Raw genomic sequence first — 57,671 nt, 5'->3', positions numbered from 1 at the left:
CAGAGGGGGGTAACCCCACGGCAAAAGAGGCCGACCAATGAACAGACCCTTCACGCTTCACCAGGGCGCCTCGCCCATCATTCTCGGCCTGCCCCACACCGGCACGGATGTGCCGGCGGATATCTGGCAACGCCTGAACGATAACGGCAAGATTCTCGCCGATACGGACTGGCATATCCATGAGCTCTATGCCGGCCTTCTCGAGAATGCGACAACCGTAAGGGCGACCTTCCACCGTTATGTGATCGATGCCAACCGCGACCCGGCCGGGGTCAGCCTTTATCCGGGCCAGAACACAACCGGGCTTGTTCCGGAGACCGATTTCGACGGTGAGCCGATCTGGAATGAAGGACAGGAACCCGCGGCGGACGATATCGCCTATCGTCTGGAAAACTTCCACGCGCCCTATCACGCGGCTCTTGCGGCGGAAATCGAGCGGGTCAAATCCATCCACGGCATCGCCATTCTCTATGATTGCCATTCGATCCGTTCGCATATTCCCTTCCTGTTCGAAGGCAAGCTGCCGGATTTCAACATCGGCACGGATATGGGCAAGACCTGCGATCCGGCCATCGAAAAAATCGCCGTCGAGGTGACCGCCGCAGCGGAGGGGTACGACAGCATCCTGAACGGTCGTTTCAAGGGCGGCTGGACGACGCGCCATTACGGAAAACCGCAGAGCAGCGTGCACGCCATTCAGATGGAGCTGGCGCAGTCCACCCATCTTCAAAGCGAGACGCCGCCTTTTGCCTATGACACGGGCAAGGCCGAACGGCTTCGCTCCCATCTCAAAACCATTCTCACGCGCATGGAAAAATTTGCGCTCGGCACGAAACGATAAGGGGAAAACACATGAACAATCCACGCCACAATATTCGCGATGTCCGCTCGCCGCAGGGCACTGACCTCAATGCCAAAAGCTGGATGACGGAAGCGCCGCTGCGCATGCTGATGAACAATCTCGACCCTGATGTGGCCGAGCGCCCGCATGAGCTGGTGGTCTATGGCGGTATCGGCCGCGCCGCCCGCACGTGGGACGATTTCGACCGTATCGTCGCGACGCTGAAGGATCTGAACGAGGATGAAACCCTCGTCGTGCAGTCCGGCAAGCCGGTCGGCGTGTTCCGCACCCATAAGGACGCGCCGCGCGTGTTGATCGCCAATTCCAACCTCGTGCCGCACTGGGCGAACTGGGATCATTTCAACGAGCTGGATAAGAAGGGCCTTGCCATGTACGGCCAGATGACGGCCGGTTCGTGGATCTACATCGGCACGCAGGGCATCGTACAGGGCACCTATGAAACCTTTGTCGAGGCCGGCCGCCAGCATTATGACGGCAACCTGAAGGGCAAGTGGATTCTCACCGGCGGTCTCGGCGGCATGGGCGGCGCACAGCCGCTGGCCGCCGTCATGGCCGGCGCCTGCTGCCTTGCCGTCGAATGCGATGAAACCCGCGTCGATTTCCGTCTGCGCACCCGTTATGTCGATGCGAAGGCGCATACGCTCGATGAGGCGCTGGCCCTGATCGACCAATGGACCAAGGCGGGCGAGGCGAAATCCGTCGGCCTGATCGGCAATGCGGCGGAAATCTTCCCGGAACTCGTCCGTCGCGGCGTTCGTCCCGATATCGTTACCGACCAGACCTCGGCGCACGATCCCGTCCATGGTTACCTTCCGGCCGGATGGACCGTTGCCGAATGGCGCGCCAAGCAGGAAAGCGACCCGAAGGCCGTTGCGGCTGCCGCTCGCGCCTCGATGAAGGTGCATGTGCAGGCCATGGTCGATTTCTGGAACGCCGGCGTTCCGACGCTCGATTACGGCAACAATATCCGCCAGGTCGCCAAGGATGAGGGCCTGGAAAACGCCTTCGCCTTTCCGGGCTTCGTGCCGGCCTATATCCGCCCGCTGTTTTGCCGCGGCATCGGCCCGTTCCGCTGGGCGGCCCTTTCCGGCGATCCGGAAGACATCTACAAGACCGACGCCAAGGTGAAGGAACTGCTGCCAGACAACAAGCACCTGCACAACTGGCTGGACATGGCGCGCGAGCGCATCGCGTTCCAGGGCCTGCCCGCGCGCATTTGCTGGGTCGGCCTTGGCGACCGTCACCGTCTCGGCCTTGCCTTCAACGAAATGGTCAGGAACGGTGAGCTGAAGGCGCCGATCGTCATTGGTCGCGACCATCTGGATTCCGGCTCCGTCGCCTCGCCCAACCGCGAGACCGAGGCCATGAAGGATGGCTCGGACGCCGTTTCCGACTGGCCGCTTCTCAATGCGCTGCTCAACACCGCATCTGGCGCGACCTGGGTGTCGTTGCACCACGGCGGCGGCGTCGGCATGGGCTTCTCGCAGCATTCCGGCATGGTCATCTGCGCCGATGGCACCGACGATGCCGCTCGCCGGCTGGAGCGCGTGCTGTGGAATGACCCGGCAACCGGCGTCATGCGCCATGCCGATGCCGGTTACGACATCGCCGTGGAATGCGCCAAGGAACAGGGCCTGCGCCTGCCCGGCATTCTCGGCAATTGATCCTCTTTCGGCCGGAAAGAGAAACACCTTTTTCCGGCCGATCCCTCTCAAAAGTGGAAAACCATGACCCTGCTGCGCGCAAGCGACTACAAGCGAATGCCCTGGAAAAACGGCGGCGGCGAAACGGTGGAAATCGCCATCTTTCCACCCGCGTCTTCCGTCGAGAATTTCGACTGGCGCATCAGCATGGCGACGGTGGCGAGCGACGGGCCGTTTTCGATCTTCCCCGGCATAGACCGCACCCTCTCCATTCTTGAGGGAAACGGCATGGCGCTGGCAATTGCGGCCGGCGATCCGCTGTTGCTGACAATGGAAAGCCCACCCCTGTCCTTTCCGGCCGATGTTCCCGTGAATGCGACCCTACCCGATGGCGCGATCACCGATCTGAACGTCATGACTCGCCGTTCGCGCTTTCGTCATGTCGTTAAAAGGCATTCAGGCCCATTTTCGGGAAAAGCCGCCGGAAACACGACGCTTGTTCTGGCGCTCGACCCGCTGACGATTTTAAACGGTGAAGGCAAGGACCGATTGGGGAAGCTGGATGGTCTGCTGATCGAAGGCGGTTTACCGTTCACCGTCGAAGGGGATCGAAGCGAAAGCGCCTTTTTCCTGATCACGCTCGAGCGTCTCTGAAGCCTTCCGGAAAAGGCTTCACAAATTCCGTCCAGATAACGCTCAAACCGCTGCCGCCTCAGTCCAGCCCCAGCGGATCGGCCACCCGTGGCCAAAGCTCAAGGCTCGCCTTGCGATAGGGCGTTTTTGCCGGATCGGTCGGATAAGATGTCGGGGCCGCGATATAAACGATCTCGGAGGCGACCGGCGCAAACCCCGCATGAAAATGGTTGGTGGACTTGACCAGCAGCACGTCTTTTTTCGCGAAATCCACGCCGAGATTGGAAAAGATATCCGGCTCATAAGTTTGCGTGCGGCTGGTGATGAGGATGATATCGATCTGCGTACCGAGCGGCCGAACGACGGCGGTACGACCGAGCGTGACGCGGCTGTTGCGGAAACTCTGCCAACCGGCCTCGGCCGCGCGCATCACCTTTATGCGGAAATCGAGCGGCTCGCCGCCTTCCGGGCTGGATTTGCCGCCGATGCGCAGATCGATCTCGGCGCCCTCGCCCGCCGCGTGACAGAAAGACACCGCAATCGGGTCCCAGATCGTCGCGACGGCGATATTGTCCATGCCGCGCTCTACCATGCGCCGCAGAATATGGGTGGCGTCACCGGCGACACCGCCGCCCGGATTGTCCCAGATATCGGAGACGACGACCGGCCTATCCGGATTGTTGCGGCGAATGGCAAGAACCTGATCGAGACCGGATTCCGTATCGAGCATCGGCATGGCGGTCAGTTTGCGCATGGCATAAAGCTCATGGCCGAGCTTTTCAGCCAGCGCATCGCCCTTTGCCCTGTCATTATCGGTCACGACAACAATGCGCGTTCCCATATCCGGCACATCGCCCGCCATGAAACCGTGAATGACGGAAATCGACAGGACGCCATCCTGGCCTTCCATGGCCTTCAGCCGGTCGACGTAAGAGCGCATCGGCTCGCGGCTGGTGGGATAAATGGTGATCATGCGGCAATCGAAAGTGGAGATGACCGGCTTGATCTCCCCCCGAAGCGTGCGCAGCGCCATTTCCACCACATGCTCTCCGCGCTCTTCGAAATCCGTATGCGGAAATTCCAGAAACGTCGCCATGATATCGAGATTTTTGACCCGAAGCGGCGTCAGATGGCTGTGCGGATCGAATTCCGCCGCAACCAGCACATCCGGTCCGACCAATGCGCGGATGCGTGACAGGAAATCCCCTTCCGGATCGTCATAACCCTGCGCCACCATGGCGCCGTGCAGACCGAGCACCACGGCATCGACCGGCAGGGCCGCACCGAGTTCGGCGAGTATCGTATCCCGCAGCGTTTCATAGGTCTGGCGCTGGATAAGGCCCGCCGGTTCCGCCCAGCAGGAAGTTCCCTCTATTACCGTGAACCCTTCCGCCTTACCACGACGGCGCAAGATCGGCACTGGCGACGAGCAGAGCGTCGGCGTTTCGGGATGCTCCCCCGGCCCGGCATAAAAAGCCGCGCGAAAGGCGTCCATATCCGTCGGGACTGGTGAAAACGTGTTGGTTTCGGTGGCGAGTGACGCCGTGAAGATGCGCATGTCTCTAGATTCTCGTTACCGCAATCTGCCCTTCGGCAGCTTTATTTCAGAATTTAATTAGCCGGGTAATTTTACCAGACCGTGCCGCGTGCCGCGACCTGCTCAACCCGCGTTACAACGCCGTTTCGATGAAAAACCATCCTGTCGAAAAGATTGCTGACGACGCAGGTGTGGTTCGGAACGATCTTGACCACGTCGCCGATTTCAGGCCGGCCCGAGGCACAGCCCGATAGATCGACAACCGCATGTTCTTCCGAAAGCGAGATGATTTTCGCATCTTCATAGCTCTCGAGCAGCCCGTAATCGCTGAAACCCAAGAGATCCGAGGTCAAGGCCTTGGAGCCGCAATCCAGCACGGCCCGATCGGTTGTCGGTCGCGATACGACGGTGGCAAGAACATGCATGGCGAGATCGCCCGCCGTGCAATGTCCGGCGCGCAGCATGGCGCGATCATTATAGACATAGGTGCCGGCCCGATGTTCGGTGGCGGAAGGAACGAGATGGGCGGCATAAAAATCCGGAGAACCGCCGCTGGACCGCACCGGGCAATCCATGCCCTTTGCCGCCAGCAATGCCATGGTCTCGCGAAGGAAGTTCTCCACCGTCGCGGCTCCGCCCGGTGCCGGATAAGTCAAAATACCCTTGAATGTGAGGCCCGGTGCCGCAGCGATCTTTTCCGCAAGCGCCAGTGCCGCTTCCGGCGTCTGCACACCGCAGCGCTTGCCGCCCGTGTCGCATTCGACCAGTACGGCAAGCGGCCTTGCCGCGTCGAATGTATCGGCAAGGCCTGCAATCGTGACCGCACTATCGGCAACCACGCTCAGCCGGCCGATGCGCGCATTCAACGCCTTCAGCCGCGACAGCTTTGCTGCACCGAGAATATTGTAGGTGATCAGAATGTCGTCGAAACCGGCGTCCGCAAAAACCTCCGCCTCACTGACTTTCTGGCAATTAATGCCGATGGCGCCGGCCTGAATCTGCTGTTTGGCGACGGCGGGTATCTTGTGCGTCTTGATATGCGGCCGAAAGGCCTTGCCGTGGTCATTTAGATAGGATTGCGCCCTGAGGATATTGGCAGCCAGCCTGTCCTCGTCGATGACAGGCATCGGCGTCGAAATCGCATTGAGGGGTGTGCCCGCATCAGGCCAGGGATAGGTCATCATCTACTCTCAAACATCGAAAACTTGGGCCTCAGGCCAGCGGCTTATAGGCGATAACGTCCATTTCCACCTTGGCATCAACCATCAGCGGCGATTGCACGGTGGAGCGTGCTGGCGGATGATCGATGAAATATTTCTGGAAGACGGCGTTGAAGCTCGAAAAATCCCGGGCATCGTCCAGCCAGACATTGACCTTGACCACATCCGCAAGCGTACAATCGGCAAGCGCCAGAACATCCTTGATATTCGCAACCACCTGCTCGGTCTGCGCCACGATCCCGCCGGTCACCACCTCACCATCGACGGTCGGCACCTGCCCGGAAACATACACGAAATCGCCGGCCCGGACGGCCTTGGCAAATGGCCGCCGCTGTCCGCCAGCCTGATTGTCCGCCGCCTCATATCGTATCAGTTTCGGCTTTTGCATAAATCCTCGCAAATTATTTTCATAATTTCAGAAATTTTCGCGATTTGTAGCCGATTTTATGACGCATATCCATAAGCAATGTAAATTATTTAGCAATCGCGCACATTACGCGCGAAATCGGCTGCCGTGCTTGCCGCCCATGATTATTGCGAAATATATGGCTCAGGGTCGATATATGGTGTGATTCATGGGGAACTGCATGCCTATAATGCGGCCCCTGTGGGCATTCGCGCTGCGTTACACCCGCCAAATTCGGCATCCGTGGAGTTTCCAGCACATTATTCAGAGAACAAGTTTGCCGCGGCTAACCTCGGAGAAGAGGTACTAAAAACGATGGAAACAAAGATGTGTCTCGCATCCGCCGGTCCTTCAACCAGCTCACCCCCGTGCGGAAAGCCGATCGTTCGCCATAACTCTATCCGTGATCTCCTGCGCAATCTTCTGCGCCTGCACGCGAATATCCGGAACGGCGGTAATTTCCCAGAAGCGACCCGCCGTCAGCGCACCGGCGGCGAAAAGACCGGGCCAGCTTCGTCCGTCCGTCCGCAATAAACGGGACTGACCATCGACTTCCACCCCGAGCCCGAAAGGATCGAGCAAAATAACGCCATCGCCGCGCATCGTTTCAAGAAGCCGCGAATGGCCGATGCCGGCCCGCTCCATTCCCGTGCAATTGATGACCCAATCGACCTGGAGCTCCTTCAATATCTGCGTATGCCTGCGTCGGTAACGCACGGCGATCCCCTCCTCTCCTTCTTCTATGGAGCGAAGGTAACCCGCATGAATTTCAAGAACACCATCTGAAAGCAACGTCCCGAAAGCGCCAGACACTTCGGGTGCGATACGGTGCCGGTGGATGTTCCACCAGGGCAAGGCATGCCGAAGGAACCGGCTCCGCTGGGGAGGTGTGAGACGTTGCCAAAGCGATTGAGTTTGCGGCCGCAAGCCATCCATGACGGCGCGCCACGGCGCGCCATTGCGCACCTGCTTGCGCAGAGAGTGCAGCAACCAGCTGATCTCCGTCGAGCCTTCAGGTAGATTCGGCCCCACGGGCGGTGACGGCGGGCTGACATGCGGATGCGGCACCAGGCCACGACGGGAGAGAACATGGATCGGCCCCAGATGTCCTTTTCCCCTCAGAGTCAAAACCTGATCGATCATCGTCAGGCCCGAACCCAGAATACAGATGCGATCCCCGGCTTTGATTTTGGACAACCATCCCGGCTGCCAGCAGTGGCCGATGATACGTTGCGGGCCCTCTTCTTCCTTTGCGAGAGTTTGCACCGGCAAACTCGCAGCGCCGACGCCCAGACACAGAACGACATTCTGCGCGCGCAGCGGCTCACCATTTTCCAGCGTAAAAGAAAATCCGCCTGTGGCATCCGGTCGACAGGCCGAAGCCTTGGCCCGAACGAAGTCCACCCGGGCTCGTTGCTCCCTGCTTCTAAGCAGGCCAGCCAGTCTGTCGCGAAGATAAAGACCATAGTCACCGCGCGAGGCGAACAGCAGGGGATTGTCCGCGATCCCGTTTTCCGCCAACCAGTCGACAAAGTCATCCGGCTTGTCAGGGAAGACACTCATTCGCCCGGCCGGCACATTCAGACGATGATAGGGGAGTTCCGTGCGATAAGCGGTGCCGCGCCCGAGATCCGACTCATCGCCGACGATAGCGATAGAGGCTTCCGCCGGCAGGGACGACAGAAGATGGGCGGAGGTACAGATGGCCGAAAAACCCGACCCGACGAGAGCGACATCATAGGACATTCATTCCTCCAACCTGCGACAGCTTGAACAGCCAGACGACGGGTGTCGAACCCAACGATACTCTAGTCAACGAGTAGAGATTAAACAGATGCGAATGTCTACCCTTCACTTTCTGGCGCCGGGATTATCGGAGCCATAGAAGGTCAAACCCAAAGTTAGCCGCGGCTAACCCCGCACAGCGCGGATATTCGGCGCACCAAAAGACGCGACAACGCCCTTCATTATGATCGACAACGAGAAGTTAGCCGCGGCTAACCGTCAAACCGTCACAAAAAGCAAATGTGATTCTTCCACAATGCTTTAGCGGCACTTTCCAACCTGAGAAAAAAGCCTATTGCGCCAAAAAGAGAATCGGCGCTTATATCTCAGTTGCGGAAAAAACCGCCTTTTTCGAAAAAAACCGCTACTGCAATTTCGAGCGAAAGAAGACCGATGACACAGAGTGCCGATTTAAGACGTGCCGCAGGAGCACCCGACCTGACGAGTCTTATACAACAGCATTCGGCTGCGTTGTCAGCCCAATTGCAGGCTCATAATGCAAATACATTTTCACCGCACACCGAAAAGAGCATGCGCCATTTTTCACCGGCGGAAACCGCACGGTTGATCGGCATCGGCGAAGCCTATCTTCGCCAGATCGCCGCCGAGCGTCCGGAGCTCGACGCGGCGCAGGCTTCCGGTCGTCGTTCCTATTCCGTGGAGGATATGGACGAGATCAGAAAATTCCTCGATCAGGGCGCGCGTGGCACACGCCGTTATCTGCCGCATCGCCGTGACGGCGAAGAGTTGCAGGTCATCGCGGTCATGAACTTCAAGGGCGGTTCTGGAAAAACCACGACATCGGCGCATCTGGCACAATATCTCGCGCTGCGCGGTTACCGGGTGCTTGCCATCGATCTCGATCCGCAGGCCAGTCTGTCCGCTCTCTTCGGTCATCAGCCGGAGATCGATGTCGGTCCGAATGAAACGCTTTATGGCGCGATCCGTTACGACGACGAACGCCGGCCGATCGCCGAGATCGTTCGTGGCACCTATATTCCCAATCTCCATATCGTCCCGGGCAATCTGGAGCTTATGGAATTCGAACACGACACGCCCCGCGCGCTGATGCGTCGCGCGCCAGGCGATACGTTGTTTTTTGCCCGCATCGGCCAGGCGATAGCCCAGGCGCAGAACTTCTATGACGTCGTGGTCATCGATTGCCCGCCGCAGCTTGGTTACCTGACGCTTTCGGCGCTGACGGCCGCCACATCGGTTCTCGTCACCGTTCATCCGCAAATGCTTGATGTGATGTCGATGAACCAGTTCCTTGCCATGACCGGCGATCTTCTCGCCGAAATCGGCAGGGCGGGAGCGCGGTCCGACTATAACTGGATGCGTTACCTGATCACCCGCTTTGAACCGAGCGATGGGCCGCAGAACCAGATGGTCGCCTTCCTGCGCTCGATTTTCGGTGAAAACGTCCTCATCCACCCGATGCTGAAGAGCACGGCCGTATCGGATGCCGGACTGACCAACCAGACACTTTTCGAAGTGGAAAGAACCCAGTTCACCCGGTCCACCTATGACCGTGCGCTGGAAGCCATGAACAACGTAAACGCTGAAATCGAAGGACTGATTAAAAAAGCGTGGGGTAGGGCAGCATGAGCAGAAAACAGATCTTCGCCAATCTCGGCACGCCGGGCGCCGACAGCAACGAGACTGCCACCGAGCGGTCGCGTCCGCGTATCCGGCCCATCCTCGGTTCTCCGGAACTCGTGACGGATGTTCTGAATTCCCCGGTTGGCATGATCGGCCAGTCGCTCAATGAAGTATCGGAACGCGCCAAGCGGGCAGAAGAGATCGAAAGGCAGCTCGCGGAGGGTCTTACGATCGTTTCGCTCAGCCCTGCCGATATCGACCCCTCTTTCATACCGGATCGCATGCCAGCCTCTGAAGAGGCGGATGCAGGTCTGGTAGAGGCCATTCGTGAACAGGGCCAGCAGGTTCCCATTCTTGTGCGCCCGCACCCCGAATTCCCTGGTCGTTATCAGGTCGCCTTCGGCCATCGTCGCCTGCGCGCCGTTTCCAGCCTCGGTATTCCGGTCAAGGCGGTCGTTCGTGATCTCAGCGACGAGCAGCTGGTGGTCGCCCAGGGACAGGAAAACAACGAACGTCGCGACCTCACCTATATCGAAAAGGCACGTTTTGCCCAGAAACTGCAGATGCGGTTTCCTCGGGATACGATCATGGCCGCCATGTCGCTGCACAAGGGCGATCTTTCCAACATGCTTTCGGTTGTCGGCCGCATTCCCGAGGATCTGGTCGATCTGATTGGCCCGGCCCCGACTGTCGGCCGTCGTAACTGGATGGATCTTGCCGATCAGCTTTCCTCCTCGCAGGTCAAGGAAGCAGCCCGCGCCTATGTCAAGGATGCATCGGTTGCCGCCCTGCCATCGGAAGAACGTTTCAAGTCGCTCCTGGATTTCCTGAAGCCCAAGGCGCAGGCGAAAAAAACCGGCGTCTGGTCATCGCAAACCGGCGGCCGGCTGGCGAAAGTGGTCGAGAGCGACCGCAAGCTGGATATCTCCATCGACAAGAACGAAGCCCCGGAATTTGCCGAGTTCGTTCTCGAACATCTTCAGACGCTGTTTGCCGAATACCGGTCCAAGCAGTGATTTTTAACTCGAACGACTAACAGGAGACGCATCACAAAAGAAAAAAGCCCCCGAACGTTGCCGCGCGGAAGCCTTTCTTTGATTTAAGCACCCGAAGAATCTCATTTCCGCGAATCATAGTCAAGAGTCTTGGCATCGAATTTTTCGGTGAGCGATTTTCTTTTGCCTTGTGAAAGGTGAAAGACATGGACAGCACATGTGTAACGACGCCCTTTGGGCGGCGAGCGATGTCGTTTGGCGTCCTCGCGACCCAGTTTGCCGCACAGAAAAACAAGAAAATCGAAGCGGTCGATAAATGGAAACTCTATCGTTCGGTCTGCGAAGCCAGGCCCCTGCTCGGCGTGACTGATCGTTCACTTGCGGTCCTGAACGCGCTTTTGAGTTTTTATCCGAAAAACGAGCTTTCCAGCGAAGCCGGATTGGTCGTCTTCCCGTCGAACACGCAATTGTCGCTCAGGGCCCATGGCATGGCCGAGCAGACATTGCGCCGGCACCTTTCGGCTCTTGTCGAGGCCGGTCTCATCATTCGCAAAGACAGCCCGAACGGAAAACGATACGCCCGCAAGCACAGGGGAGGGGAAATCAGCGAGGCTTATGGTTTTTCGCTGGCGCCGCTTCTTGCCCGCAAAGCGGAAATCGAGGAACTGGCCGAACGCATTGTCAGCGAGCGGCTCGATCTTCAGCGGCTTCGTGAAAACATCAGCCTTTGCCGCCGCGATATTCAGAAACTCTGCGAGATGATTGCCGCGAGCGGTGAAGTCGAGACCTTCGAAGGGTTTCAGACCCGCTACAACGCCATTGCCGGCTCTCTCGGCCGCAATTCCAAGCCTGCGGAACTTCGGGAAATCGCCGGATTTTTGGCCTCTTTGCGCGCGGAAGTTACCAACTATCTGGAAAATATTGAAAAATCGGAAAAAACGGGCGGCAATGACTGCCAAAATGAGCGCCTCATAAAGAATTCAGAATCCGAATCCATATCTGAACGGCAAGATTTGCGCGAACCGGCAACTGTTGCACCTGCCAGCACGGCATGCACCCAGCGGGCATATGTGGCACCCGTCAGTGCAAAAGCTTCGCCGCAATCAGCAAAGCCTGTTCCTCATAAGCAATTTTTTGTTCCTGATATTGTTTTGGTTTTGAAGGCTTGCCCGGATATCTCGCTCTATGCCCCAAGCGGAGCGGTTACCGGATGGCGCGATCTCGAAGTGGCAACATCCGTCATCAAAACCATGTTCAACATCAGCCAGTCGGCGTATCAGGATGCGCTTGTCACATTCGGCCGGCAGGGAACGGCAGCCATTCTCGCATGCCTTTTGCAGAAAGCAGACCAGATAAGCTCGCTCGGCGGATATCTGCGTAATCTGACTCGTAAGGCGCAGGAAGGCGGCTTTGATGTGCAGACAATGCTTCTGGCGCAATTGCGAGGGCGTAAGGACGCCATGGAGGCGAGCATGCTTTCGTGAGTTCACACGGCCGTGGAAATGGTCATCGCTTGCGGAAAAAGCAGACGGAAGTTACATTAACGCCGTTTCCGCAAGTAGAAAGAGATTCGCATGAGGCTGCTGCAGCAACAGTGCAGCCGGTGGATTTCTATGGTTAATGCAAGGTAATGAAAACTAAGTTCGGTTTAGCTTTCGTTTGCGTTTTTCCATGATTGGTTTCAATCGCTTGAGTCGAGGGTATTTTTCGTCGAAATTGCGACGAGAAGAGCGGAAATGCGTAATCTGTACGCGCGGAGCACCTGGCAAAACAGGCGTGCGATACTGAATAGAAGCGCATGCCCGGGTGCCGCAAAACCGGAATATGGCCCATCGGAAGTAAATGCACGGTCGACAGACAAAGCCTCGCGCCAAAACAGCGAGGTTGAACTTTCTGCAAGGTCCTGCGTTTGCGCTTGATTGCTTGAACGGATGGCTGAGCTGATGAATTTTCCGGATGACATGGAACTGGCCGTCGCCCTCTACATGGCGGACAACGCTTTGCCCCGGGAAAGGGCGATCGAAAAGCTCCTGAGAGCGGAGCTCGAAAATACTGGCCATCTGCCCGGTGGCGAAGGTCGGCCGCCGGAGATCGTCGATGGGCAACCGAGCGCGGACTATGTTCAATATAGCTCCTACCTTGATGCGGATAGCTGACGAGCAGCGGAACCAAAGCGGGCGAGGGCTGTTTATGGCGCAGATAATTGTGCCAGGATATGCGTCCCATGTTTCCCAGATCATTTTTTATCTCAGCCGCACTCGCCGCGATGACGAGCCTGCCGGCAATTGCCCAGCCTCTTGAGGTCAGCACGCTTGCGGTTTCCAGCGCCGACAGCATTCCACTTTTGCCAAAGGCTGCGACCCCGAACTACATTACCGACGTGTCCGGGAAGAAAGTCCGTCTGGTTGGGCCGCGCTTTTATCCCGACAGTGCGCGGGCGCTGGAGTTTCCCGGCCGAAGCTCGAACCCGGTTGCATCGGGGAGCGAAGAGGCTTTGTCGCAACGGTGAGGGGGCGTGGTGAGAAGACCGGTCGAAATCTTGCGGCGGAGGTGGAATGAGAACCGGGGGTGAGCTTCAAGGACGCAAAGCGGATGCGGAAAGCTGGATAAGGCAGGAGGGCCAGGACGCCGGCAAGGCCAGCTTCCCCGAACTGTTCTTCGATCTGGTCTTTGTTTTCGCGCTGATCCAGCTCTCCCACGCTCTGGCCAAGGATTTTGGGCCGACGGCCGCGCTTGAGGCTGGCATCCTGATATTGTCGCTCTGGTGGCTATGGATACACACCACCTGGATCACAAACCTGCTGAACACGGAAAGGGAGCCAGTCAGGATCCTGCTGTTCGTGCTGATGTTCGGCGGCGTTCTGCTGGCCATCGCGCTGCCGGAGGCTTTTGCGGAACAGGGCCTTGTCTTCGCCCTGATCTACAGCGTGATGCAGGTCGGTCGAAGCCTGTTCGCCCTCTATGCGTTCAGGGGTGAAGACCGGCAGTCTTTTCTGGTCTTCGTGCGCGTGACGATCTGGCTCGTGGTATCGAGCCTGTTCTGGCTGGCCGGTGGGCTCGTCGATCTGGCGGATCGCATTCTCCTGTGGGGCATCGCACTTGCAATTGAATATGCCGGCCCCGCCTGCCGTTATGTCGTGCCGGGTGTGGCCTCGAGCGACGAGGACAGGCTGCATCTTTCCGGCGAGCATCTGGCGGAGCGATGCGCGCTTTTCGTCATCATCTGCCTTGGCGAAACGATCCTGACCACGGGACGCACGGCCACCGAATATATGAATTCGGGCCTGACATTCATCGTCTTCTGCTCCGCTTTCGTCAGTACCGTGGCGATGTGGTGGATTTATTTCCATCACGGGCAGGAGGAGGCTTCGAGAAAAGCCGAGAATGCCGAAGAAAAGGCGAAGATCGCCCATAATCTTTTTAACTACGGGCATTTGCCCATCGTAGCCGGCATCATCCTGACGGCGGTGGGTGAGGATTTCAGCCTCTCCCATGCGCGGGATGGCGCAACGATGCGGGAGGCGCTCGCCATTCTCGGCGGTCCGGTCCTGTTTCTGGCGGGCAATATCGGCGTCAAGATCGCCGTCGCCTATCAGCGACCGGTGTCGCATTTTGCCGGTGTGGCGGCGCTCTGCCTGCTTTTGCCGGTGCCGGGTATTCCGCTTTTCGTGCTGCAACTGGCTAGCACGGGAATTCTTCTGCTTGTCGCCCTTTGGGAATATCTGGCACTGAAAAGGGCGGTCGCCAATGCCTGACCCTGATCAGGCGTTGACGAGATTGCGCGCCCTGTCGTTCCAGAGCCGAAGGCTGCGGGCATAGGCTTCCTCGAAGGGCAGAGCCATATCGTTGACCAGCATCAGCGCGATGGCTGCCGTCGAGATGATAATGGTTTCTGCCCTTTCGTCCCTTGCGGCACCCGTCCAGACCGCCCGCCAATATTCGAAGGTTGTGAACATGGTAGGCATTTCGGCGGGCGGCGTTTCGCGTGCGGGAACGATGAATTCCACATCCTTTCCCTTCGAAAGACCGAAAATCCGGGTGCTGCGAAACGGCGTGAATTGCGCGAAATCCCGCGTATTGCCGAGAATGGCGAGGTTTTCCACCGAAAGCAGTCGCGCCGTGTCCCGATGAAGTTCCTGATAGGACGGGCGGGCGACGCCGATGATCGTGCTTCTGGCGCGAAGCGGATTGAGAAGATGCACGACCGTATTGAGCGGCAGGCGCATCTCCAGAATGCCGTACAGGCCGAGCAGGCTTTGAAACTGCAGGGACAGACCGCCGATCGGCAGGTAAGCGATGCGTTCCGAGGCCGTGGCTTTCGCCGCCTGCGAAAGCGAGTGGCAAAGGGGGATGCCGCAGGCCTGTGCTGCAAGTTCAAGCTTGCCGCCGTTTTCTCCCTGTCCCACATGCCCGTGCAGCAGGACGCTGTATCCCGCCATGGCGACAAGACGCGCGGAATGAAGGAACCACGGCGCATCGCGATGTTTCGGCGACATATAAGCGGGCCAGTCGAGATCCGCCGATGCTGGAGCTTGCTGGCCCCTCTCTATATGTCGCCACATGGCTTCGATGAAACCGGCAAGCTCCGCCGCGGTCACGCCGCGATAATTCATGGTGGCAAGCAGCGCGCCTATCTGTATCGGGTCGGCATCTCCGTCGAGAATGATCGAGAGCGCATCCATCGCTTCCACCTGGCTGAGCGGGCGGCTGTTGCCGATGCCCATCGCCGAGGTTGCGATATATTTGGCAAGCCTCTGCTGCGGATCAGCATTGTGGCCGATGCGCGCGAGACGGTCGGCGATGTTTTCCGGTGTCGGCTGACCTTCCAGAAGAACGCTGGGGCGAAGCGAAAGCGGCGGCGCCTTCATCAGCACGGGCCGCTCCCAGCCGCTTGCACTGGCGTTGGCCGGGGCGGCGGGTTTTTCCTGCGAATAGTCGATAAGGTTCTCGGCCTCCGCCGCCAGCGAACGAATGCGCAGCCGCATGTTTTCGGCAAAGGGGGTGGGACGCAGGCCCTGACCGGTGCGCAGAAAAAGCTGGTCGCCGTATCTTTCGCGCAGCTGCTGCAATATCCGGCTCATCGAAGATGTCGGCAGTCCCATGCCCGCCGCAGCGCGGCTGACGCTGCCTTCCCGCAACAACGCATCGAAAGCGACAAGTAGTTTCAGCTGCCCAAGCCTGTCGGGCCTTGTCGTGGAGGCTGGTTCATCTTTTCTCTTGCCGGTTGTCATCTTGCGATTTTTTTACTCCACCGCTTGTCCGGGGAGCCCTTTTTGCAATTTCTGGAATTTAGAACTGTTCGAAAACAAACGCGTTGCGCCCGCACTCCCTCCTAAATAAGTGGGGTTAAATTCTCAAGTTAAATGCGGGGGCGTAACATGGAATTGAAGTACCGCGGTCGAGATATGGCGGCGACGATAATAAAGGCCGGTCTTTCGGCAGCAATGGCGGGAACGGCGCTTGGCATTGCTCTGCCCGTTTTTGCGCAGCAGGCGTCTGAGGGGAACACGGTTCTTCAGCAGATCGTCGTCACCGCATCCGGTTTCGAGCAGAATGTGAAGGACGCTCCGGCCAGCATTACGGTTGTGACGCGGGAAGATCTGGAAAAGGGATCCTATCGCGATCTGACCGATGCCCTGCGGGAAGTTCAGGGCGTATCCGTCACCGGCATTGCCAATGAAAAGGATATTTTCATTCGCGGTCTGCCCGGCGCTTACACGCTGGTTCTGGTTGACGGCAAGCGGCAGAGCACGCGTGATGCCCGCACCAATGGCAATTCCGGTTTCGAACAGAGTTTCGTGCCGCCGGTTTCGGCGATCGAGCGTATCGAAGTGGTGCGGGGGCCGATGTCCTCGCTTTATGGTTCGGATGCCATGGGCGGTGTCATCAACATCATCACCCGCAAGGTCGGCGATGTCTGGTCAGGTTCCGTCACCACCGAAGGCACGGTTCAGCAGCATTCCAAATTCGGCAATAGCGGCCAGATCTCCTGGTACGCCAACGGACCGATCCTGAAGGACCAGCTGGGTCTGCAGCTCTGGGGCAGGGGTTTCACACGCGGCGAAGACCGTATTCTTAGCGGCACCACGGGCGCCAAGGAATATGATTTCAACGGTCGTCTGACGTTTACACCCAACGAAGATCACGACATCTATCTCGAAGGCGGCAAGACGCGGCTGCGCCGCAGCGCCGAGCCCGGCGACACGCTGGCGGCGACCGACGCCAACGGCACCTACAATACCAATACGCGTGACCATTGGTCATTGTCGCATACCGGACGCTGGGGGCCGACCACGTCCGAATTCTCGTTCCAGCAGGAATGGGCGGAGCGTACCAACTTCACCAGAAATATCCGCACCGGCCGCGTGACAGAAAACCCGCGCTCGCCGGAAGTGCGCAACACCGTTCTCGATGGCAAGTTCACCACGCCGTTCGAATTGTTCGGCAACCACACGCTGGTCACGGGCGGACAATATTTCGAAGCGCGGCTGACGGACCAGAACCCGGGACGCCGTACTGGCCGCGACGAGACATTCTCGGCGACGCAATGGGCGCTCTTCCTTGAGGACGAATGGCGCATTGTCGATAATTTCGCGCTGACGGGCGGTCTTCGTCTCGATAATCACGAGAAGTACGGCGATCATTTCAGCCCGCGTCTTTACGGCGTCTGGAGCGCGACCGAGGAACTGACGATCAAGGGCGGCATCTCTACAGGTTTCCGCGCCCCGGAAATCCGCCAGATCGCACCGGGTTATGCCTATACGACGGGTGGTGGCGGTTGCACCTATGGCCCGAGCGGCACCTGCGGCGTGATTATCGGCGATCCCAACCTCGAAGCGGAAAAGAGCACGAGCTATGAAGTGGCCGCGCTTTGGGACAATGGCGACGTCGCTCTCGGCGCCACCTATTTCTACACCGATTTCAAGGACAAGATTTCCAACGCGCTGGTGCTCAATCCGGATGGAACGCCGGCCCGCTGGAGCGAAGACCGCAACTATCGTCTCTGGTACAATTACAACATCGACGATGCGGTCATTCAGGGTGTGGAACTGACGGCGACATGGTATGCGACGTCGGACCTGACGCTGCGCGGCAACTATACCTATACGCATTCCGAACAGAAAACCGGCGACTATGAAGGCTTCCCGCTGGCGCGCACGCCGGAACATATGGCCAATCTGCGCGGCGACTGGGTAACCCCAATCGACGGTCTGGAAGCCTGGGCCTCGCTGAATTACCACGGATCGGAAATCAATGCCGGCCCGCGCATCGGCACCAACGGCACGCCGGTAACGATCAACGGCAAGGCGGGGCGTAAATATGACGCCTACACGACCCTCGATATCGGCGCGAAATATGCGGTCGCCGAAAATGTCGATCTGAATGCCGCCATCTACAATGTCTTCGACAAGGATGTCGGCACCGACGATTTCAACACCGTCATGGAAGGCCGCCGTTTCTGGATCAGCATGACAGCGAAATTCTGATCCGCGGTCAACATTCACGAAATTTGGAGGCGCCTTTGGGCGCCTCTTTTTTTGGGCCATCGCCTATTGACCTCAACTATGGTTGAGGAATTATACCGGCTGCTCTTCACTATGTTTCCGCGTTTTCCGAGCGGAAATCGTTACGGAAGCAGGAGCCAGAATGGAAAATACCGTATTCAAGCACAGCCTGACGGTTGGGGAGGTTGCCCGCCGCAGCGGCATCGCCGTGTCCACCATCCATTTTTACGAGGCGAAGGGGTTGATTGAAGGTTGGCGAACCGCCGGTAACCAGCGTCGTTATCATCGCGCCGTTCTGCGGCGTATCGCCATCATCCGCATTGCGCAGCGGGCGGGTATACAGCTCAGCATCATCAGGGATGCGATGGCCGATCTGCCGCAGGATCGGGTGGCGACGACGGCCGATTGGCGCAGGTTTTCCCAATCCTGGCGGGAAATGCTGCAGCTTCGCATCAATAGCCTCATTATGCTGCGCGATCAGCTTACCGGCTGTATCGGTTGCGGGTGTCTTTCGCTGGATGATTGTCCGTTGCGCAATCCGAACGATGTTCTGGCCGATGACGGCGCAGGTCCGCGCCGCCTCGTTTCTGCGGAATGAACAGGATTTCCGAACCGGAACGCTTGTTTCTCACTCGGAATCGGCGGCAACCCAGACGCTGACGCTGCCGCCATTGGTGGGAAAGACGCCCTTGCCGCTCTCATCGAGGGTAATCCGTTCTTCACGGTGCCCGAGAAAGTCGCGCCAGACCGCCCCGGCGTGATCTGGACCGAGATCAATCTGCTTTTCCGCCGGCTCGCCATTCGACATCACCACCACGCAGCCCGGCGCATCGGCGGTGCCGTGGCGAATAAAGGCGATGCAGCTTGCATCGTCGAGAATATCCGTCTGGGCTCCGTTGGCGAAACGGCTGCGGGCCTCGATGAGTTTCGGCAGGCATTCAAGGGCGGGCATATCGATTTTATATTCGTTGCCGTCATTGCCGGTGTCGGTATAGCTCGTGCCGAACAGATCGGCATAAAAGACGCAGGGCACACCCTCTTCGCGCAGCAGGATGATCGCATAGGCAAGAGGTTTGAACCATAGTTCCACCGGCGCTTCCAGCGATTGCAGCGGCTGCGTGTCGTGATTGTCGACCAGCGTGACGGCATGGTCGGGAACGGCGGAGACAAGCGAACCATCGAAGATGCTGCGCATATCGAAATCGCCGCCCTGTTTCGAGGCGTCATGGAAGCTGTGGTGAAGGGCGACATCGAAAAGCATCAGCTGCTTGTCGACGAGTTCGAGATAGCTTTTCAGCGCCTCGAGATCGGGGTGCCAATATTCCGCCACGACGAAAAGATCGGGATCGACCGTTTCGCGCATATGGCCGACCCAGTCGCGGAAGAACCAGGCCGGAATATGTTTGGCAGCATCCAGGCGGAAGCCATCCACCTGCACCTGCTCGGAGAGCCAGCGGCCCCAATATTTGAGCTCTTCGTAGACCGCCCGGTTCCTGAATTCGACATCGGCACCCATCAGGTAGTCGAAATTGCCGTTTTCCTGATCGACTTCCTCATTCCATTCCCCATCGCCATACTCATTGACGAGGCGGAAAATGCCGTCTTCGGTCGGCTCCTCGATGTGGTCGACGCCGCTGAAGCACTTCAAATCCCAGATGAATTTGGAGTGTTTGCCGTTGCGGCCGGGAAAGGTGAAGCGGGTAAAGGCCAGCGCCTGAAAGTCTTCATCGTCGATCTCGGTACGGTCTTCGGGATTGACACGGCGAACCCGCACCTTCTCCTTTTCATCCGCACCCATCTTGTGGTTGAGAACCACGTCATGAATGACGCGGATGCCATTTTCCTTCAGCGTACGGCCCGCATGTTCGAGGGCGCCGCGATCGCCATATTTGGTGGCGACGGTGCCCTTCTGGTCGAATTCACCAAGGTCGAAGAGATCGTAGGTGTCGTAACCGACCGAATAACCGCCGGCAGCACCCTTATAGGCCGGTGGCAGCCAGACGTCGGTGATGCCCATTTTGGCAAGGCTTGTCGCCTTTTCGGCCACCTCGCTCCACAATTTCCCTCCGTCCGGATAATACCAATGGAAGAATTGAAGCAAGGTGCGTCCGGCCATATTTCCCTCACAGTCGTTAACAGGTCGCGCCATAAACGGCCCGGCGGCGAAAGGGTTCCGCCGCCGGCCATACGCGATCTGCGATTGTGAGGCCGGCTGGCCGTTCGTATATTAGCCGGCTATGTCGAGGAGGGCAGCGCCCGCCTGCAGATAGTCGCCTTCCTTGACGATCAGGCGAACTTTGCCGGCCTTGGTGGCGACAATTTGCGTCTCCATCTTCATGGCCTCCATAACGGCCAGAAGATCGCCTTGCGAAACCGTGTCCCCGTCTTTCACCTTGAAGGATTGAAGCGTGCCGGAGACCGGGGCGGTGATTTCGCCTTCCTTTTCCTTGGGCGTGGCGGTGCCGGGAACAGCCGTGCTGCCGCCGCTAACCGCACCGAGGCTGAAGAGCAGCAGGCTGGGCAGACCGACCGATACACGCTTGCCGTCGATTTCCAGGAAAGTACGGGTGACGGAAGGGTCTTCGGCCGGTGCCGGGCGTTCCATGGCATCCGGCATGGCGGCGAAATCGGTCTCGATCCAGCGGGTGTGAACCTTGAAACCGTCCGTACCGATGAAATCTTCGGTTTCGATTGCCGCCCGATGGAAAGGCAGCACCGTGGCGATGCCTTCGATGCGGAACTCCTTCAGCGCGCGGCGGGCGCGGCGCAGGACCTGATCGCGGTCGGCACCCGTGACGATCAGCTTCGCCATCAGCGAGTCGAATACGCCCGGCACGCTGGAGCCGCTGACGACGCCGCTGTCCACGCGAATGCCGGGACCGGAGGGTGCGTCGAAAAGCGAGATCGAGCCGGGGGTCGGCAGGAAGCCTCGGCCGGGATCTTCGGCATTGATGCGGAATTCCATCGAATGGCCACGCGGTTCCGGCGTTTCGAGAGCCCGCAGCTTATGGCCTTCGGCAATACGGAACTGCTCGATAACGAGATCGATACCGGTGGTTTCTTCGGTAACGGGATGTTCCACCTGCAGGCGCGTATTGACCTCGAGGAAAGAAATCGTGCCATCGACGCCGAGCAGGAATTCGACGGTGCCGGCGCCGGAATAACCGGCAGCGGCGCAGATAGCCTTGGCGGCCGCATGGATTTTCTGTCGCTGTTCGTCGGAGAGGAACGGGGCGGGAGCCTCCTCGATCAGCTTCTGGTTCCGGCGCTGCAGCGAGCAGTCGCGGGTGCCGAGGACGAGCACATTGCCATGCTTGTCGGCCAGAACCTGCGCTTCGATATGGCGCGGCCGGTCAAGGAAACGCTCAAGGAAACATTCGCCGCGGCCGAAGGCGGCCGTTGCCTCGCGCACGGCGGATTCGTAGAGATCGGCGATCTCTTCCATCTTCCACGCCACCTTCAGGCCACGTCCGCCACCGCCATGGGCCGCCTTGATGGCGACGGGCAGGCCGTGTTGTTCCGCAAAGGCGGTGACTTCGGCGGCGGAAGCGACGGGGCCGTCACTGCCGGCGACCAGCGGTGCGCCGACGCCGGTGGCAATGCGCCGCGCCTCTACCTTGTCGCCCAAGGCTTCGATGACCTGCGGATCGGGGCCGATCCAGATGAGGCCGGCATCGAGAACGGCACGCGCAAATTCGGCGCGCTCGGACAGGAAACCGTACCCGGGATGCACGGCATCCGCACCAGCGCGTTTGGCAATCGCGATCAGCTTGGCGATGTCGAGATAGGTCTCGGCCGGACGCACGCCCTCCAGCGCATAGGCTTCATCCGCAAGCCGGACGAACAGCGCATCCTGATCGGGATCGGCATAAACGGCGACCGATTGCAGGCCGTAATCGCGACATGCGCGGATGATGCGGACCGCGATCTCGCCGCGATTGGCAATCAGCACTTTTTTCATCGCTCTTCTCCTCCGAATTCTGTGTTCTTGGCCGCGATTTCGGCGAAGGGGCCGATCGGGCGGAATTTGATTTTGGCGTTGACGGGGATTTGTCCCGCAAGATCGAGATGATATTCGGCGACAGCACCGATGACCGGATAACCGCCGGTCAGCGGATGGTCGGCAAGGAAGAGAACCGGCTGGCCGCTATGGGGAATCTGGATCGCCCCTGTCGCGGTGCCTTCGCTCGGCAATTCGGCGCTGTCCTTGCGCTCCACCGGCACGTCGCCGGCAAGGCGGATGCCGACGCGGTTCGATTGCGGGGTGACTTGCCAGAGCTGGCCGGTCAGCGTCTCGATGCCCTTTTGCGTGAACCAGTCGGTGCGGGGGCCGAGAACGACGTCCAGCGTGACAACTTCGCCGGTTGCCGGCGCTTCGAAGGCCTGAACCTCGTCGATCGATACGCTGGAAAGGCCGGTCTTTTCGCCCTTGAGGGAAAGGATGGCGCCTGCACCCACCGGCTCTGGGCCGACGACAGCCAGTGTATCCGTTGCGAAACTGCCGAGCACCGGCTCGACGTTGAAGCCGCCGCGCACCGCAAGATAACAGCGCATGCCCTTTGGCGGCTGGCCGAAAGTGACCACATCACCGGGTTCGAGCGACACCGGCCCATGGGTCTTTGCTGCGAAGCTGCGATCTGCCGTGGTGATGGTGACGGGGCAGGGGGCGCCTGCAATGCCGATGACGGCGCGGCTTGTACTTTTAAAGGAAAATCCGCCGAGCGTCAGTTCGAGACAGGGCGTGTTGACGGTGTTACCAACGATGCGGTTTGCGGCATTGAACGCGCCGCGATCCAGTGCGCCGGAGGCCGAAACGCCCTGTCCGGTCTGGCCGAAGCGGCCGAGATCCTGAAAGATGGCGGGCATGGGTGCTGCGAGCACCTCGAAATGCGGGCCCGCTTTTGCCCGGTCTTTCCCGGCGCTGCGCGGTGCCGAGACGGGGATGTCAACTGTTTTGCCGGCCTTGTCCATGTCGAAGAAACGCACGCGGTAACCCGGCTGGAAAAGCGCGCCGGGATCGCGGTCTATATCCCACATCTTCACCGGCGTGGTGCCGATGATCTGCCAGCCGCCGGGGCTGTTTTGCGGGTAGACGCCGCTGAAGGCGCCGGCCAGCGCCACCGAACCTGCCGGAATGCGGGTGCGCGGGCTTTGTCGACGCGGTACATGCAGCGCCGGATCGCCGCCGACCAGATAACCGAAGCCGGGGGCGAAACCGCAAAAGGCCACGGTGAATTCGCTTTCGGTGTGGCGGCGGATGACCTCTTCGATGCTCATGCCGGTCAGTTCGGCAACATCGGCAAGGTCCTCACCATTATAGTGGACGGGGATTTCCACGAGATTGTCCGAAGGCGCGATTTTTGCCGAGAGATCGCGGCTTGCCAGTCGCGCGGCCAGCGCTTCGGCACCGATCTTCTCAGGGCGAAAGCGGATCATCAGGGTGCGGGCAGCCGGCACCGTCTCTTCGATACCTTCGACCGGATCGTTCTGAAGTGAGGCGAAAAGCGCCAGCGTTTCATCGAGATCGGCGAGTTCGACAAGAATGGTGGTGAGGCTGACGGGGAGAAAACGCATCATGTCCTCACGCGTGATAGGCTGAATCGGGAATGTCGGTGATGAACATGTGCCCCGGCGCATGGGTGATCGCAAAGGGTACGCCCGACGCCATCACGGCGGCCTGGGGTGTGACGCCGCAGGCCCAGAACACCGGAACTTCACCCGGCTCGATCCGCACCGCATCGCCGAAATCTGGTTTCGAAAGATCGGTAATGCCGATCTCTTCCGGTGCGCCGACATGCACGGGTGACCCGTGTACGGCCGGAAAACGTCCCGAAATGGTCGCAGCATCGGCCACGCGTGAGGCCGGGATTGGCCGCATGGAAACGACCATATTGCCCTTCAGCCGACCAGCCGGGCGGCAGGGTCGGTTGGTGAGATACATCGGCACATTGCTCTTGTCGGTCATATGGCGGATTTCGATGCCCGCTTCCACCATCGGCGTTTCGAAGGTGAAGCTGCAGCCGATCAGGAAGGCGACGAGATCATCGCGCTCCGCCCAGGCGGCGGTTGCATCCGCTGTTTCCTCGACGAGCTTGCCGTCCCGCCAGATGCGGTAGAGCGGCAGGTCGGTTCTCAGATCAGCGCCGGGCGCGAGCAGCGTTGTCGGCGAACCGGGATCGGAGACATCCAGCACCGGGCAGGGTTTGGGATTGCGCTGCGCGTAAAGCAGGAAATCGAAGGCCCAGTCGCGCGGCAGCACGATCATGTTCGCCTGCGTGAAGCCGGGCGCAATGCCGGAAGTTGGGGCAACGAGGCCGTCGCGATAGGTCGCACGGGCCTTTCGTGCGGCGTCGGCGTCCGTGTGGTTGAGATAGGATGTCGGTATCGTCATCGGCTATCCTTTCAACGATTGGATGCGAAAGAACGGATGTCGATACCATCAGCCTCGAAACGGCGGCGGATTTCCTGGGCGATGGCGACGGCACCGGGGCTGTCGCCGTGCACGCAGATGGATTGCGCCTCAATTTTTATGATGCTGCCATCGATGGCCTCCAGCGTGCCTTCGCGGGCAAGCTGCACCATGCGGTCGGCGATTTTGGCCGCGTCATGCAGCACGGCACCGGCTTCGCGGCGGGAGACGAGCTGGCCCTGAGGCGTATAGGCGCGATCCGCGAAAGCTTCTGCGACGACGCCAAGACCTGCCTTGCGGGCAAGATCGAGAATGGGGGCGTTGGCAAGGCCCATCAGCACCAGTGAAGGATCGATGGCCTTGATGCCGTCAATGACGGCTTGTCCCTGTTTCGCGTCGTTGGCGATGCGGTTGTAAAGTGCGCCATGCGGCTTGACGTAACGCACCGTTGCGCCGGCAGCGGCGGCGACGCCTTTCAGCGCGCCGATCTGGTAGATGACATCGGCAATCAGTTCTTCCGAGGTCGCGTCCAGATCGCGGCGGCCGAAGCCGACGCGGTCCGGATAGGAAACATGGGCGCCGACGACCACGCCTTTTTCGGCGGCCGCCTTGACGGTGCGGTAGATGCCGGCCGGATCGCCGGCATGAAATCCGCAGGCGATGTTGGCGCTGGAAACGATGGCGAGCATCGCCTCATCGTCTCCCATGCGCCATGCGCCGTAACTTTCGCCAAGATCGCTGTTGAGATCGATAGCGGCCATGTTTGCCTCCCTTTAGAGCATTTCCAGCAAAAGTGCGTAGCGGTTTTGCGTCCGGAAAATGCTTAAAAACACTAGTTTATTACAGGCCGAGCAGGCCGAAGATGGTGCCGGCGGACTTGTAGCCCATGTACCATGTCAATGCGCAGGTCAGAACGCCAAGCACAAGCAGGATGCGCGGGTAACGATAGCCGCCCATCAGGTCTTCACGCTTCCAAGCGGCGAACAGGAAGATGCTGAGGCCGATGGGCAGGATGAGGCCGTTCAGGCCGCCGACGAAGACCAGCATGGCGGCGGGCGGCGTGGTGATCAGCAGGTAGCAGACAAGCGAGACGGCGATGAAAACGACTGTCGCCATGTTGCGGGCACGTTCGGTCATGTCCTGCTTGAAGACGGGCAGGAATGAAACTGAGGTATAGGCCGCACCGATGACGCTGGTGATGGCCGCTGCCCAGAAGATGATGCCGAAGAGCCGGAAGCCGAGATCGCCTGCAGCCGAACGGAAGGCCTGTGCGGCAGGGTTGGCGGCCTGGCCCGACGTATCGATGATGACGCCGCTGGCGACGACGCCGAGAATGGCGAGGAACAGCACATAGCGCATGGCGCCGGTGACGGCGATGCCGGTCAGCGCCGCGCGGTTGACGGCAGGCAGGTTTTCGATGCCGACCATGCCCCGGTCCAGCAGCCGGTGCGCGCCGGAATAGGTGATGTAGCCGCCGACGGTGCCGCCGACGATGGTGGTGATGGTCGCGAAATTGATCGTATCCGGCAGGAAGGTCTGGCGGAAGGCGTCACCCACCGGCGGTGCGGAAACGAAGGCCACATAAAGCGTCAGCACGATCATCAGGATGCCGGCGAAAATGATGAACCGGTCGACGGCAAGGCCTGCGCGTTTGGAAACGAAGATGGCGATGGAAAAGACCGCGCTGATGGCGCCGCCGATTTTCGGGTCCAGCCCGAAAATGGCGTTCAGGCCAAGGCCGGTGCCGCCAATATTACCGATGTTGAAGAACAGGCCGCCGATAATGACGAGAATGGCCAGAAGATAACCGGAGCCGGGAATAGCGGCATTGGCAATATCGGATGCGCGCATGCGCGTCAGTGTGACGATACGCCAGATGTTGAGCTGGACGACGAAGTCGATGAGGATGGAGGCGAGGATACCGAAGGCGAAGGCGGCACCGAGCTGGGTCGTGAATGTCGCCGTCTGCGTGATGAAGCCGGGACCGATGGCGGATGTCGCCATCAGGAAGATCGCCCCCATCAGGGATGCGCGTTTTGACATTTTCATATCGGCAGTCGGGGTGAGCTTTTTCTGCTCCATGGATTTTCTCCGCTCCTGTCGCAATCCGCCCCTCGCGGATGCTTTATGCGGACGATCTTGTCCTGTTCTGCGAAATTGTCAACTTTGTTCAACAATATAAAGTTATCGTTCTTTCATTTTGTCCATTTGTTGGACGTAATGAGCAGGATTTAATCACGTTTTTTTCGTGCTTTGCTAATGCTTTGTGCTATGGGCAATCATGCCGTGTCCGAACATGCCTGTCACGGAATTCCCGATGCTGCATTGCTCTTAAGGAAAGGAGCGCCATGACCGAAACGATAGAGGGTCTGCCGCTTGCGGATCGATTGGCCAAGGGTATTCGCACCCTGCTGATCTCCGGCGAGTTGATGCCGGGACAGCGCCTATCAGAGGCAGCCTTCAGTGAACGTTTCGACGTCTCGCGCAATTCGCTGCGCGAAGCTTTCCGGTTGCTGACCAAGGACGGGCTTCTGCGCCACGAGGCAAATCGCGGCGTGTTCGTCGCCGTTCCCACCATGTCCTCGGTCATCGATATTTATCGGGTGCGACGCATGGTGGAATGCGGCGCACTTCGCCAGGCCTGGCACAAGCATCCCGCAATCAAGACGATGCGGGCAGCGGTCGAGGACGCCAAGGTCAAGCGTGAAGATGCCGACTGGCTGGGTGTGGGCAGCGCCAACATGAAATTTCACGCCGCCGTTGTCGATCTTCTCGACAGCGTTCGCCTCAGCGATTTTTACGAGCGTATCGCCGCTGAACTCAGGCTTTGTTTCGGCTTGCTGAAAGATCCCGAACAGCTTCATTCCCCCTTCGTGGACATGAACAGCAAGATCCTGTCGCTGATGGAGGAAGGCAAGGCGCAAGAGGCCGGCGACGAGATGGAAATCTATCTCAATCTGTCCGAGCGGACGGTTCTGAAGGCGCTTGAACGCGCCGTCGAACACGCTTCCTGACATGACGCGCGGCAGGGGAGAAAACGACCCTTGCCGCTCCCGCCATTTTTTGCAGCCGCAGCCGATTGCCAAGTTTGCTGCGCTGCGTCATCAATGCTGACATGACGCTTCGCGACCTGACCATTCTCGTTATCGACGAAAACGCGATCCGCGCCTCCATCATCGAGGAGGGGCTGCGCGAGGCCGGCTATCATCGCGTCACCGTCATCCATGAGGTGAACGGGGTGGCGCGCACCATCGAGACGCTGCAGCCCGATGTCATCTTCATCGATCTTGAAAATCCCAATCGTGACATGATGGAGCATCTGTTCCAGCTTACCCGCACGGTCGGCCGGCCGATCGCCATGTTTGTCGATCGTTCCGATACCGCGTCCATCGAGGCGGCCGTCGAGGCGGGCGTTTCCGCCTATGTGGTGGACGGGCTGAAGAAGGAGCGGGTCAAGCCCATTCTCGATATGGCGGTCAGCCGTTTCAATGCCTTCAGCCGTTTGCAGCGGGAACTTGCCGAAGCGAAATCGGCGCTTGAGGAACGCAAGGTCATCGAGCGCGCCAAGGGCATTCTGATGAAGATGCGCGGCCTTTCCGAAGAGGAGGCTTTTGCGCTTTTGCGGCAAACCGCGATGAACGAGAAGAAGAAGATTTCCGAGATCGCGCAAAGCGTGGTCACCGCGGCCGGTCTGTTGATGTGACGAACCGCCGGTCGTACAGTGTGGAGTGAATGATATGGCGGCACCGGAAAAAACGGCCGGATCAGACAGCGGAGTAACGCAAGCACCGGCAGTCGTCGGCAGCGACCGGCAGAAAATCCTGCGTGCTGGCTTTATTCCGCTTGTCGACGCGTCCGTCCTGATTGCTGCGGCCGAATTCGGTTTCGCGGAACGCGAAGGCCTTTCGCTCGATCTCGTCAAGGATGTTTCCTGGGCGAATGTGCGCGACCGGCTGGCGTTTCGGCAATTCGATATCGCCCACATGCTGTCGCCGATGCCCGTCGCTTCCATGCTTGGGCTCGGCTCCAACCCGTCGCCGACCATCACGCCCTTTTCACTCGGACGCGGCGGCAATGCGATCACGCTTTCGACCCGGCTGTTTGCGCGGATGAAGGCTTTGACCGGGCTTTCCGAAACGGCAGGAGCGCTTGAAAACGCCGAGGCGTTGAAGCGGGTGCTCGATGATATGCGCGCCCGCGGCGAGCCGCCGCCGACGCTCGGCATGACCTATCCGTTTTCATCGCATAATTACGAGTTTCGCTACTGGCTTGCCGCCGGCGGCATTCACCCCGATCACGATGTCAAGCTTGTGGTGGTGCCGCCGCCATTGACCTCGGATGCGCTTGCCGCAGGGGCCATTGACGGTTTCTGCGTCGGAGCGCCGTGGAACATCGTCGCCGCCGAGCGCGGTGTCGGCCGGATCGTTGCGGCCAAGCAGGATTTGTGGCCTTCCGCACCGGAAAAAGTCATCGGCATGCGACCCGAATGGGCGGAAAACCAGCAGGAAACGGTCGGACGGCTGCTGATGGCGCTCGATGCCGCCGCGCGCTGGTGCGACCTTGCCGAAAATCACGATGATCTCAGCGCAACTCTTGCCGATCCCCGTTATATCGGCGCACCGGAAGGCATCATCCGCCGTGTGCTTGCCGGTGAGTTCAGCATAGACAGCCAGGGCAACCGCCGGGTGATCGACAATTATTTCATCTTCCACGGCGGTCACGCCAATTATCCGCGCCAGAGCCAGGCATTGTGGATCTACAGCCAGATGATCCGCTGGGGGCAGGCCGAGTTTTCACAGGCCGGTGTGGAGGCCGCCCTGTCTGCCTACCGGCCGGATATTTATCGGGCGGCGCTGGGCGACGCCAATGCACCTGACGATGCCGATATCCGCATCGAAGGGCAGGAAGAGCAGGACCGTTTCGTGGATGGCCTCGTATTCGATCCCGCCGACATTCCAGGTTACGTGAACGCCTTTTCCGTGCGCATCGCCGCGCCGTTTTCTCCGACTTCAGGCGAGACGTAAGCGGCGTCGTGCCTTGCGGGCTGCGCAAATTTCAAGCGCGAAATTCTTCTCTTTGCACAAATGGAAGACAGAAAACGCGCCGGTTAAAATTTAATCAGTAGTTAGATTTTTAAAAACACTCTTTTATTTCAATAATATAATCTTGTTTTTATAAACTGGCACGCCACTTGCATCTTGTTTTTTGCACCGGTCAACGACGATCGGGGCGAGCAAGGCGCGGCATAGGCGCTTTCACAAGACATAGACGTCGCAAGGTTTTGCTGCCCGGAACACCTCCCGTTCCACAGGCGCAAACACCGAGCGGCGTTTTTTTATTTTCAGGTTTTTTCGCAAGCGAAAACGTCACCCGCAGAGGTGGCCCAATAAGGGGAACATGCGAATGAAAAAGATATTCTCCGGCGATGTCAGCCGCCGCACGATATTGAAGACGACAGCCACCGCGGCCCTTGTCAGCGCCGTGCGCGTGGCCTTTCCGTCCGGTGCTTTCGCAGCCGCCGCCGAGCCAGAGGTGAAGGGCGCGAAAATCGGCTTTATCGCGCTCACCGATGCCGCCCCGCTCATCATTGCGGCGGAAAAGGGCCTGTTCGCCAAACATGGCATGCCGGATGTCGAGGTTCTGAAACAGGCCTCCTGGGGTGCCACGCGCGACAATCTCGTGCTCGGCGGCGCATCGAACGGCATCGACGGTGCGCATATTCTGACGCCCATGCCCTATCTCATGCATACCGGCAAGGTGACCCAGAACAATGTGCCGGTGCCGATGACCATCCTCGCCCGCCTCAACCTCGACAGCCAGGGCATTTCCGTCGCCAAGGAATATGCCGAAACCGGCGTTCAGCTGGATGCCTCCAAGCTGAAGGCGGCTTTCGAGAAGAAGAAGGCCGAAGGCAAGGAAATCAAGGCTGCCATGACCTTCCCCGGCGGCACGCATGATCTGTGGATCCGCTACTGGCTGGCCGCCGGCGGCATCGATCCGGACAAGGACGTCTCAACCATCGTTGTTCCGCCGCCGCAGATGGTCGCCAATATGAAGGTCGGCAATATGGACGTCTTCTGTGTGGGCGAACCCTGGAATGAGCAGCTCGTCAATCAGGGCATCGGTTTCACCGCCTGTACCACCGGCGAACTCTGGAAGGGCCATCCGGAAAAGGCGCTCGGCATGCGCGCCGACTGGGTGGAAAAGAACCCCAACGCCACCAAGGCGCTGCTGATGGCTGTCATGGAGGCGCAGCAATGGTGCGATGAAATGGCGAACAAGGAGGAAATGTCCACCATCCTCGGCAAACGCCAATGGTTCAACGTGCCGCCGAAGGATGTGCTTGGCCGCCTGAAGGGCAATATCAATTACGGCAACGGCCGTGTTCTCGAAAACACCGGCCTGCAGATGAAGTTCTGGCAGGACCATGCCTCCTATCCCTTCCGCAGCCATGACAGCTGGTTCATCGCGGAAAACATCCGCTGGGGCAAATTCGCACCCGACACGGATGTGAAGGCGCTGGTGGAGAAGGTGAACCGTGAGGATATCTGGCGCGCGGCGGCCAAGGATCTCGGCGTCGCCGATCTTCCCGCCTCCACCTCGCGCGGCAAGGAAACCTTCTTCGACGGCAAGGTCTTCGACCCGGAAAATCCGTCGGCCTATCTCGAAAGCCTGTCCATCAAGGCGGCCTCCTGAGGAGGAGACCCGGGGTATCGCCCCTCATCCGCCAGGTGCGCTGCCCAACCGGCGCGACTGAAGACCGGATGAGGGGCGAGCCCCAGACCGCAACCGAAATCAAGAGGAAATGCCCATGTCCGCATTGGCCCGAAAATTCAACGAAGAGCCGCAGCAGCCGGTAGCGCAGAAGGCAAACGTCGTGGCACTTGCGCCGAAATCCGCCTCGCGGATCGATTTGCGCAAATGGGGTGCTGCGGCGGCCCGCAACATCGTACCGCCGTTCATCGTCCTCGCCATTCTGCTAGGCGTCTGGCAATTGCTCTGTTCCGCCCCCGGCTCATCGCTGCCGCCGCCGAGCCAGGTTTTCGAGGAGAGCTACGATCTCATCGTATCGCCGTTCTTCCATAACGGTTCGCAGGATATCGGCCTTGGCTGGCGCGTGCTGGTCTCGCTGGAGCGTGTGGCTTACGGTTTCGGCCTTGCCGCCATTGCCGGCATCATCCTCGGCGCTGTCATCGGTCAGTCTGTCTGGGCCATGCGCGGTCTCGATCCGATCTTCCAGGTGCTGCGCACCGTGCCGCCGCTTGCCTGGCTGCCGCTTTCGCTGGCCGCGTTTCAGGACAGCAATCCTTCGGCCATTTTCGTGATCTTCATCACCTCCATCTGGCCGGTCATCATCAATACGGCAGTCGGCGTGCGCAATATTCCGCAGGACTACCGCAACGTGGCGCAGGTGCTGCGGCTCAACCAGCTGGAATTCTTCTTCAAGATCATGCTGCCTTCGGCGGCACCCTACATCTTCACCGGCCTGCGTATCGGTGTCGGCCTTTCGTGGCTCGCAATCGTCGCGGCGGAAATGCTGACCGGCGGCGTCGGCATCGGGTTCTTCATCTGGGATGCGTGGAACTCCTCGCGCCTGCCCGACATCATCGTGGCGCTCGTTTACATCGGCGTCGTCGGCTTCGTGCTCGACAAGCTGGTGGCGGCGCTCGGCAAGGTCATCACCCGCGGCGCTGCGGCCAACTGAAAGGGCGACGATCATGAACGCTTATCTGAAGCTCGATCACATCGACAAATATTTCGACAAGGGCGGCTCGCGCGCCGAGGTGCTGAAAGGCATCAATCTCACCATCGAAAAAGGCGAATTCGTCTCCGTCATCGGCCATTCCGGCTGCGGCAAGTCCACCATGCTCAACCTCATTGCCGGGCTGACGAAAGTGTCTGCCGGCGCCGTTCTGCTCGAAAACCGCGAAGTCAACGAGCCGGGTCCGGAGCGCGCCGTGGTGTTTCAGAACCACAGCCTGCTGCCCTGGCTTTCGGTTTATGAAAACGTGAACCTCGCCGTCGAGAAGGTCTTCCGCAATACCAAGACACGGGCCGAGCGGCATGACTGGGTCATGCGCAATCTTGATCTCGTGCAGATGGCCCATGCGAAAGACAAGAAACCGTCTGAAATTTCCGGCGGCATGAAACAGCGTGTCGGCATTGCCCGGGCGCTTGCCATGGAGCCGAAGATCCTGCTGCTGGACGAGCCCTTCGGTGCGCTGGATGCGCTGACCCGTGCCCATCTCCAGGATGCGGTGATGGAAATCCACGCCCGGCTCGGCAACACCATGGTCATGATCACCCATGATGTCGACGAGGCGGTGCTGCTCTCCGACCGTATCGTGATGATGACCAACGGTCCGGCCGCCCATATCGGCGAAGTGCTGGAGGTGTCGCTGGCACGCCCGCGCAACCGCATCGAGCTTGCATCCGACAAGACCTACCTCAAATGCCGCGAGGCCGTGCTGAAGTTCCTTTACGAACGTCACCGCTTCGTCGAAGCCGCGGAGTAACGACCATGACGCAAAAACTCGTCATCATCGGCAATGGCATGGCGCCGGGGCGCATGCTGGAGAACCTGTTCGAAACCGCTCCCGGCCTTTACGACGTCACCATTTTCAACGCCGAGCCGCGCGTCAATTACGACCGCATCATGCTCTCGCCCGTGCTCTCGGGCGAAAAGAGCTATGAAGACATCGTCATCCACAATGACGAATGGTATGCGGCTAACAATGTCACGCTGCACAAGGGCGCGAAGGTCACGGGCATCGACCGCGACAGGAAGACCGTGACCAGCGAAAACGGCATCACGGTTTCCTACGACAAGCTGGTGATCGCCACCGGATCGCTGCCCTTCATCATTCCCGTCCCCGGCCATCAATTACCGGGCGTGCTCGCCTACCGCGATCTCGACGATGTGACAAAGATGCTGGCGATCGCCGAGGGCAAGGGCCGCGCCATCGTCATCGGCGCCGGTCTTCTCGGGCTGGAAGCCGCCTATGGCCTCAAGCGTCAGGGCATGGATGTCACCGTCATCCACCTGATGCCGACGATCATGGAGCGTCAGCTCGATCCGGCCGCCGCCTATCTTCTGGAAAAGGCGCTCAATGAGCGCGGCATCGACATCATCACCAAGGCCAATACCAAATGCATTCTGGGTGAGGAGAAGGTCGAAGGCATCGAGCTGGAAGACGGCCGTGTCATCAAGGGTGACATGGTGGTGATGGCGGTCGGCATCCGTCCTGCCTCGGGTCTTGCCAAGGAGGCCGGCATCGCTGTCAATCGCGGCATCGTGGTGGATGACGGCATGATGACCTCGGACGCCTCGATCTATGCGCTAGGCGAATGCGCCGAGCATCGCGGCATGTGCTATGGCCTCGTTGCACCGCTTTATGAATCGGCGCGGGTGCTGGCGGACCGGCTGTGCGGCGGTTCGGCCGAGTATCACGGCTCCGTCACCAATACCAAGCTGAAGGTCACCGGCATCAACCTGTTTTCCGCCGGTGATTTCGCCGAAGGTGACGACCGCGAGGAAATCGTGCTGCGCGATGCCACGGCAGGTGTCTACAAGCGCCTGATCCTCAAGGAAAACCGCATCATCGGCGCGGTGCTTTACGGCGAGACGGCGGACGGCTCGTGGTTCTTCGATCTGATGAAAAAATCGACCGATATTTCCGCCATGCGCGAAACCCTGATCTTCGGTCAAGCCTATCAGGGAGGGTCGCCGCTGGACCCTATGGCGGCCGTTGCAGCCTTGCCGGATGATGCGGAAATCTGCGGCTGCAACGGCGTCTGCAAGGGCAAGATCACATCGGCCATCACGTCCAAGGGGCTGACATCGCTGGACGATGTGCGCGCCCACACCAAGGCGTCCGCCTCCTGCGGCAATTGCACCGGCCTTGTTGAGCAGCTGATGACGATAACGCTCGGCGACAGTTATAACCCCGCTGCCGTGCAGCCCATGTGCAAATGCACCGATCTCGGCCACGACGATGTGCGCCGTCTCATCAAGGCCAAGGGGCTGAAGACCATCCCGGCCGTGATGCAGGAGCTGGAATGGAAGACCTCCTGCGGCTGCGCCAAATGCCGGCCAGCGCTCAATTATTACCTCGTCTGCGACTGGCCGGATGAATATGCCGACGATTACCAGTCGCGTTTCATCAATGAGCGCGTCCACGCCAATATCCAGAAGGACGGCACCTATTCCGTCGTGCCGCGCATGTGGGGCGGCGTCACCTCTTCCTCCGAGCTCCGGGCGATTGCCGATGTGGTCGACAAGTTCGAAATCCCGATGGTGAAGGTGACCGGCGGCCAGCGCATCGATCTTCTCGGCATCGAGAAGGAGGATCTGCCGGCGGTCTGGGCCGATCTCGGCAAGGCTGGTTTCATTTCCGGCCAGGCTTACGCCAAAGGTTTGCGCACGGTCAAAACCTGCGTCGGCCAGCAATGGTGCCGTTTCGGCACGCAGGATTCCACCGGCCTTGGCATCCGCATCGAAAAATTCATGTGGGGCTCGTGGACACCCGCCAAGCTGAAGCTCGCCGTTTCCGGCTGTCCGCGCAACTGCGCCGAGGCCACCTGCAAGGATATCGGTGTCATCTGCGTCGATTCCGGGTTCGAAATCCATTTCGCCGGTGCCGCCGGTCTCGATATTAAGGGCACGGAAATTCTGGGTCTTGTCAGAACCGAGGATGAGGCGCTGGAGCATATCGTGGCGCTGACGCAGATGTATCGCGAACAGGCCCGCTATCTCGAGCGCATCTACAAATGGGCCAAGCGCATCGGTTATGACGAAATCCGCCGCCAGATCATGGACGATGCGGAAAAGCGCAAGGCCTATTTCGATCGCTTCGTCTTCAGCCAAAAATTCGCGCAGGTCGATCCCTGGTCGGAACGCGTATCCGGCCACGACAAGCACGAATTCAGGCCCATGGCGGCGATCGGTTTCAGTGAGGCGGCGGAGTGAGAACGATGGACAGCAACTGGATCGATATTGGCGATATCTCCGACATTCCCCTTCGCGGCGCGCGTTGCGTAAAAACGCCGATGGGCAAGATCGCCGTGTTCCGCACGGCGGAAAATCGAGTCTTCGCCATCGAGGACCATTGCCCGCACAAGGGCGGGCCGCTGAGCCAGGGCATCGTGCATGGCGCTTCGGTGACGTGTCCTTTGCATAATTGGGTCATTTCGCTGGAAACCGGCAAGGCGCTGGGGGCGGATGAGGGCGAGGTGCGGACCATTCCAGTGCGTAATCTGGATGGAAGGCTTTCGATAGCGCTCGAAACCCTGATGATTGCGGCGGAGTGAATTGCGATGGCGGTGGCTTTACCCCCCTCTGTCCTGCCGGGCATCTCCCCCTCAAGGGGGGAGATCGACAAGCGGAGGGCTCCTCGTTCCCTCTCCACCGGCGACGACGCCAGTTGTGAATGGAAGTTTGTGCCGCGATTGATCTCCCCCCTTGAGGGGGAGATGTCCGGCAGGACAGAGGGGGGTAACCGCCACGCACTGAGGGGGCAAACCCATGCCCGTTGAAACAAAAACCACCTGTCCCTATTGCGGCGTCGGCTGCGGCGTCATCGCCACTGTCAACGACGATGGCGCGGTGTCTGTCAGAGGCGATCAGGATCACCCCGCCAATTTCGGCCGGCTGTGTTCCAAAGGTTCGGCTCTGGCTGAAACCATCGATCTCGACGGTCGCCTGCTCCACCCCGAAATCAGCGGTAGGCGGGCGTCATGGGACGAAGCGCTTGATCTCGTCGCTTCCCGGTTCTCTCAAGCCATCGCCGAACACGGCCCGGACTCCGTCGCCCTTTACGTCTCCGGCCAATTGCTGACAGAAGATTATTACCTCGCCAACAAGCTGATGAAGGGTTTCATCGGCTCGGCGAATATCGATACCAATTCAAGGCTCTGCATGTCGTCTTCCGTCGCCGGCCATCGCCGCGCCTTCGGGGCCGATACGGTGCCGGGCACCTATGAGGATATGGAGCTTGCCGATCTGGTGATCCTCACCGGTTCCAATCTCGCCTGGTGCCATCCAGTGCTTTACCAAAGGCTTGCGGCGGCAAAGGCGGCGCGGCCGGAAATGAAAGTCGTTGTCATCGATCCGCGCCGGACGATGAGCGCCGATATTGCCGACATGCACCTCGCCATCCGCCCGGATGGAGATGTGGCGCTGTTTACCGGCTTGCTGGCGCATCTTTCTGATAGTCCTGCAATCGATCGCGGTTATGTGGAAAATCACACGGTCGGTTTTGATGCGGCGATGCAGGCAGCAAACGGACACAGCTTGCCGGAGATCGCCGAAGCCACCGGCCTGACGATTGCCGAACTGATTTCCTTTTACGAATTGTTCGAACGCACCGAAAAAACCGTCACCTGCTACAGCCAGGGCGTCAACCAGTCGCAAAGCGGCACCGACAAGGTCAACGCCATCATCAATTGCCACCTTGCCACCGGCCGCATCGGCAGGCCGGGCATGGGGCCGTTTTCGCTGACTGGCCAGCCGAACGCCATGGGCGGGCGCGAAGTCGGCGGGCTGGCCAATATGCTGGCCGCCCATATGGCCATCGAAAATGCCGAGGATCGCGACCGTGTGCGGCGCTTCTGGGCCTCGCCCGCCATTGCGGAAAAACCCGGACTGAAGGCGGTGGATATGTTCAGGGCGGTGGCCGATGGCCGCATCAAGGCGCTGTGGATCATGGCGACCAACCCGGTGGTTTCCATGCCGGATGCCGGTACCGTCGAGGCGGCCATCAAGGCCTGTCCCTTCGTCGTGGTGTCCGATGTCATGGCGAGTACCGATACGGCCCGCCATGCCCATGTGCTTCTGCCATCGCTTGGTTGGGGGGAAAAGGACGGCACCGTCACCAATTCCGAGCGGCGCATTTCCCGCCAGCGCGGATTTCTCGCGGCACCCGGCGAAGCGAAAGCGGACTGGTGGCAAATGGCGGAAGTGGGCCGGCGCATGGGTTTCGGCACGGCCTTCGCCTATGGCCAGCCCTCGGAGATTTTTGCCGAACATGCCGCTCTTTCCGGCTTTGAGAACGCGGGCAGTCGCGATTTCGATATCAGCGGTGTCGAACGGAATTCCTATGATGCGATGACGCCCTTTCAATGGCCGAAGGCCGGACGGGGCGACGCTGTCGTTACCCGCTTTTTCGCCGATGGCCGGTTTTACCATGCCGATGGCAAGGCGCGGTTTATTGTCACCACCCTGCCGGAGACCGGCAGGACATCGGCGGATTATCCGCTGACACTAAATACCGGCCGTATCCGCGATCAATGGCACACCATGACCCGCACGGGCAAAAGTGCGCGCCTTACTGCCCATATCGCCGAACCCTTCGCCGAGCTTCACCCGCGCGATGCGCAGGCGCTGGGAATAGAAAGCGCCGATCTGGTGGAGCTGGAAAGCCCCCATGGCAAGGTTCTGCTGCGGGCGCTGGTCAGTGAAAGGCAGGCGCGCGGCTCGGTATTTGCGCCGATGCACTGGAACGATCAGTTCGCGTCGCAGGCGCGCATCGATGTCGTGGTTGCCCCGGTGACGGATCCGCATTCCGGCCAGCCCGCCTCGAAGAATGTGGCGGTAAGGGCACGGCGCTTCGAAGCGAAAGCCTATGGTTTCGCCATCTCCCGCATCCGACCGGATGCGCCGGATTGTGCCTATTGGGCCACAGCCAAAGCTGATGGCGGCTATCGCATGGAGCTTACCTTTGTCGAGGAGCCGCAGGACTGGACACTCTGGGCGCGGCAGGTCTTCGGAATAGAGGCCAGGATCGAGCCGCTGGGTTACAGCGACCGGCAGACGGGCGACCTGCGCCTTGCCTTCTTCTACGGCGATATCCTGCTGGCGGCCCTGTTCATCGCCAGGGAGCCGGTGGCCGTTGCCCGCAACTGGGCGATCTCGCAACTTGCCGAACGCCATGAGGATCTGCGCATGCGTTTTGCGCTGGTTGCCGGTCGCCCCGGTGCCGGCCGCGCCGATCCGGGCGCCACTGTCTGTTCCTGCTTTAATGTGGGGGTGAACCAGATTACCGCCGCCATCCGTGAGGGTTGCCACAGCGTCGAAGCCATCGGCAAGGCATTGAATGCCGGAACCAATTGCGGCTCGTGCCGCGCCGAAATCAGGGGGATCATCGATGGATGCCTTAAAACCGCAGCGGAATGAACCGGCCCGAATGGAGAGGCTCGCCAAGTTGCCGGTCTTCTGGGGGCTTGAGGGCAAGCGCGTGGTGCTGGCGGGCGGATCGGATGGAGCCGCCTGGAAGGCGGAACTGCTGCTGGCCTGCGGGGCGGAATTGCATCTTTATTGCGAGGAGAGCGGGCTTTCGGAAAGCTTTGCGGTGCTTGTCGCAAAAAGCCAGATGCTGACATGGCATGACCGTCCGTGGGGTTCGGATATCTTCGGCGGTGCGGAACTGGCGCTGGCGGATTGCGAGACCGATGCGGAAGCCGAGAGCTTCTACGATGCCGCGCGCGCGGCCGGCGTTCCCGTCAATGTCATCGACAAGCCGGAATTCTGCCAGTTCCAGTTCGGCTCCATCGTCAATCGCTCGCCGGTGGTGGTATCTATTTCCACCGATGGCGCAGCACCCATTCTCGCGCAGGCTATCCGCCGGCGCATCGAGACATTGCTGCCGCTTTCGCTGAAGGATTGGGGCGCGCTTGCCCAGACAATCCGCGAGCGCGTCAATCTGCGGCTCGCTGCCGGTGCGTCGCGGCGCTCTTTCTGGGAAAAATTCGTCGATCGGGCTTTTACCGAAAGGCTGGATGAGCGCAGTGAGGAACGGCTGCTTGCGGATATCGGAATGCAGGCTGCGCGGGCAGGATCGGGGCGCGGCCTTGTGACGCTTGTAGGCGCCGGACCGGGCGATGCCGAACTGCTGACACTGAAAGCGGTGCGCGCTTTGCAGGCGGCCGATGTCATCCTGTTCGACGATCTCGTTTCGGCGGAAGTGCTGGAACTGGCGCGGCGGGAGGCGAAGCGCATGCTGGTCGGCAAGCGTGGCGGCCGGGAAAGCTGCAGGCAGGAAGATATCAATGACATGATGATCCGTCTCGCCAAGGCCGGCAAACGGGTGGTGCGGTTGAAATCCGGCGATCCAATGATTTTCGGGCGCGCCGGCGAGGAAATCGCTGCGCTGGAGGCTGAAAATATCCCGGTCGAGATCGTGCCCGGCATCACTGCCGCAAGCGCCATGGCCTCGCGCCTGGGTGTGTCCCTGACCCATCGCGACCATGCCCAGTCGGTACGCTTCATCACCGGCCATTCCCGGCAGGGAAGGCTGCCGGAGAATATCGACTGGAAATCGCTGTCTGACCCTTCCGTAACCACGGTCTTTTACATGGGTGGGCGCACCGCAGCCGAGATCGAAGCTGCCCTGCTTGCCCATGGCATGCCTGCCTTGACGCCCGTTGCCATCATGATTTCCGTCAGTCGCTCAAACGAACAGCGCTGGTGCGGTTCGCTTACGCAACTGGCTGCGGCCGTTAAGAGGCTGGGTGTAAACGAACCGGTGCTAATCGGCATCGGCGATGCATTTGGTGCCGCATCCTCGGCGATGTCCCGTTCCAGCCCGCTCATTCAGAAAGTCGGCTAAATAATATCGTCAAATGGCGTCGTGGGGTTCACGACCTGTTTTCATCCCGCCACCATCGCTACTGCAAAACCGTCCCTTGACATTGGTTTTTCGTTCGCTCTTCAATAAAACGAAAAAATTGAAAGAGGAGGGAGGGTGAAATGCTGCTCACACCGCGTCAGGATGAAATCGTTGCGCTGGCGAAAGCGAACGGGCGGGTGCTGGTCGACGAGCTGGCGGCGCGGTTCTCCGTCACTCCCCAGACGATCCGCAAGGATCTGAACGATCTCTGCGATACGCGGGTTTTAACCCGCATCCACGGCGGCGCGCTTTTTCCAAGCGGCAATGAAAACGTCAAATACGAGGCGCGTCGGGCGATAGCTTCTTCCGAAAAGCAGGCAATCGGCGCCGCCGCTGCCGCCCTCATCCCCAACAACTCGTCACTCTTCATCAATATCGGCACGACGACCGAAGCCGTGGGCGAAGCGCTGGCGGATCATCACGAGTTGATGGTCATTACCAACAACATTAATGTTGCCAACAGGTTGAGGGTTTTCCCCGGTATCGAGGTGGTGATTGCCGGCGGTGTCGTGCGCGGTTCCGATGGCGGTATCGTCGGCGAGGCGGCGGTGGATTTCATCCGCCAGTTCAAGGTGGATTTTGCCGTCATCGGCGTTTCGGCCATCGATGAGGATGGTGCTTTGCTGGATTTCGACTTTCGTGAGGTCAAGGTCGCGCAGGCAATCATCTCCAATGCGCGCCATGTCATTCTGGTGTCGGATTCGCTCAAATTCGAGCGCACGGCTCCAGTTCGTATCGGCCATCTTTCCCAGGTGCATACTTTCATCACCGATCATTGTCCGGTGGATTCTATCCGGTCCATCTGTGCCGATCATGACGTCCGGTTGATCGAAACCGAGATGCTCGAATCCTGATCGGGACGGCCCATGAATTTCGTTTGACATTCGTTTTGTCTTCGAATTAGATGTCCGTGCTTTCAGTATATCGATGAGGAGAGCGTCGATGAAAGCGCGGGAGGATCCATGTCTGATGAGGCAATCCACGATATTTTCGTGATCGGCGGCGGCATCAATGGCTGCGGCATCGCGCGTGACGCCGTCGGCAGGGGCTATTCCGTCGCACTTGCGGAAATGAACGATTTCGCCTCCGGCACCTCGTCCGCCGCCACCAAGCTTATCCATGGCGGTTTACGTTATCTCGAACATTATGAGTTTCGTCTGGTGCGCGAAGCGCTGATGGAACGTGAGGTTCTGTGGGCCATGGCGCCGCACATCATCTGGCCCATGCGCTTCGTACTGCCGTTCCAGAAGGGTGGGGTGCGCCCGGCCTGGCTTGTGCGTCTCGGGCTATTTCTTTACGACCATCTCGGCGGCCGCAAGCTTCTGCCCGCGACCCGCTCGCTCGATCTGCGCCGCGATCCCGCCGGGAAACCGTTGAAACCGATTTTTGCCCGTGCCTTCGAATATTCGGATGGCTGGGTGGACGATGCCCGCCTGGTGGTGCTGAATGCCCGCGACGCCGCCAATCGCGGCGCGCTCATCCTCAACCGCACGCAGGTGGTTTCAGCCCGGCGCGAAGGCGCCTTCTGGCGGGTCGAAACGAAAAATGCCGCCGGAGAGGCCAAGACCTATCGGGCGCGCATGCTGGTGAATGCCGCGGGTCCCTGGGTGGACAAGGTGCTGTCCTCGGCATTCGGCAAAAACAACGTCCATAATGTCCGCCTGGTGCAGGGCAGCCACATCATCGTGCGCAGGAAATTTTCCGATCCGCGTGCCTATTTTTTCCAGAATCCGGACGGGCGGATCATCTTCGCCATTCCCTATGAACAGGACTTTACGCTGATCGGTACGACGGATCGCGACTATACCGCCGACCCCCGGGCTGTTAAGATCAGCGGCGAGGAGATCAGCTATCTTTGCAATGCGGCGAGCGAATATTTCGCTGAACCGGTGGAGCCGGCGGATATCGTCTGGACCTACTCCGGCGTGCGCCCGCTGTTCGATGACGGGGCATCGAAGGCGCAGGAAGCGACCCGCGACTATGTGCTGAAAACCGAAGGGGCGGAAGGCGAAGCGCCGCTTCTCAATATTTTCGGCGGCAAGCTCACCACCTATCGGCGGCTTGCCGAACATGCTCTTGAAAAAATCGGCGATGCGCTGGGTGAAAAGGGCGCGCCATGGACGGCGGGCTCACATTTGCCGGGTGGAAATTTCGGCGCCGAGGCCTACACCGCGGAAGTTTCGGCGCTGCGGTCGCGTTATCCCTTTCTTGAAGAGCGTCATGCGGAGCGGCTTGTGCGCTGCTACGGAACGGATGCAGCGGTGCTGATCGGCAATGCGACAGAGGCGGCGGCGCTGGGGCGGTATTTCGGCGGTACGCTCTACGAGGCTGAGGTTCGCTGGCTGATGGCGCGGGAATGGGCGCTAACGGCGGAGGATATTCTGTGGCGCCGCACCAAGCAGGGGCTCTTTTTTACCCCGGAAGAGGTGCGTGGGCTGGAGGATTATGTCGAAGACATTGCAGGTGGGCGCTTAAGGGCAATCTGACGATCCGGATAAAAGCGGAGGAGGCTTTGGATCACCATGCTTGAATTGCGAAACGTCTCTAAGATGGTGGGCGGTGAATATCATATTCACCCGACCGATCTGACGTTGCAGCGCGGAAGCCTGAACGTCCTGCTTGGACCGACACTTTCGGGCAAGACGACGCTGATGCGGCTGATGGCCGGACTGGACAAGCCGAGCGCCGGCTCGATCTTTTTCAATGGCGAAGATGTGACGGGATGGCCGGTGCAGAAGCGCAATGTCGCGATGGTCTATCAGCAGTTCATCAACTATCCGGCGCTCAGCGTTTACGAAAACATCGCCTCGCCCATGCGCGTTGCCGGCAAGGATCAGTCGACCATCGACAGGGAAGTGAGGAAAGCCGCCGAGCTTTTGAAGCTGACGCCCTATCTCGACCGCACGCCGCTCAATCTTTCCGGCGGTCAGCAGCAGCGCACAGCACTCGCCCGCGCCATCGTCAAGAACGCCAATCTGGTGCTGCTCGATGAGCCGCTGGCCAATCTCGACTACAAGCTGCGCGAAGAGCTGCGCGAGGAACTGCCGCGCATTTTCGCCGAATCCGGGGCCATCTTCGTTTATGCCACCACCGAACCTTCCGAGGCGCTGCTTTTGGGCGGCAATACCGCAACGCTCAACGAGGGCAGGGTAACGCAGTTCAGCCGTACCATCGAGGTTTACCGGCGTCCGGTGGATATTGTCACTGCGGAAATTTTTGCAGACCCGCCGCTCAACACTATCGAGGTCGTCAAGGCGGGCGGTGCATTCACCCGTGCCGACCAGGCGGTGATTGCGGTGCCGGCGCATCTTGCCGCCGTGCCGGATGGACCTTTGACCATCGCTTTCCAGCCGCATCATCTTTTCCCGCAGGCGAAGGGCGAGGCCCGCCAGTCGATCCGGGCGCGGACGCTGATTTCGGAAATCGCCGGATCGGAAAGCTTCGTGCATGTGGAATTTTCGGGCCGGCGCTGGGTCATGCTGGCGCATGGCATTCATGACATCGAGCCGGACAGGGACATAGAGCTGTTTCTCGATACAAAACACCTGATGGCCTTTGACGCGAATGGCCGCGCCATCGGCGAAGCGGCTTGAGGGAGATCGGTCATGGCACGCATCACGCTCGATCATATCCGCCACGCCTATAACGCAAAGGCGCAGGCTGCCGGCGACTATGCGCTGAAGGAAGTCCATCATGAATGGGAGGACGGCGGCGCCTATGCGCTGCTCGGCCCTTCCGGCTGCGGCAAGACCACGCTGCTCAACATCATTTCCGGGCTGCTGCGCCCCTCCGAAGGCCGCATCGCCTTTGACGGAACGGACGTCACGGATTTCGCCACTGAAGACCGCAATATTGCGCAGGTATTCCAGTTCCCGGTCGTCTACGACACGATGACGGTCTATGACAATCTGGCCTTTCCGCTGCGCAACCGGCATGTGCCGGAAGCCGAGGTGGACCGCCGGGTGCGGGAAATCCTCGAAATGACCGATCTTTCCGGCATGGCCAAACGCCATGCGCGCGGTCTGACGGCGGATCAGAAACAGAAGATTTCGCTGGCGCGCGGGCTGGTGCGGTCCGATGTCAACGCCATCCTCTTCGACGAGCCGCTGACGGTGATCGACCCGCATATGAAATGGGTGCTGCGCTCGCAGCTGAAACGGTTGCACCGGCAGTCCGGTTTCACCATGGTTTATGTCACCCATGACCAGACCGAGGCGCTGACCTTCGCCGACAAGGTTGTGGTCATGTATGACGGGCAGATCGTCCAGATCGGCACGCCGGCTGAGCTTTTCGAACGGCCGGGACATACCTTCGTCGGTTATTTCATCGGCTCGCCCGGCATGAACGTGCTGCCCGCCAGTATCGACGGCGCGACCGCAATGGTCGGCGGGCTTGGTGTGCCGCTGGCCGGTGCGCCAAAGGTTGACGGAGCGCAACGCATCGAGATCGGCATCCGCCCGGAATTCGTCCGACTGGAACGGGGCGGCATGCCCATCACTGTCGACAAGGTCGAGGATATCGGCCGGCAGAAGATCGTGCGCGCCCGGTTCGCCGGCCAGAAACTCGCGATCGTCGTTGCCGAAGACGAGGAAATCCCGGCGGAAGCGGGTGTTCGCTTCGATCCGGCCGCCATCGGCGTCTTCGCCGACTCGTGGCGTGTAAAGATGGGGGCCTGACCATGGAAAAGAGCTGGAACAACAAGGCATGGTTCATGGTGCTGCCGGTGCTGGTGCTGGTCGCCTTTTCCGCCGTCATTCCGCTGATGACCGTCGTGAATTATTCGGTGCAGGATACGTTCGGCAATAACCAGTTCTTCTGGGCGGGAACACAATGGTTCGAGGAAATTCTGGCCTCGGACCGTTTCTGGGATGCGCTGGGGCGCAACCTGCTGTTCTCCGGCATCATTCTGGCGATAGAAATTCCGCTTGGTATCTTCATCGCGCTCAAAATGCCGAAATCCGGCATCGGCGTGCCGATCTGCCTCGTCACGATGGCGCTGCCGCTGCTGGTGCCGTGGAATGTTGTGGGCACCATCTGGCAGGTTTTCGGCCGCAGCGATATCGGCCTGCTCGGTTATTACGCCAATCAGCTCGGGCTCGATTATAACTATGTCAACGATCCGGTCGACGCGTGGATCACCGTCGTCATCATGGATGTCTGGCACTGGACGAGCCTTGTCGTGCTTTTGTGCTATGCCAGCCTCGTTTCCATTCCCGATGCCTATTATCAGGCAGCCAGGATCGATGGCGCGTCGCGTTTTGCGGTGTTCCGTTACATCCAGCTGCCGAAGATGAAGCGGGTGCTGCTGATCGCTTTCCTGCTGCGCTTCATGGACAGTTTCATGATCTATACCGAGCCTTTCGTCGTCACCGGCGGCGGCCCGGGCAATTCCACCACCTTCCTGTCCATCGATCTCGTGAAGATGGCGCTCGGCCAGTTCGACCTCGGGCCGGCGGCGGCCATGTCGCTGATCTACTTCCTCATCATCCTGCTGCTGTCCTGGGTGTTCTACACCGTCATGACCAGCCACGACGCGGAGACTTGAGACATGAGCGCCTCGAATGTCACCACAAGCGTGGAGCGCAACGGCATCGGCAGCTCGCCGGTGAGAGCCACTGCGACGGGACGATCCGGCCTTGCCGTCAATGCGCGGCGTCGCCACCACGGGCCGTCGCGTTTTTCCTGGCTGGTGCCGACGATCTATATCCTGCTGCTGCTGGTTCCGATCTACTGGCTCGTCAATATGAGCTTCAAGACGAACACGGAAATCGTCTCCTCCATGACGCTTTATCCGCATCAGCCGACATTGCAGAACTACCGGACGATCTTCACCGATTCATCCTGGTATTCGGGCTATATCAATTCGATCATCTATGTCGTCATGAACATGGTGATCTCGGTCGCGGTGGCGTTGCCGGCGGCTTACGCCTTCTCGCGTTATCGTTTTCTGGGCGACAAGCACCTGTTCTTCTGGCTTTTGACCAACCGCATGGCCCCGCCCGCCGTCTTCGCGCTGCCCTTCTTCCAGCTTTACTCGGCCTTCGGGCTGATCGACACGCATATCGCCGTGGCGCTGGCGCATTGCCTGTTCAACGTGCCGCTGGCGGTGTGGATTCTCGAAGGTTTCATGTCCGGCGTGCCGAAGGAAATCGACGAGACCGCTTATATTGACGGCTACTCCTTCCCGAAATTCTTCGTGAAGATCTTCATGCCGCTCATCGCTTCCGGCATCGGTGTCGCCTGCTTCTTCAGCTTCATGTTCTCGTGGGTCGAGCTTCTGATCGCCCGCACGCTGACGACGACGGACGCCAAGCCGATTGCCGCGACCATGACGCGCACGGTCTCTGCCGCCGGCATGGACTGGGGCCTGCTTGCCGCCGCCGGCGTGCTGACACTCATCCCCGGCGCGCTGGTGATCTGGTTCGTGCGTAATTACATCGCCAAGGGCTTCGCGCTCGGGAGGGTTTGACCATGACGAAGATGCCCGATTTTACCTGGATGGCGTGGACTTGGCAGACGGCGGCCTTTTTTGGCGCCATCGCCCTGCTGCTCGTCGGCATGTGGTTCTGGGAATATCTCTCGCCCGGCGGCAATCCCCGCTTCGGCCTCCTGCGCTTCGAAACCACGCGCGGTGACAGGCTGTTTATCTCGCTGCTCGGCAGCGCCTTCATTCATCTCGCATGGCTCGGGCTAGTCGGCCCGAACCTGTGGTGGGCTCTCGCTCTATCCTTGGTTTACGCCATCGGCGTTTTCCGTTTTGTCTAGAGCAGGAAAACGGTGCGGCGGAGGAAAACCGCACCCGCAGACTTCATGCAATCGCAAACCCCTGGGAGGACTGATATGCGACGGCATCTGATGACGACGACGGCGGCCATGCTGCTGGCAATGACGGGTTCCGCTTTCGCCGGAATGGAGGAAGCAAAGCAGTTTCTGGACAAGGAAATCGGCGATCTTTCGTCGCTTTCGCGTGGCGATCAGGAAAAGGAGCTGCAATGGTTTGTCGATGCCGCGAAACCCTTCGCGGGCATGGAAATCAAGGTCGTTTCCGAATCTCTGACGACCCATGAATATGAATCCAAGGTTCTGGCTCCGGCCTTCACCGCCATTACCGGTATCAAGGTCACGCACGACCTGATCCAGGAAGGCGACGTCGTCGAAAAAATCCAGACCCAGATGCAGACCGGCCAGAACCTTTATGACGGCTGGGTCAACGATAGCGACCTTATCGGTACGCATTGGCGCTACCAGCAGGTGCGCAACCTGACCGACTTCATGGCCAATGAAGGCAAGGATGTCACCAATCCCGGCCTCGACCTCAAGGACTTCATCGGCAGCGCCTTTACGACGGCGCCGGACAAGAAGCTCTACCAGCTTCCCGACCAGCAATTCGCGAACCTCTACTGGTTCCGTTACGACTGGTTCAACAACGAAAAGAACAAGGCCGATTTCAAGGCCAAATATGGTTATGACCTCGGCGTGCCGGTCAACTGGTCGGCCTATGAGGATATTGCCGAATTCTTCACCGGCCGCGATGTCGACGGCAAGAAGGTCTTCGGCCATATGGATTACGGCAAGAAGGATCCGTCGCTCGGCTGGCGCTTCACCGATGCCTGGCTCTCCATGGCCGGCAACGGCGACAAGGGCCTGCCGAACGGTCTGCCGGTCGACGAATGGGGCATCAAGGTCAACGACAAGTCGCAGCCGGTCGGCTCCTGCGTGGCGCGCGGCGGCGATACCAACGGTCCGGCTTCGGTCTATTCCATCGAGAAATATCTCGAATGGCTGAAGAAATATGCGCCGCCGGAAGCGCAGGGCATGACCTTCTCCGAATCCGGTCCGGTGCCGGCGCAGGGCAGTATCGCCCAGCAGATCTTCTGGTACACGGCGTTTACCGCCGATATGGCCAAGCCCGGCCTGCCTGTCGTGAACGAGGACGGTTCGCCGAAATGGCGCGTGGCACCTTCGCCGCATGGTGTCTACTGGAAGGACGGCATGAAGCTCGGTTATCAGGATGTGGGTTCGTGGACGCTGATGAAATCCACCCCCGACGACCGCGCCAAGGCCGCCTGGCTCTACGCGCAGTTCGTGACCTCCAAGACCGTGGATGTGAAGAAGAGCCATGTGGGCCTGACCTTCATTCGCGACACCACCATCCACCACAAGAGCTTCACGGATCGCGCGTCCAAACTCGGCGGTCTCATCGAGTTCTATCGTTCGCCGGCCCGCGTGCAATGGTCGCCGACCGGCACCAACGTTCCGGATTATCCGAAGCTGGCGCAGCTGTGGTGGCAGGCGATCGGCGATGCTTCGTCGGGTGCGAAAACCGCGCAAGCCGCGATGGACTCTCTTTGCGCCGAGCAGGAAAAGGTCATGAGCCGTCTGGAACGCGCCGGCGTGCAGGGCGATATCGGCCCGAAACTGGCGGAAGAGCACGATATCGAATACTGGAACAAGGATGCCGTTTCGAAGGGCAATCTGGCGCCGCAGCTGAAGATCGCCAACGAAAAGGAAAAGCCGGTCACCGTCAATTACGACGAACTGGTCAAAAGCTGGCAGAAGTGATGTCTGCGTAAAATCTGAAACCGGGGCGGCTTGCCGCCCCGGTCATTGCGTCTGAAAGGGAGTAGCATGATGGGCGGTTATATTCTGGCGATCGATCAGGGAACGACATCGACACGGTCGATGGTCTTTGATCGCGACATGCGGGTCATCGGTGTCGGACAGCGAGAATTTCCGCAACATTTTCCGGCCTCCGGCTGGGTCGAACACGATGCCGAGGATATCTGGAAAAGCGTGCTCGAAACCATCCGGCTGGCGCTTGCCGATGCCGGCATCGCCGCCTCCGATATCGAGGCGATCGGCATTACCAACCAGCGCGAAACGACGGTACTGTGGGACCGGAACACGGGCGAGGCCGTGCATCGGGCCGTGGTCTGGCAGGATCGCCGCGCCGCGCCCGTCTGCGAGGATCTGAAAAAAAGGGGGTTGGAGCCGCTTTTTTCGAAAAAGACCGGTCTGCTGCTCGATCCCTATTTTTCCGGCACGAAGCTGAAATGGCTTCTCGATAGTGTCAGCGGCCTTCGCGAAAAAGCCGCGAAGGGCGAAATCTGCTTTGGCACGGTCGATAGTTTCCTGATCTATCGACTCACCGGCGGCCGCCGTCATGTAACCGACGCCACCAATGCCTCGCGAACGCTGATCTACAATATCGAGGAAAATACATGGGACGATGAACTCCTGTCGATCCTCGACATTCCCCGCGCCATGCTGCCGGAGGTGCTGGATTGCGCCGCCGATTTCGGCGTGACGGATAAATCGCTGTTGGGTGCGGAAATTCCGATCCTTGGCGTCGCCGGCGATCAGCAGGCAGCGGTGATCGGTAATGCCTGCTTCGAGCCGGGCATGATGAAATCCACCTACGGCACGGGCTGCTTTGCGCTGCTCAACACCGGCACGGATCGCGTCGCTTCCACCAACCGGCTGCTGACGACCATCGCTTACCGCCTCGACGGCGTCACCACCTATGCGCTGGAAGGCTCGATCTTCATTGCCGGTGCCGCCGTGCAATGGCTGCGCGATGAGCTCGGTTTCATCTCGGTCGCTTCCGAGGTCAGCGCGCTTGCGGAAAAGGCCGACGCCAATCAACGTGTCTATCTGGTCCCGGCCTTCACCGGCCTTGGCGCACCCTATTGGGACGCGGAAGCGCGTGGCGCTATTTTCGGGCTGACGCGTGGCACCGGTCCGGCGGAATTCGCCCGGGCGGCGCTGGAAAGCGTCGCCTATCAGACCTTCGACCTGCTGGACGCCATGCGCAAGGACTGGGCGGGTGACAATGGCAAGACGGTGCTCCGGGTCGATGGCGGCATGGTCGCTTCCGATTGGACCATGCAACGGCTGGCGGATATTCTTGCGGCGCCCGTCGACCGGCCGGTTTTCCTGGAAACGACCATTCTCGGAGCGGCCTGGCTTGCCGCCTCGCGCGCCGGCATCTGGCCGGACCGCAAGGCCTTTGCTGAACATTGGCGGCGTGACCGCCGTTTCAGCCCCGCAATGGAAGAGGCTGAACGGAAAGACGCCATTGCCGGCTGGCGCGACAGCGTCGGCCGCTGCCTGTCGCGGCGGGAGAATTGAACAGGCTATACAAAACTGCCGGGTGCGATGCTCTTGCTGGAAACGAGATCGGAAAGGGCGCGCACCAGCTTTGCATCCGCGCCCTTGCTCGGCTGAAGCACGAATTCCACGTCCTCCAGCGGCGGTAGCACGCCTGCGGCAATCTCCTTCAGGCCTGCCGGCGCCATGCTGCGCGGCTGCACCAGAATTCCCATGCCCGCCCTTGCTGCGGCGGTCAGCCCGCTGAGGCTGCCGCAGGTACAGACGATCCGCCAGGCGAGACCGGCCCGGTCGAGCGCCTCCTGCGCCGCCTTTCGGGTGATGCTCGGCGGCGGAAAGGCAATCAGCGGCAGGGCATCCGGCTGGTTTAGCATCCGCTCCGGGTCGCGCGCCAGCCACACGAGCGGTTCGCGGTAGAGAAAGTGACCGAGCTTGTCGCCGAGACGGCGTTTGGCGAGCACCACATCCAGTTCGCCATTGTCCTGCATTTGGTAAAGCACGCCGCTCAGCGAAACCGTCAGTTCCAGATCTACGAGGGGATAAAGACGGATGAACTCTTCCAGAATGGCGGTCAGCCGACTGGCGACGAAATCTTCCGAAACGCCAAGTCTCAACCGCCCGCGCAGACGGTTCTCGCTGAACAGCGACGACACCTTGCTGTCGATTTCCAGCATATTGCGGGCATAACCCAGCAGCGCCTCGCCCTCACCGGTCAGTTTTACCTGATGGGTGCTGCGCGCGATCAGCCGGCGGCCAAGTGCCGCCTCAAGCCTTTGAATATGCTGGCTGACAGTGGACTGGCCAATCCCCAGCCGTTCGGCCGCCAGCGTGAAGCTGCCGGTCTGCTGAAGCATCACGAAGCTCGCAAGATGTTGAAGGTTCAGCATTATCCTGAATCGCGATAACTGTTAATCTTTGCATCGGAATTCATGATGAGCGATAGTACCGCGCGTTTCAAGCAAAACCGATGCCGGAAAGACCTCCCATGACCCGCTTCCTACCTGATCGTTTCACCATGATGCTGGTGGCCACCGTGATTTTGGCCTCCATTTTGCCGATCAGCGGTGAGCCGGCGGAGTATTTCGGGCTGGCGACAAAACTCGCGATCGCTTTGCTGTTCTTCCTCCACGGCGCGCGGCTTTCCCGGGATGTGGTGATTGCCGGTATCCTGCACTGGCGCCTGCATCTGGCGATCCTTCTCGTCACCTTCGGTCTGTTCCCGCTGCTCGGCGTGGCAATCGGCTTCATTCCCGAGAATATTCTGCCTGCGCCGCTTTATATGGGTGTGTTGTTCCTCTGCGTCCTGCCATCCACCGTGCAGTCCTCCATTGCCTTCACCTCCATGGCGGGTGGAAACGTGCCGGCTGCGATCTGTTCGGCCTCGGCTTCGAATATTTTCGGCATGTTCCTGACCCCGCTGCTGGTCGGCCTGCTGTTTACGGTGGGCGGCCATGGCGGTGGATTTTCGCTGGATGCGTTCCTGCAAATCTTCCTGCAGCTGCTTCTGCCCTTCATCGTCGGCCAGGTGCTGCAGCCGTGGATCGGCGACTGGATCAGGGCGCGCAAGAAATTGCTGGCTCCGGTCGATCGCGGTTCCATCCTGATGGTCGTTTATCTGGCTTTTTCCGATGCGGTCATCGAAGGCATCTGGCACACATTTTCGCTCAGGGATATCGGCGTGGTCATCGTCATCAACATCGTGCTTCTGGCGCTTGTTCTCTGCGTGACGATGTTCGGCAGCCGCGCGCTCGGTTTCGACAAGGCGGATGAAATCACCATCACCTTCTGCGGATCGAAGAAGAGCCTTGCCAGCGGCGTGCCCATGGCGGGTGCGATTTTCGCCGGCCAAAGCATTGGTGCAATCGTCCTGCCGATCATGCTTTTCCACCAGATCCAGCTGATGGTCTGCGCGGTGCTGGCCCAACGTTATGCCAGAAAGGCCCATGAAAAAGCGGCCATATCGGAAGCCGCTGCCGCAGAAGGCGCGGTAGTCTCCACCCGCTGAAGAGCGAATTTTCATCAAACAAAAACGGCCCCTTTACGGGGCCGTTCGTTTGAGGTCCGGATCGGTTTAGTTGACCTGGGCCGGCGTGATCTGGGCTTCGATCGTTTTCGGCGCATCGGCGCTGTCGGACGAGATCGCGATGCGACGCGGTTTCATGGCTTCCGGAATGTTGCGGACGAGATCGATGTGAAGCAGGCCGTTCTTAAGGGAGGCGGTCTGGACTTCGACGTGGTCGGCCAGCTGGAAGCGGCGTTCGAAAGCGCGTGTGGCAATGCCGCGATACAGGAACTCACCTTCGGATGACTTCTCATCTGCGGCCTTCTCGGCCTTCACCGTCAGCGTATTCGCACGGGATTCGATGCTGAGTTCGTTCTCATCGAAACCGGCAACGGCCATGGTGATGCGATAGGTGTTTTCGCCGGTCCGCTCGATATTGTAGGGCGGATAGGACTGGGCCTGTTCGGGCTGGCCAAGGCCGTCAAGCATCGAAAAAAGACGGTCGAAGCCGACGGTGGAACGATAGAGGGGGGAAAAATCAACGTGACGCATGGTGTCCTCCTTAAGAAGCGACTGTTTGCGGTTAAGCCCGGCGTCCCGTTCTGGCGACGGCCGGACATGTGGCGCGGTCCCGTTCTGGCGACCGCATGAATGAGATGGGAATGGCCTGCCGCTGCGTCAAGGGGGCGTGAAAAGGCGAAAGCAACATGAACCATGGCTGAACGTCAGGTTCCGGCATCGTTCAGTTTGAGAGCCATAAAACATCGGTCATCGGAGACATTCTCCGTGGACAGAAGCAATAACGTCCCTTCTTCTTCTGTCTTATTCGCCGGAACCGCGACTGCTTTAACCGACGGTTCCGGCAATTTTTTCTTTGACCTTCCCGCGCCGCCGACCTATCCCGAAAAGGCAGAAAAGCCGGAAAAGACCGATGATCGAAGCCACATTGCGCGCCAGCGAAGACAACCCGGTTCCCGGCAACCATACCGTCGGATATTTTACCGGCGATCGCGGCAAACAGCTTCGCTATGCGATCTTTCGCGCCAGCCGCCAGGTGGCCCGCGGAACCGTGGTTCTGCTGCATGGCAGGAACGAATGTATCGAGAAATATTTCGAAACGGTCGGCGATCTCACCGCCATGGGTTTCTGGGTTGCGACCTTCGATACGCGCGGGCAGGGCGGTTCCGAAAGATTGCTGAAAAAACCGGGTGCCGGGCATGTGCGGCGGTTCTCCGACTATCAGCGTGATATCAGCCTTTTTCTCGAACAGGTGGTGTTGCCGGATACGCGGCTGCCATTCTTCATGATCGCGCATTCCACCGGCGCGCTTGCAGCGCTTGCCGCCGCACCCGGCCTGTCGAACCGGATCGACCGTCTCGCGCTTTGTTCGCCCTTCATCGAGCTGGACAGCCAGCAATCCGTCCCCTCATCCGTCATTCGGGCGGTGGCGACGGCTCTAAGTCTCGTTGGCCTTGGACGGGTGCAGCTCGGCAAGGATCAGCGGGAGCGGGATTTCGACGGCAATCCGCTCACCTCGGACTCCAGACGTTTTGCAAGAAATCTCTCGCTGCACAGGCAGTTTCCGGAACTTTTCATCGGCGCGCCGACGGCGCGCTGGGTCTATGAGGCGCTGAAGACCATGGGGCGGGTGGTCCGTCAGGACCATCTGACAAATATCACCATTCCGACCCTTATTCTGGCGCCGATGCTTGATACAATCACGCCCTATAAGGCGCAGGAGGAACTCTCACGCAATTTCCGGGCAGCGCAGCTTCTTCCGATCACCGGTGCGCGCCACGAATTGCTGCATGAGCGCGATGTTTTCCGCAAGCAGGCGCTGGCGGCCATCGACGCGTTTTTCGCGCCGGAGTGATGGCCGCTTAAGCGGGCTACCTTAGAGTTTTGAGAGAATGGCAAGCGCCTGTTCGTGCACCGCCTTCGAGCCGGCTGCGAGAATGCGGCCGCCATTTTCCGGACGACCGCCATCCCAGGTCGTCATGATGCCGCCGGCCTGCTCGATCACAGGGATCAACGCGCCGACATCATAGGGCTTCAGGCCGGATTCGATCACCAGGTCGACGTGGCCGGCTGCAAGCAGACAATAGGCGTAACAATCCACGCCGTAGCGGAAAAGGCGGACCTGATCCTGTACCTTTTCATAGAAGGGCTTTTCTTCCGCAGTGAAGATATGCGGGGTAGTGGTGAACAGCACCGCATCCGACAAAGACGCGCAATCACGCGTCCGGATTTTCTTTTCGCCGTCGGGTCCGAAATACCAGGCTGTCTCGCCATCGGCGAAATAGCGCTCTTTCGTGAAAGGCTGGTCCATGATGCCCATGGAGGCGCGGCCGGCTGACTGGAAGCCGATCAGCGTGCCCCAGACCGGCACGCCGGAAATGAAGGCGCGGGTGCCATCGATGGGGTCGATGACCCAGATATGCTCGCGGTCGAGACCGATGTTGCCGTGTTCTTCGCCCAGAATGCCATGCTGCGGAAAACGGGCCTCGATCAGGGCGCGAATGGCTGTTTCTGCGGCCTGATCGCCTTCCGTCACCGGATCGTAGCCGCCATCCTGCTTGTTGGCGACGGCAATGCCCGTGCGGAAGCGGGGAAGCGTTTCTGCGCTGGCGGCATCGGCAAGTTTGAAGAAGAAATCCCGGTCGGGCAGCATGCGAAACCTCATTGCCTGAATATTGGGTCTGAATTCTATTGGGGCAATGCATAGACCGGAATCGCATCCGCCGTCCACTCATACGAATGAGGGCACCGGCGTTTCCATATTTTCAGCATAAGCCTAAAAAATATGCATAAAATAAAATGATTGACAATTGTGCAATTACTGCGTAGCGTCATCCTACAGTCTCTGACTGTAAATACCCTCCTTGGGTGTTTCCTCCCTAGACTTGACCGCGCCAAGGCGCGGTTTTTTTTTGGTCCGGCGGGCCGCCAGACCATCCGGGATAAAAGATTGAAATAGCGGATGATTCGCGCTGCTATTCGGCAGCGAGCGACGTTTCTATCGCGTATTCGGAAACGAAGGCGCCAAGCTGACGCATGAAGATTTCAAGCGACGCCTGAATGGCGGGAAAATCGGCTTTTTTCAAAAGCGTCTTTTCGTCCACGTAAAGCGCCCGGTTGACCTCGATCTGCAGCGCATGGAGAGAGCGGATGGGCCGGCCATAATGTTCGGTGATGAAGCCGCCGGCATAGGGTTTGTTGCAGACCGCGACGAAACCCAGTTCCTCAAGAAAATGCAGCGCGGCGCGGGAGACTTCCTGGGATGCGCTGGTGCCGTAGCGATCGCCGATGATTACATCGGGCCTCAGATTCGAGCCGGCGACGCGGATATTGCCTGGCATGGAATGGCAGTCGATCAGCACCGCCATTCCGAAATTGGCGTGGGTGCGAGACAGCAGGCGGCGCAGGCAGGCATGATAGGGCTTGTAGATCGTCTCGATCCGCGAAAGCGCCTCGTCGACCGGCAGGCGGTGGGCATAGATATCCATATTCTCGGCGACAATGCGCGGCACTGTTCCCAGACCGCCGGCGACCCGCATGGAGCCGATATTGGCATAAGGCGGAAGCGTGCCTTCGAACATGCGGGGATCGAGTTCGTAGGGCTCGCGATTGACGTCCAGATAGGCGCGCGGGAAATTCGCTTTGAGAAGCGGCGCACCTATCTCCGGTGCCGCCGCGAACAGCTCATCGACGAAGTGATCTTCGGAGCGGCGGATCTCGTGCGAATCGAGCCTTGCCGACTCCAGGAAGGAAATCGGGTAGCAGCGGCCGCTATGGGGGGAATTATAGACGAATGGCAGGGTTTGAACGGCAGGTTCCGTTACTTCGAACAGCTCATATTCACCCGTTATCCAGTCCATTCAGGGTCATTTACCATGTCGCAAAACTATCAGGATGTTCATGTTGCCAGTTACGGCGCGGCAAGTCCATACTATCGCCCAATCAGCGCTATACCGATTCACGTGTTCACAGGATATTTACCGTGAAAACCCTATAATCGGGCTAGGGTATTCCAAACATTGAGTAGTTACGGTCACTTATGATGAATCAGAAAATTCTTCTCGCTGAAGACGACAACGATATGCGCCGCTTCCTCGTCAAGGCGCTGGAAAAAGCCGGTTACAAGGTTTCTTCCTTCGACAATGGCGCCAGCGCCTATGACCGGCTTCGCGAAGAGCCGTTTTCGCTTCTGCTGACCGATATCGTCATGCCCGAAATGGACGGCATCGAGCTTGCGCGGCGCGCGACCGAACTCGACCCGGACCTCAAAGTCATGTTCATTACCGGCTTTGCAGCCGTTGCGCTGAATGCCGATTCGAAGGCTCCGAAGGACGCCAAGGTGCTTTCCAAGCCGTTCCATCTGCGCGATCTGGTGGATGAGGTCAACAAACTCCTTGTGGCGTAAGGCCTCTCAAAAAACCTTCACAAAACCGAAAAAAAGCAGTTGACGCATGAACCGGTTTTGTGGTCTATCCGCCGCCACGGAGGGCGTGTAGCTCAGCGGGAGAGCACTACGTTGACATCGTAGGGGTCACAGGTTCAATCCCTGTCACGCCCACCATCCGAGTTCTTGAGTATCAAGGCCTTGCGAGAGATTGCAGGGCCTTTTTACATAGCGGCCCCAGCGAGTAACACTTGCATCTGCCTTACCGTTTTCGACGCCACGCGTTCGGAGATAAAATTAGTATCCCGCACGTATTTCACGAGAGATCGACCCCGGTTCCGATTTCTGCTCTGGGGTATTCAGGTCAGGCGTCGACAGTCCGGACATTGAAAGAACATCGATGAGGTTACGGCGCTTTACAATAAGGCGTTCAAACCGGCTGTAGGTCATCAACACATGATGGGGTGGCTTATCGCGATCTGTAGTGTCACAGGTCCTGCCTGGGCGGTTTTCTTTGTCTGCTGAAGTCATGGCTTCCCATCAACTCACAATTTATTGTTGTTGCGCTTCGGAGCAATATCGCCTTGTTTGTAGACTCAAAATCTTCACGGGGAGAGAAAACGATGTCCATAAAAACAACAACTCGCGCCACTCTGCTGGTAGGATCGCTTCTGATTGGGGCGAGTTCTGCACTTGCAGAAACAGTTCTACACCGCGGCAATGCCGGCGAACCGCAAACGCTCGATCAGGCACAGACCTCGATCAACATCGAAGAATTTATCCTGAAAGACCTTTATTGTTGGTTTCCACGCGGAACTGAGCCGGTTTTTCCACCGAGAAGTGAGCCACCTCTAAGTATGGTTGTCTGATCAGGCTTTGGTCAATGGGTTGGCCT

The 57,671-nt window shown here is 59.5% G+C and carries 48 protein-coding genes, 1 tRNA gene and 1 pseudogene; 35 read left to right on the top strand and 15 right to left on the bottom strand.

Going from position 1 to position 57,671, the window contains the following annotated elements:
• Positions 1 to 37: 37 nt before the first annotated feature.
• The 3 genes from hutG to ACQZ5K_RS25120 all read left to right on the top strand — a co-directional run bounded on the left by hutG (position 38) and on the right by ACQZ5K_RS25120 (position 3,159).
• On the top strand, positions 38 to 841 hold the full coding sequence (gene hutG / locus ACQZ5K_RS25130) for an N-formylglutamate deformylase (protein ID WP_448741782.1): 804 nt from the start codon (positions 38 to 40) through the stop codon (positions 839 to 841).
• A gap of 11 nt (positions 842 to 852) precedes the next feature.
• Positions 853 to 2,526 (top strand): urocanate hydratase, encoded by a 1,674-nt coding sequence (gene hutU, locus ACQZ5K_RS25125; protein WP_065656680.1) that lies wholly within the window; start codon positions 853 to 855, stop codon positions 2,524 to 2,526.
• Between the two features lie 63 nt (positions 2,527 to 2,589).
• A complete protein-coding gene (locus ACQZ5K_RS25120; RefSeq protein ID WP_448741781.1) occupies positions 2,590 to 3,159 on the top strand; it encodes a HutD/Ves family protein in 570 nt (189 codons plus the stop codon).
• A 58-nt stretch (positions 3,160 to 3,217) separates the two neighbouring features.
• Here ACQZ5K_RS25120 and ACQZ5K_RS25115 read toward each other — a convergent pair whose 3' ends face one another.
• The 4 genes from ACQZ5K_RS25115 to ACQZ5K_RS25100 all read right to left on the bottom strand — a co-directional run bounded on the left by ACQZ5K_RS25115 (position 3,218) and on the right by ACQZ5K_RS25100 (position 8,047).
• Positions 3,218 to 4,696, bottom strand: coding sequence for a M81 family metallopeptidase (locus ACQZ5K_RS25115; RefSeq protein WP_137005173.1), 1,479 nt, complete (start codon positions 4,694 to 4,696; stop codon positions 3,218 to 3,220).
• Positions 4,697 to 4,767: 71 nt separating this feature from the next.
• Positions 4,768 to 5,856, bottom strand: a complete 1,089-nt coding sequence (locus ACQZ5K_RS25110; RefSeq protein ID WP_448741788.1) for a D-TA family PLP-dependent enzyme — start codon at positions 5,854 to 5,856, stop codon at positions 4,768 to 4,770.
• 31 nt (positions 5,857 to 5,887) lie between these two features.
• Entirely contained in the window at positions 5,888 to 6,283 is a 396-nt protein-coding gene (locus ACQZ5K_RS25105; RefSeq protein WP_059758295.1) for a RidA family protein, read from the bottom strand.
• A gap of 378 nt (positions 6,284 to 6,661) precedes the next feature.
• Positions 6,662 to 8,047, bottom strand: coding sequence for an FAD/NAD(P)-binding protein (locus tag ACQZ5K_RS25100; RefSeq protein WP_448741780.1), 1,386 nt, complete (start codon positions 8,045 to 8,047; stop codon positions 6,662 to 6,664).
• 432 nt (positions 8,048 to 8,479) lie between these two features.
• On the opposite strand from ACQZ5K_RS25100, the gene repA reads away from it, so the two are divergent.
• The 6 genes from repA to ACQZ5K_RS25070 all read left to right on the top strand — a co-directional run bounded on the left by repA (position 8,480) and on the right by ACQZ5K_RS25070 (position 14,438).
• Positions 8,480 to 9,694 carry a plasmid partitioning protein RepA gene (repA, locus tag ACQZ5K_RS25095; RefSeq protein WP_026363408.1) on the top strand — a complete coding sequence of 405 codons (1,215 nt, stop codon included), beginning with the start codon at positions 8,480 to 8,482 and terminating at the stop codon, positions 9,692 to 9,694.
• Positions 9,691 to 10,704 carry a plasmid partitioning protein RepB gene (repB, locus tag ACQZ5K_RS25090; RefSeq protein ID WP_448741779.1) on the top strand — a complete coding sequence of 338 codons (1,014 nt, stop codon included), beginning with the start codon at positions 9,691 to 9,693 and terminating at the stop codon, positions 10,702 to 10,704. The genes repA and repB overlap by 4 nt, the downstream gene beginning before the upstream one ends.
• 185 nt (positions 10,705 to 10,889) lie before the next feature.
• A complete protein-coding gene (gene repC, locus ACQZ5K_RS25085; protein WP_448741778.1) occupies positions 10,890 to 12,167 on the top strand; it encodes a plasmid replication protein RepC in 1,278 nt (425 codons plus the stop codon).
• A 459-nt stretch (positions 12,168 to 12,626) separates the two neighbouring features.
• Complete coding sequence (locus tag ACQZ5K_RS25080) at positions 12,627 to 12,839, top strand: hypothetical protein (protein ID WP_262531878.1); 213 nt, start codon at positions 12,627 to 12,629, stop codon at positions 12,837 to 12,839.
• Between the two features lie 68 nt (positions 12,840 to 12,907).
• The gene (locus ACQZ5K_RS25075; protein WP_448741777.1) at positions 12,908 to 13,192 is read left to right on the top strand and encodes a hypothetical protein; all 285 of its coding nucleotides are present in this window, start codon (positions 12,908 to 12,910) and stop codon (positions 13,190 to 13,192) included.
• 46 nt (positions 13,193 to 13,238) lie between these two features.
• Entirely contained in the window at positions 13,239 to 14,438 is a 1,200-nt protein-coding gene (locus ACQZ5K_RS25070) for a low temperature requirement protein A (protein WP_448741776.1), read from the top strand.
• A 6-nt stretch (positions 14,439 to 14,444) separates the two neighbouring features.
• Here the strand turns inward: ACQZ5K_RS25070 and ACQZ5K_RS25065 are convergent, their stop codons facing one another.
• Entirely contained in the window at positions 14,445 to 15,914 is a 1,470-nt protein-coding gene (locus tag ACQZ5K_RS25065) for a glycosyl transferase family protein (protein ID WP_448741775.1), read from the bottom strand.
• A gap of 147 nt (positions 15,915 to 16,061) precedes the next feature.
• Between ACQZ5K_RS25065 and ACQZ5K_RS25060 the strand changes: the two genes are divergently transcribed.
• Both ACQZ5K_RS25060 and soxR read left to right on the top strand, forming a co-directional pair.
• On the top strand, positions 16,062 to 18,170 hold the full coding sequence (locus ACQZ5K_RS25060) for a TonB-dependent receptor domain-containing protein (protein ID WP_448741774.1): 2,109 nt from the start codon (positions 16,062 to 16,064) through the stop codon (positions 18,168 to 18,170).
• Positions 18,171 to 18,330: 160 nt separating this feature from the next.
• Complete coding sequence (gene soxR / locus ACQZ5K_RS25055) at positions 18,331 to 18,786, top strand: redox-sensitive transcriptional activator SoxR (RefSeq protein ID WP_003519761.1); 456 nt, start codon at positions 18,331 to 18,333, stop codon at positions 18,784 to 18,786.
• A gap of 30 nt (positions 18,787 to 18,816) precedes the next feature.
• Here the strand turns inward: soxR and amyA are convergent, their stop codons facing one another.
• The 6 genes from amyA to ACQZ5K_RS25025 all read right to left on the bottom strand — a co-directional run bounded on the left by amyA (position 18,817) and on the right by ACQZ5K_RS25025 (position 26,679).
• Complete coding sequence (gene amyA, locus ACQZ5K_RS25050) at positions 18,817 to 20,304, bottom strand: alpha-amylase (RefSeq protein ID WP_448741773.1); 1,488 nt, start codon at positions 20,302 to 20,304, stop codon at positions 18,817 to 18,819.
• A gap of 111 nt (positions 20,305 to 20,415) precedes the next feature.
• Positions 20,416 to 22,149, bottom strand: a complete 1,734-nt coding sequence (locus tag ACQZ5K_RS25045; RefSeq protein ID WP_448741772.1) for an acetyl/propionyl/methylcrotonyl-CoA carboxylase subunit alpha — start codon at positions 22,147 to 22,149, stop codon at positions 20,416 to 20,418.
• Positions 22,146 to 23,762, bottom strand: a complete 1,617-nt coding sequence (locus tag ACQZ5K_RS25040) for a 5-oxoprolinase subunit B/C family protein (RefSeq protein ID WP_448741787.1) — start codon at positions 23,760 to 23,762, stop codon at positions 22,146 to 22,148. Before ACQZ5K_RS25040 ends, ACQZ5K_RS25045 begins: the two co-directional genes overlap by 4 nt.
• Before the next feature lie 7 nt (positions 23,763 to 23,769).
• Positions 23,770 to 24,579, bottom strand: a complete 810-nt coding sequence (locus ACQZ5K_RS25035) for a putative hydro-lyase (protein WP_078052196.1) — start codon at positions 24,577 to 24,579, stop codon at positions 23,770 to 23,772.
• An 11-nt stretch (positions 24,580 to 24,590) separates the two neighbouring features.
• Positions 24,591 to 25,358, bottom strand: coding sequence for a LamB/YcsF family protein (locus ACQZ5K_RS25030; protein WP_448741771.1), 768 nt, complete (start codon positions 25,356 to 25,358; stop codon positions 24,591 to 24,593).
• A 79-nt stretch (positions 25,359 to 25,437) separates the two neighbouring features.
• On the bottom strand, positions 25,438 to 26,679 hold the full coding sequence (locus tag ACQZ5K_RS25025; RefSeq protein ID WP_448741770.1) for an NRAMP family divalent metal transporter: 1,242 nt from the start codon (positions 26,677 to 26,679) through the stop codon (positions 25,438 to 25,440).
• A 266-nt stretch (positions 26,680 to 26,945) separates the two neighbouring features.
• Here ACQZ5K_RS25025 and ACQZ5K_RS25020 point away from each other — a divergent pair, with 266 nt between their 5' ends.
• The 19 genes from ACQZ5K_RS25020 (at position 26,946) to glpK (ending at position 50,393) form a co-directional block, all read left to right on the top strand.
• The gene (locus ACQZ5K_RS25020) at positions 26,946 to 27,611 is read left to right on the top strand and encodes a GntR family transcriptional regulator (RefSeq protein WP_137005160.1); all 666 of its coding nucleotides are present in this window, start codon (positions 26,946 to 26,948) and stop codon (positions 27,609 to 27,611) included.
• A 101-nt stretch (positions 27,612 to 27,712) separates the two neighbouring features.
• A complete protein-coding gene (locus ACQZ5K_RS25015; RefSeq protein ID WP_003519752.1) occupies positions 27,713 to 28,300 on the top strand; it encodes an ANTAR domain-containing response regulator in 588 nt (195 codons plus the stop codon).
• A gap of 34 nt (positions 28,301 to 28,334) precedes the next feature.
• A complete protein-coding gene (locus ACQZ5K_RS25010; protein ID WP_448741769.1) occupies positions 28,335 to 29,621 on the top strand; it encodes a CmpA/NrtA family ABC transporter substrate-binding protein in 1,287 nt (428 codons plus the stop codon).
• A gap of 379 nt (positions 29,622 to 30,000) precedes the next feature.
• Positions 30,001 to 31,293 carry a CmpA/NrtA family ABC transporter substrate-binding protein gene (locus ACQZ5K_RS25005; protein ID WP_137005158.1) on the top strand — a complete coding sequence of 431 codons (1,293 nt, stop codon included), beginning with the start codon at positions 30,001 to 30,003 and terminating at the stop codon, positions 31,291 to 31,293.
• Between the two features lie 115 nt (positions 31,294 to 31,408).
• Positions 31,409 to 32,302: a nitrate ABC transporter permease gene (ntrB, locus tag ACQZ5K_RS25000; RefSeq protein WP_137005157.1), complete on the top strand. Its 894-nt coding sequence runs from the start codon at positions 31,409 to 31,411 to the stop codon at positions 32,300 to 32,302.
• 13 nt (positions 32,303 to 32,315) lie between these two features.
• Positions 32,316 to 33,113 carry an ABC transporter ATP-binding protein gene (locus ACQZ5K_RS24995; RefSeq protein ID WP_137005156.1) on the top strand — a complete coding sequence of 266 codons (798 nt, stop codon included), beginning with the start codon at positions 32,316 to 32,318 and terminating at the stop codon, positions 33,111 to 33,113.
• A 5-nt stretch (positions 33,114 to 33,118) separates the two neighbouring features.
• Entirely contained in the window at positions 33,119 to 35,566 is a 2,448-nt protein-coding gene (gene nirB, locus ACQZ5K_RS24990) for a nitrite reductase large subunit NirB (protein ID WP_137005155.1), read from the top strand.
• 5 nt (positions 35,567 to 35,571) lie between these two features.
• Positions 35,572 to 35,907, top strand: coding sequence for a nitrite reductase small subunit NirD (nirD, locus tag ACQZ5K_RS24985; protein WP_092732271.1), 336 nt, complete (start codon positions 35,572 to 35,574; stop codon positions 35,905 to 35,907).
• Between the two features lie 214 nt (positions 35,908 to 36,121).
• The gene (locus ACQZ5K_RS24980; RefSeq protein WP_448741768.1) at positions 36,122 to 38,770 is read left to right on the top strand and encodes a nitrate reductase; all 2,649 of its coding nucleotides are present in this window, start codon (positions 36,122 to 36,124) and stop codon (positions 38,768 to 38,770) included.
• Entirely contained in the window at positions 38,742 to 40,202 is a 1,461-nt protein-coding gene (gene cysG / locus ACQZ5K_RS24975; RefSeq protein WP_448741767.1) for a siroheme synthase CysG, read from the top strand. Before ACQZ5K_RS24980 ends, cysG begins: the two co-directional genes overlap by 29 nt.
• Positions 40,203 to 40,342: 140 nt before the next feature.
• Positions 40,343 to 41,116, top strand: coding sequence for a DeoR/GlpR family DNA-binding transcription regulator (locus tag ACQZ5K_RS24970; RefSeq protein ID WP_137005153.1), 774 nt, complete (start codon positions 40,343 to 40,345; stop codon positions 41,114 to 41,116).
• Positions 41,117 to 41,224: 108 nt separating this feature from the next.
• Positions 41,225 to 42,748 (top strand): glycerol-3-phosphate dehydrogenase, encoded by a 1,524-nt coding sequence (locus ACQZ5K_RS24965; protein WP_127755422.1) that lies wholly within the window; start codon positions 41,225 to 41,227, stop codon positions 42,746 to 42,748.
• Between the two features lie 36 nt (positions 42,749 to 42,784).
• Positions 42,785 to 43,855 carry an ABC transporter ATP-binding protein gene (locus ACQZ5K_RS24960; protein WP_137005152.1) on the top strand — a complete coding sequence of 357 codons (1,071 nt, stop codon included), beginning with the start codon at positions 42,785 to 42,787 and terminating at the stop codon, positions 43,853 to 43,855.
• A gap of 12 nt (positions 43,856 to 43,867) precedes the next feature.
• A complete protein-coding gene (locus tag ACQZ5K_RS24955; RefSeq protein ID WP_059758107.1) occupies positions 43,868 to 44,938 on the top strand; it encodes an ABC transporter ATP-binding protein in 1,071 nt (356 codons plus the stop codon).
• Between the two features lie 2 nt (positions 44,939 to 44,940).
• Positions 44,941 to 45,807 (top strand): carbohydrate ABC transporter permease, encoded by an 867-nt coding sequence (locus ACQZ5K_RS24950; protein ID WP_003519739.1) that lies wholly within the window; start codon positions 44,941 to 44,943, stop codon positions 45,805 to 45,807.
• Between the two features lie 3 nt (positions 45,808 to 45,810).
• Positions 45,811 to 46,731, top strand: a complete 921-nt coding sequence (locus tag ACQZ5K_RS24945) for a carbohydrate ABC transporter permease (protein WP_035261093.1) — start codon at positions 45,811 to 45,813, stop codon at positions 46,729 to 46,731.
• A gap of 2 nt (positions 46,732 to 46,733) precedes the next feature.
• Positions 46,734 to 47,027, top strand: a complete 294-nt coding sequence (locus ACQZ5K_RS24940; protein ID WP_003519736.1) for a DUF2160 domain-containing protein — start codon at positions 46,734 to 46,736, stop codon at positions 47,025 to 47,027.
• Between the two features lie 75 nt (positions 47,028 to 47,102).
• Entirely contained in the window at positions 47,103 to 48,824 is a 1,722-nt protein-coding gene (locus ACQZ5K_RS24935) for an ABC transporter substrate-binding protein (protein ID WP_448741766.1), read from the top strand.
• A gap of 69 nt (positions 48,825 to 48,893) precedes the next feature.
• Positions 48,894 to 50,393: a glycerol kinase GlpK gene (gene glpK, locus ACQZ5K_RS24930; RefSeq protein ID WP_448741765.1), complete on the top strand. Its 1,500-nt coding sequence runs from the start codon at positions 48,894 to 48,896 to the stop codon at positions 50,391 to 50,393.
• Between the two features lie 5 nt (positions 50,394 to 50,398).
• Here the strand turns inward: glpK and ACQZ5K_RS24925 are convergent, their stop codons facing one another.
• Positions 50,399 to 51,259, bottom strand: coding sequence for a LysR family transcriptional regulator (locus ACQZ5K_RS24925; RefSeq protein ID WP_003519733.1), 861 nt, complete (start codon positions 51,257 to 51,259; stop codon positions 50,399 to 50,401).
• Between the two features lie 98 nt (positions 51,260 to 51,357).
• Between ACQZ5K_RS24925 and ACQZ5K_RS24920 the strand changes: the two genes are divergently transcribed.
• Entirely contained in the window at positions 51,358 to 52,377 is a 1,020-nt protein-coding gene (locus ACQZ5K_RS24920; RefSeq protein ID WP_448741764.1) for a bile acid:sodium symporter family protein, read from the top strand.
• 66 nt (positions 52,378 to 52,443) lie between these two features.
• Here the strand turns inward: ACQZ5K_RS24920 and hspL are convergent, their stop codons facing one another.
• On the bottom strand, positions 52,444 to 52,926 hold the full coding sequence (gene hspL, locus ACQZ5K_RS24915; protein ID WP_137005147.1) for a heat shock protein HspL: 483 nt from the start codon (positions 52,924 to 52,926) through the stop codon (positions 52,444 to 52,446).
• Between the two features lie 379 nt (positions 52,927 to 53,305).
• Here hspL and ACQZ5K_RS24910 point away from each other — a divergent pair, with 379 nt between their 5' ends.
• Positions 53,306 to 54,247 (top strand): alpha/beta fold hydrolase, encoded by a 942-nt coding sequence (locus tag ACQZ5K_RS24910; RefSeq protein WP_137005146.1) that lies wholly within the window; start codon positions 53,306 to 53,308, stop codon positions 54,245 to 54,247.
• Positions 54,248 to 54,268: 21 nt separating this feature from the next.
• Here ACQZ5K_RS24910 and hisN read toward each other — a convergent pair whose 3' ends face one another.
• Together hisN and ACQZ5K_RS24900 are read right to left on the bottom strand one after the other, a co-directional pair.
• Positions 54,269 to 55,045 (bottom strand): histidinol-phosphatase, encoded by a 777-nt coding sequence (gene hisN / locus ACQZ5K_RS24905; RefSeq protein ID WP_137005145.1) that lies wholly within the window; start codon positions 55,043 to 55,045, stop codon positions 54,269 to 54,271.
• Positions 55,046 to 55,367: 322 nt separating this feature from the next.
• Positions 55,368 to 56,252: an N-formylglutamate amidohydrolase gene (locus tag ACQZ5K_RS24900; RefSeq protein ID WP_003519728.1), complete on the bottom strand. Its 885-nt coding sequence runs from the start codon at positions 56,250 to 56,252 to the stop codon at positions 55,368 to 55,370.
• A 182-nt stretch (positions 56,253 to 56,434) separates the two neighbouring features.
• Here ACQZ5K_RS24900 and cpdR point away from each other — a divergent pair, with 182 nt between their 5' ends.
• The 3 genes and pseudogenes from cpdR to ACQZ5K_RS24885 all read left to right on the top strand — a co-directional run.
• The gene (gene cpdR, locus ACQZ5K_RS24895) at positions 56,435 to 56,797 is read left to right on the top strand and encodes a cell cycle two-component system response regulator CpdR (RefSeq protein ID WP_003497910.1); all 363 of its coding nucleotides are present in this window, start codon (positions 56,435 to 56,437) and stop codon (positions 56,795 to 56,797) included.
• Between the two features lie 81 nt (positions 56,798 to 56,878).
• A tRNA-Val gene (locus tag ACQZ5K_RS24890) sits at positions 56,879 to 56,953 on the top strand.
• Between the two features lie 446 nt (positions 56,954 to 57,399).
• A pseudogene (locus ACQZ5K_RS24885) lies at positions 57,400 to 57,573 on the top strand (peptide ABC transporter substrate-binding protein); the annotation flags it as partial.
• Positions 57,574 to 57,671: the final 98 nt, after the last annotated feature.

The organism is Agrobacterium sp. 22-226-1 (assembly GCF_053522345.1).
Note: the sequence above shows the minus strand (reverse complement) of the source record. Positions and strands in the feature narration are given on the sequence as shown.

Bases quoted from the DNA above. Each gene is read 5' to 3' on its own strand.
- hutG (WP_448741782.1), top strand. From the start codon at position 38: ATGAACAGACCCTTCACGCTTCACCAGGGCGCCTCGCCCATCATTCTC.
- hutU (WP_065656680.1), top strand. From the start codon at position 853: ATGAACAATCCACGCCACAATATTCGCGATGTCCGCTCGCCGCAGGGC.
- ACQZ5K_RS25120 (WP_448741781.1), top strand. From the start codon at position 2,590: ATGACCCTGCTGCGCGCAAGCGACTACAAGCGAATGCCCTGGAAAAAC.
- ACQZ5K_RS25115 (WP_137005173.1), bottom strand. From the start codon at position 4,696: ATGCGCATCTTCACGGCGTCACTCGCCACCGAAACCAACACGTTTTCA.
- ACQZ5K_RS25110 (WP_448741788.1), bottom strand. From the start codon at position 5,856: ATGACCTATCCCTGGCCTGATGCGGGCACACCCCTCAATGCGATTTCG.
- ACQZ5K_RS25105 (WP_059758295.1), bottom strand. From the start codon at position 6,283: ATGCAAAAGCCGAAACTGATACGATATGAGGCGGCGGACAATCAGGCT.
- ACQZ5K_RS25100 (WP_448741780.1), bottom strand. From the start codon at position 8,047: ATGTCCTATGATGTCGCTCTCGTCGGGTCGGGTTTTTCGGCCATCTGT.
- repA (WP_026363408.1), top strand. From the start codon at position 8,480: ATGACACAGAGTGCCGATTTAAGACGTGCCGCAGGAGCACCCGACCTG.
- repB (WP_448741779.1), top strand. From the start codon at position 9,691: ATGAGCAGAAAACAGATCTTCGCCAATCTCGGCACGCCGGGCGCCGAC.
- repC (WP_448741778.1), top strand. From the start codon at position 10,890: ATGGACAGCACATGTGTAACGACGCCCTTTGGGCGGCGAGCGATGTCG.
- ACQZ5K_RS25080 (WP_262531878.1), top strand. From the start codon at position 12,627: ATGAATTTTCCGGATGACATGGAACTGGCCGTCGCCCTCTACATGGCG.
- ACQZ5K_RS25075 (WP_448741777.1), top strand. From the start codon at position 12,908: ATGTTTCCCAGATCATTTTTTATCTCAGCCGCACTCGCCGCGATGACG.
- ACQZ5K_RS25070 (WP_448741776.1), top strand. From the start codon at position 13,239: ATGAGAACCGGGGGTGAGCTTCAAGGACGCAAAGCGGATGCGGAAAGC.
- ACQZ5K_RS25065 (WP_448741775.1), bottom strand. From the start codon at position 15,914: ATGACAACCGGCAAGAGAAAAGATGAACCAGCCTCCACGACAAGGCCC.
- ACQZ5K_RS25060 (WP_448741774.1), top strand. From the start codon at position 16,062: ATGGAATTGAAGTACCGCGGTCGAGATATGGCGGCGACGATAATAAAG.
- soxR (WP_003519761.1), top strand. From the start codon at position 18,331: ATGGAAAATACCGTATTCAAGCACAGCCTGACGGTTGGGGAGGTTGCC.
- amyA (WP_448741773.1), bottom strand. From the start codon at position 20,304: ATGGCCGGACGCACCTTGCTTCAATTCTTCCATTGGTATTATCCGGAC.
- ACQZ5K_RS25045 (WP_448741772.1), bottom strand. From the start codon at position 22,149: ATGAAAAAAGTGCTGATTGCCAATCGCGGCGAGATCGCGGTCCGCATC.
- ACQZ5K_RS25040 (WP_448741787.1), bottom strand. From the start codon at position 23,762: ATGCGTTTTCTCCCCGTCAGCCTCACCACCATTCTTGTCGAACTCGCC.
- ACQZ5K_RS25035 (WP_078052196.1), bottom strand. From the start codon at position 24,579: ATGACGATACCGACATCCTATCTCAACCACACGGACGCCGACGCCGCA.
- ACQZ5K_RS25030 (WP_448741771.1), bottom strand. From the start codon at position 25,358: ATGGCCGCTATCGATCTCAACAGCGATCTTGGCGAAAGTTACGGCGCA.
- ACQZ5K_RS25025 (WP_448741770.1), bottom strand. From the start codon at position 26,679: ATGGAGCAGAAAAAGCTCACCCCGACTGCCGATATGAAAATGTCAAAA.
- ACQZ5K_RS25020 (WP_137005160.1), top strand. From the start codon at position 26,946: ATGACCGAAACGATAGAGGGTCTGCCGCTTGCGGATCGATTGGCCAAG.
- ACQZ5K_RS25015 (WP_003519752.1), top strand. From the start codon at position 27,713: ATGACGCTTCGCGACCTGACCATTCTCGTTATCGACGAAAACGCGATC.
- ACQZ5K_RS25010 (WP_448741769.1), top strand. From the start codon at position 28,335: ATGGCGGCACCGGAAAAAACGGCCGGATCAGACAGCGGAGTAACGCAA.
- ACQZ5K_RS25005 (WP_137005158.1), top strand. From the start codon at position 30,001: ATGAAAAAGATATTCTCCGGCGATGTCAGCCGCCGCACGATATTGAAG.
- ntrB (WP_137005157.1), top strand. From the start codon at position 31,409: ATGTCCGCATTGGCCCGAAAATTCAACGAAGAGCCGCAGCAGCCGGTA.
- ACQZ5K_RS24995 (WP_137005156.1), top strand. From the start codon at position 32,316: ATGAACGCTTATCTGAAGCTCGATCACATCGACAAATATTTCGACAAG.
- nirB (WP_137005155.1), top strand. From the start codon at position 33,119: ATGACGCAAAAACTCGTCATCATCGGCAATGGCATGGCGCCGGGGCGC.
- nirD (WP_092732271.1), top strand. From the start codon at position 35,572: ATGGACAGCAACTGGATCGATATTGGCGATATCTCCGACATTCCCCTT.
- ACQZ5K_RS24980 (WP_448741768.1), top strand. From the start codon at position 36,122: ATGCCCGTTGAAACAAAAACCACCTGTCCCTATTGCGGCGTCGGCTGC.
- cysG (WP_448741767.1), top strand. From the start codon at position 38,742: ATGGATGCCTTAAAACCGCAGCGGAATGAACCGGCCCGAATGGAGAGG.
- ACQZ5K_RS24970 (WP_137005153.1), top strand. From the start codon at position 40,343: ATGCTGCTCACACCGCGTCAGGATGAAATCGTTGCGCTGGCGAAAGCG.
- ACQZ5K_RS24965 (WP_127755422.1), top strand. From the start codon at position 41,225: ATGTCTGATGAGGCAATCCACGATATTTTCGTGATCGGCGGCGGCATC.
- ACQZ5K_RS24960 (WP_137005152.1), top strand. From the start codon at position 42,785: ATGCTTGAATTGCGAAACGTCTCTAAGATGGTGGGCGGTGAATATCAT.
- ACQZ5K_RS24955 (WP_059758107.1), top strand. From the start codon at position 43,868: ATGGCACGCATCACGCTCGATCATATCCGCCACGCCTATAACGCAAAG.
- ACQZ5K_RS24950 (WP_003519739.1), top strand. From the start codon at position 44,941: ATGGAAAAGAGCTGGAACAACAAGGCATGGTTCATGGTGCTGCCGGTG.
- ACQZ5K_RS24945 (WP_035261093.1), top strand. From the start codon at position 45,811: ATGAGCGCCTCGAATGTCACCACAAGCGTGGAGCGCAACGGCATCGGC.
- ACQZ5K_RS24940 (WP_003519736.1), top strand. From the start codon at position 46,734: ATGACGAAGATGCCCGATTTTACCTGGATGGCGTGGACTTGGCAGACG.
- ACQZ5K_RS24935 (WP_448741766.1), top strand. From the start codon at position 47,103: ATGCGACGGCATCTGATGACGACGACGGCGGCCATGCTGCTGGCAATG.
- glpK (WP_448741765.1), top strand. From the start codon at position 48,894: ATGGGCGGTTATATTCTGGCGATCGATCAGGGAACGACATCGACACGG.
- ACQZ5K_RS24925 (WP_003519733.1), bottom strand. From the start codon at position 51,259: ATGCTGAACCTTCAACATCTTGCGAGCTTCGTGATGCTTCAGCAGACC.
- ACQZ5K_RS24920 (WP_448741764.1), top strand. From the start codon at position 51,358: ATGACCCGCTTCCTACCTGATCGTTTCACCATGATGCTGGTGGCCACC.
- hspL (WP_137005147.1), bottom strand. From the start codon at position 52,926: ATGCGTCACGTTGATTTTTCCCCCCTCTATCGTTCCACCGTCGGCTTC.
- ACQZ5K_RS24910 (WP_137005146.1), top strand. From the start codon at position 53,306: ATGATCGAAGCCACATTGCGCGCCAGCGAAGACAACCCGGTTCCCGGC.
- hisN (WP_137005145.1), bottom strand. From the start codon at position 55,045: ATGCTGCCCGACCGGGATTTCTTCTTCAAACTTGCCGATGCCGCCAGC.
- ACQZ5K_RS24900 (WP_003519728.1), bottom strand. From the start codon at position 56,252: ATGGACTGGATAACGGGTGAATATGAGCTGTTCGAAGTAACGGAACCT.
- cpdR (WP_003497910.1), top strand. From the start codon at position 56,435: ATGAATCAGAAAATTCTTCTCGCTGAAGACGACAACGATATGCGCCGC.